The organism is Bacillus lumedeiriae (genome assembly GCF_044891285.1).
Classification (GTDB): domain Bacteria; phylum Bacillota; class Bacilli; order Bacillales; family Domibacillaceae; genus Pseudobacillus; species Pseudobacillus lumedeiriae.
The window spans coordinates 1-49,713 of sequence record NZ_JAUIYO010000018.1 but is presented as its reverse complement, the minus strand read 5'-3'; the positions used below and the strand labels follow the sequence as shown (position 1 = coordinate 49,713).

Annotated in this window: 52 protein-coding genes, 2 tRNA genes and 1 rRNA gene; 52 read left to right on the top strand and 3 right to left on the bottom strand. The window is 41.5% G+C overall.

What is annotated here, in order from left to right; all coding sequences use genetic code 11:
• The 12 genes from rrf to rsmI all read left to right on the top strand — a co-directional run.
• Positions 1–110 (top strand): 5S ribosomal RNA (rrf, locus tag QYG89_RS15245); the annotation flags it as partial.
• Positions 111–265: 155 nt separating this feature from the next.
• Positions 266–457, top strand: a complete 192-nt coding sequence (locus QYG89_RS15240; protein ID WP_404318837.1) for a sigma factor G inhibitor Gin — start codon at positions 266–268, stop codon at positions 455–457.
• A 55-nt stretch (positions 458–512) separates the two neighbouring features.
• Positions 513–1,946 (top strand): aminotransferase class I/II-fold pyridoxal phosphate-dependent enzyme, encoded by a 1,434-nt coding sequence (locus QYG89_RS15235; RefSeq protein WP_404318835.1) that lies wholly within the window; start codon positions 513–515, stop codon positions 1,944–1,946.
• A gap of 16 nt (positions 1,947–1,962) precedes the next feature.
• Positions 1,963–2,595 (top strand): dTMP kinase, encoded by a 633-nt coding sequence (tmk, locus tag QYG89_RS15230; RefSeq protein ID WP_404318857.1) that lies wholly within the window; start codon positions 1,963–1,965, stop codon positions 2,593–2,595.
• 132 nt (positions 2,596–2,727) lie between these two features.
• The gene (locus tag QYG89_RS15225) at positions 2,728–3,057 is read left to right on the top strand and encodes a cyclic-di-AMP receptor (protein WP_404318833.1); all 330 of its coding nucleotides are present in this window, start codon (positions 2,728–2,730) and stop codon (positions 3,055–3,057) included.
• A 15-nt stretch (positions 3,058–3,072) separates the two neighbouring features.
• Positions 3,073–3,513, top strand: coding sequence for a YaaR family protein (locus tag QYG89_RS15220; protein ID WP_404318854.1), 441 nt, complete (start codon positions 3,073–3,075; stop codon positions 3,511–3,513).
• 12 nt (positions 3,514–3,525) lie between these two features.
• Entirely contained in the window at positions 3,526–4,527 is a 1,002-nt protein-coding gene (holB, locus tag QYG89_RS15215; protein WP_404318831.1) for a DNA polymerase III subunit delta', read from the top strand.
• On the top strand, positions 4,520–5,347 hold the full coding sequence (locus tag QYG89_RS15210; protein ID WP_404318829.1) for a PSP1 domain-containing protein: 828 nt from the start codon (positions 4,520–4,522) through the stop codon (positions 5,345–5,347). Before holB ends, QYG89_RS15210 begins: the two co-directional genes overlap by 8 nt.
• A gap of 13 nt (positions 5,348–5,360) precedes the next feature.
• Positions 5,361–5,729 carry a DNA replication initiation control protein YabA gene (gene yabA, locus QYG89_RS15205; RefSeq protein ID WP_404318827.1) on the top strand — a complete coding sequence of 123 codons (369 nt, stop codon included), beginning with the start codon at positions 5,361–5,363 and terminating at the stop codon, positions 5,727–5,729.
• A gap of 257 nt (positions 5,730–5,986) precedes the next feature.
• Positions 5,987–6,733, top strand: a complete 747-nt coding sequence (locus tag QYG89_RS15200) for a tRNA1(Val) (adenine(37)-N6)-methyltransferase (protein ID WP_404318825.1) — start codon at positions 5,987–5,989, stop codon at positions 6,731–6,733.
• Complete coding sequence (locus QYG89_RS15195; protein ID WP_404318824.1) at positions 6,717–7,010, top strand: GIY-YIG nuclease family protein; 294 nt, start codon at positions 6,717–6,719, stop codon at positions 7,008–7,010. The genes QYG89_RS15200 and QYG89_RS15195 overlap by 17 nt, the downstream gene beginning before the upstream one ends.
• Positions 6,985–7,860, top strand: a complete 876-nt coding sequence (gene rsmI, locus QYG89_RS15190; RefSeq protein WP_404318852.1) for a 16S rRNA (cytidine(1402)-2'-O)-methyltransferase — start codon at positions 6,985–6,987, stop codon at positions 7,858–7,860. The genes QYG89_RS15195 and rsmI overlap by 26 nt, the downstream gene beginning before the upstream one ends.
• A 39-nt stretch (positions 7,861–7,899) precedes the next feature.
• On the opposite strand, the gene QYG89_RS15185 is transcribed toward rsmI, so the two are convergent.
• Positions 7,900–8,190 (bottom strand): AbrB/MazE/SpoVT family DNA-binding domain-containing protein, encoded by a 291-nt coding sequence (locus QYG89_RS15185; RefSeq protein WP_404318851.1) that lies wholly within the window; start codon positions 8,188–8,190, stop codon positions 7,900–7,902.
• A gap of 450 nt (positions 8,191–8,640) precedes the next feature.
• On the opposite strand from QYG89_RS15185, the gene metG reads away from it, so the two are divergent.
• The 25 genes from metG (at position 8,641) to QYG89_RS15060 (ending at position 32,589) form a co-directional block, all read left to right on the top strand.
• Positions 8,641–10,623 (top strand): methionine--tRNA ligase, encoded by a 1,983-nt coding sequence (gene metG, locus QYG89_RS15180; protein WP_404318849.1) that lies wholly within the window; start codon positions 8,641–8,643, stop codon positions 10,621–10,623.
• 90 nt (positions 10,624–10,713) lie between these two features.
• Positions 10,714–11,484: a TatD family hydrolase gene (locus QYG89_RS15175; RefSeq protein ID WP_404318847.1), complete on the top strand. Its 771-nt coding sequence runs from the start codon at positions 10,714–10,716 to the stop codon at positions 11,482–11,484.
• A gap of 8 nt (positions 11,485–11,492) precedes the next feature.
• Positions 11,493–12,050 (top strand): ribonuclease M5, encoded by a 558-nt coding sequence (gene rnmV / locus QYG89_RS15170; protein ID WP_404318822.1) that lies wholly within the window; start codon positions 11,493–11,495, stop codon positions 12,048–12,050.
• On the top strand, positions 12,047–12,922 hold the full coding sequence (gene rsmA / locus QYG89_RS15165) for a 16S rRNA (adenine(1518)-N(6)/adenine(1519)-N(6))-dimethyltransferase RsmA (protein ID WP_404318820.1): 876 nt from the start codon (positions 12,047–12,049) through the stop codon (positions 12,920–12,922). The genes rnmV and rsmA overlap by 4 nt, the downstream gene beginning before the upstream one ends.
• A gap of 136 nt (positions 12,923–13,058) precedes the next feature.
• On the top strand, positions 13,059–13,937 hold the full coding sequence (yabG, locus tag QYG89_RS15160; RefSeq protein ID WP_404318817.1) for a sporulation peptidase YabG: 879 nt from the start codon (positions 13,059–13,061) through the stop codon (positions 13,935–13,937).
• 183 nt (positions 13,938–14,120) lie between these two features.
• The gene (gene veg, locus QYG89_RS15155) at positions 14,121–14,375 is read left to right on the top strand and encodes a biofilm formation stimulator Veg (RefSeq protein WP_404318814.1); all 255 of its coding nucleotides are present in this window, start codon (positions 14,121–14,123) and stop codon (positions 14,373–14,375) included.
• Positions 14,376–14,938: 563 nt separating this feature from the next.
• Positions 14,939–15,115 carry a small, acid-soluble spore protein, alpha/beta type gene (locus QYG89_RS15150; protein ID WP_404318811.1) on the top strand — a complete coding sequence of 59 codons (177 nt, stop codon included), beginning with the start codon at positions 14,939–14,941 and terminating at the stop codon, positions 15,113–15,115.
• 165 nt (positions 15,116–15,280) lie between these two features.
• On the top strand, positions 15,281–16,150 hold the full coding sequence (gene ispE, locus QYG89_RS15145; protein WP_404318809.1) for a 4-(cytidine 5'-diphospho)-2-C-methyl-D-erythritol kinase: 870 nt from the start codon (positions 15,281–15,283) through the stop codon (positions 16,148–16,150).
• A gap of 67 nt (positions 16,151–16,217) precedes the next feature.
• On the top strand, positions 16,218–17,051 hold the full coding sequence (purR, locus tag QYG89_RS15140) for a pur operon repressor (RefSeq protein WP_404318807.1): 834 nt from the start codon (positions 16,218–16,220) through the stop codon (positions 17,049–17,051).
• A 12-nt stretch (positions 17,052–17,063) separates the two neighbouring features.
• On the top strand, positions 17,064–17,438 hold the full coding sequence (locus tag QYG89_RS15135; RefSeq protein WP_404318805.1) for a RidA family protein: 375 nt from the start codon (positions 17,064–17,066) through the stop codon (positions 17,436–17,438).
• 330 nt (positions 17,439–17,768) lie between these two features.
• Entirely contained in the window at positions 17,769–18,062 is a 294-nt protein-coding gene (gene spoVG / locus QYG89_RS15130) for a septation regulator SpoVG (protein WP_404318802.1), read from the top strand.
• Positions 18,063–18,247: 185 nt separating this feature from the next.
• A complete protein-coding gene (gene glmU / locus QYG89_RS15125; protein WP_404318799.1) occupies positions 18,248–19,621 on the top strand; it encodes a bifunctional UDP-N-acetylglucosamine diphosphorylase/glucosamine-1-phosphate N-acetyltransferase GlmU in 1,374 nt (457 codons plus the stop codon).
• 16 nt (positions 19,622–19,637) lie between these two features.
• Positions 19,638–20,597, top strand: a complete 960-nt coding sequence (locus tag QYG89_RS15120) for a ribose-phosphate diphosphokinase (RefSeq protein WP_404318796.1) — start codon at positions 19,638–19,640, stop codon at positions 20,595–20,597.
• 283 nt (positions 20,598–20,880) lie between these two features.
• The gene (locus QYG89_RS15115) at positions 20,881–21,504 is read left to right on the top strand and encodes a 50S ribosomal protein L25/general stress protein Ctc (protein WP_404318793.1); all 624 of its coding nucleotides are present in this window, start codon (positions 20,881–20,883) and stop codon (positions 21,502–21,504) included.
• A gap of 144 nt (positions 21,505–21,648) precedes the next feature.
• Positions 21,649–22,215 (top strand): aminoacyl-tRNA hydrolase, encoded by a 567-nt coding sequence (gene pth / locus QYG89_RS15110; protein WP_404318845.1) that lies wholly within the window; start codon positions 21,649–21,651, stop codon positions 22,213–22,215.
• Positions 22,216–22,332: 117 nt separating this feature from the next.
• On the top strand, positions 22,333–22,563 hold the full coding sequence (locus QYG89_RS15105; RefSeq protein WP_404318791.1) for an anti-sigma-F factor Fin: 231 nt from the start codon (positions 22,333–22,335) through the stop codon (positions 22,561–22,563).
• A gap of 122 nt (positions 22,564–22,685) precedes the next feature.
• Positions 22,686–26,201, top strand: coding sequence for a transcription-repair coupling factor (gene mfd, locus QYG89_RS15100; RefSeq protein WP_404318788.1), 3,516 nt, complete (start codon positions 22,686–22,688; stop codon positions 26,199–26,201).
• Positions 26,202–26,452: 251 nt separating this feature from the next.
• The gene (gene spoVT / locus QYG89_RS15095; protein WP_404318785.1) at positions 26,453–26,989 is read left to right on the top strand and encodes a stage V sporulation protein T; all 537 of its coding nucleotides are present in this window, start codon (positions 26,453–26,455) and stop codon (positions 26,987–26,989) included.
• 150 nt (positions 26,990–27,139) lie between these two features.
• Entirely contained in the window at positions 27,140–28,726 is a 1,587-nt protein-coding gene (locus tag QYG89_RS15090; RefSeq protein ID WP_404318782.1) for a putative polysaccharide biosynthesis protein, read from the top strand.
• Positions 28,727–28,758: 32 nt separating this feature from the next.
• Positions 28,759–30,225 carry a bifunctional methyltransferase/pyrophosphohydrolase YabN gene (locus QYG89_RS15085; protein ID WP_404318779.1) on the top strand — a complete coding sequence of 489 codons (1,467 nt, stop codon included), beginning with the start codon at positions 28,759–28,761 and terminating at the stop codon, positions 30,223–30,225.
• A 23-nt stretch (positions 30,226–30,248) separates the two neighbouring features.
• Positions 30,249–30,509 carry an RNA-binding S4 domain-containing protein gene (locus QYG89_RS15080; RefSeq protein ID WP_404318843.1) on the top strand — a complete coding sequence of 87 codons (261 nt, stop codon included), beginning with the start codon at positions 30,249–30,251 and terminating at the stop codon, positions 30,507–30,509.
• 228 nt (positions 30,510–30,737) lie between these two features.
• Positions 30,738–31,037 (top strand): sporulation protein YabP, encoded by a 300-nt coding sequence (gene yabP / locus QYG89_RS15075; protein WP_404318776.1) that lies wholly within the window; start codon positions 30,738–30,740, stop codon positions 31,035–31,037.
• Entirely contained in the window at positions 31,034–31,645 is a 612-nt protein-coding gene (gene yabQ / locus QYG89_RS15070; protein ID WP_404318774.1) for a spore cortex biosynthesis protein YabQ, read from the top strand. The genes yabP and yabQ overlap by 4 nt, the downstream gene beginning before the upstream one ends.
• Before the next feature lie 16 nt (positions 31,646–31,661).
• Positions 31,662–32,054, top strand: a complete 393-nt coding sequence (locus tag QYG89_RS15065) for an FtsB family cell division protein (RefSeq protein ID WP_404318772.1) — start codon at positions 31,662–31,664, stop codon at positions 32,052–32,054.
• Positions 32,055–32,142: 88 nt separating this feature from the next.
• On the top strand, positions 32,143–32,589 hold the full coding sequence (locus QYG89_RS15060; protein WP_404318769.1) for a S1 domain-containing RNA-binding protein: 447 nt from the start codon (positions 32,143–32,145) through the stop codon (positions 32,587–32,589).
• Positions 32,590–32,885: 296 nt separating this feature from the next.
• Here QYG89_RS15060 and QYG89_RS15055 read toward each other — a convergent pair.
• Both QYG89_RS15055 and QYG89_RS15050 read right to left on the bottom strand, forming a co-directional pair.
• Positions 32,886–32,957: transfer RNA gene (locus QYG89_RS15055), tRNA-Glu, on the bottom strand.
• 56 nt (positions 32,958–33,013) lie between these two features.
• A tRNA-Met gene (locus QYG89_RS15050) sits at positions 33,014–33,087 on the bottom strand.
• Between the two features lie 198 nt (positions 33,088–33,285).
• Here QYG89_RS15050 and spoIIE point away from each other — a divergent pair.
• From spoIIE to lysS, 15 genes are all read left to right on the top strand, one after another.
• On the top strand, positions 33,286–35,775 hold the full coding sequence (gene spoIIE / locus QYG89_RS15045; RefSeq protein WP_404318766.1) for a stage II sporulation protein E: 2,490 nt from the start codon (positions 33,286–33,288) through the stop codon (positions 35,773–35,775).
• A gap of 86 nt (positions 35,776–35,861) precedes the next feature.
• The gene (locus QYG89_RS15040) at positions 35,862–36,596 is read left to right on the top strand and encodes a VWA domain-containing protein (RefSeq protein ID WP_404318764.1); all 735 of its coding nucleotides are present in this window, start codon (positions 35,862–35,864) and stop codon (positions 36,594–36,596) included.
• Complete coding sequence (locus QYG89_RS15035) at positions 36,568–37,533, top strand: protein kinase domain-containing protein (RefSeq protein WP_404318841.1); 966 nt, start codon at positions 36,568–36,570, stop codon at positions 37,531–37,533. The genes QYG89_RS15040 and QYG89_RS15035 overlap by 29 nt, the downstream gene beginning before the upstream one ends.
• 63 nt (positions 37,534–37,596) lie before the next feature.
• Positions 37,597–38,976, top strand: coding sequence for a tRNA lysidine(34) synthetase TilS (tilS, locus tag QYG89_RS15030; RefSeq protein ID WP_404318761.1), 1,380 nt, complete (start codon positions 37,597–37,599; stop codon positions 38,974–38,976).
• Between the two features lie 12 nt (positions 38,977–38,988).
• Positions 38,989–39,531, top strand: a complete 543-nt coding sequence (gene hpt, locus QYG89_RS15025; protein ID WP_404318758.1) for a hypoxanthine phosphoribosyltransferase — start codon at positions 38,989–38,991, stop codon at positions 39,529–39,531.
• Between the two features lie 124 nt (positions 39,532–39,655).
• Positions 39,656–41,650, top strand: coding sequence for an ATP-dependent zinc metalloprotease FtsH (ftsH, locus tag QYG89_RS15020; protein ID WP_404318755.1), 1,995 nt, complete (start codon positions 39,656–39,658; stop codon positions 41,648–41,650).
• A gap of 425 nt (positions 41,651–42,075) precedes the next feature.
• Positions 42,076–42,840, top strand: coding sequence for a type III pantothenate kinase (locus QYG89_RS15015; protein WP_404318839.1), 765 nt, complete (start codon positions 42,076–42,078; stop codon positions 42,838–42,840).
• Between the two features lie 18 nt (positions 42,841–42,858).
• Positions 42,859–43,749 (top strand): Hsp33 family molecular chaperone HslO, encoded by an 891-nt coding sequence (gene hslO / locus QYG89_RS15010; protein WP_404318752.1) that lies wholly within the window; start codon positions 42,859–42,861, stop codon positions 43,747–43,749.
• Between the two features lie 147 nt (positions 43,750–43,896).
• Entirely contained in the window at positions 43,897–44,823 is a 927-nt protein-coding gene (gene cysK / locus QYG89_RS15005) for a cysteine synthase A (RefSeq protein ID WP_404318749.1), read from the top strand.
• Positions 44,824–44,923: 100 nt separating this feature from the next.
• Positions 44,924–45,739 carry a dihydropteroate synthase gene (gene folP / locus QYG89_RS15000; RefSeq protein WP_404318747.1) on the top strand — a complete coding sequence of 272 codons (816 nt, stop codon included), beginning with the start codon at positions 44,924–44,926 and terminating at the stop codon, positions 45,737–45,739.
• Positions 45,740–45,743: 4 nt separating this feature from the next.
• Complete coding sequence (folB, locus tag QYG89_RS14995) at positions 45,744–46,115, top strand: dihydroneopterin aldolase (protein WP_404318744.1); 372 nt, start codon at positions 45,744–45,746, stop codon at positions 46,113–46,115.
• On the top strand, positions 46,108–46,635 hold the full coding sequence (folK, locus tag QYG89_RS14990) for a 2-amino-4-hydroxy-6-hydroxymethyldihydropteridine diphosphokinase (RefSeq protein ID WP_404318741.1): 528 nt from the start codon (positions 46,108–46,110) through the stop codon (positions 46,633–46,635). The genes folB and folK overlap by 8 nt, the downstream gene beginning before the upstream one ends.
• Entirely contained in the window at positions 46,587–46,799 is a 213-nt protein-coding gene (locus QYG89_RS14985) for a helix-turn-helix domain-containing protein (protein ID WP_404318738.1), read from the top strand. Before folK ends, QYG89_RS14985 begins: the two co-directional genes overlap by 49 nt.
• Positions 46,800–46,812: 13 nt before the next feature.
• On the top strand, positions 46,813–47,811 hold the full coding sequence (dusB, locus tag QYG89_RS14980; protein ID WP_404318735.1) for a tRNA dihydrouridine synthase DusB: 999 nt from the start codon (positions 46,813–46,815) through the stop codon (positions 47,809–47,811).
• Between the two features lie 37 nt (positions 47,812–47,848).
• On the top strand, positions 47,849–49,336 hold the full coding sequence (gene lysS, locus QYG89_RS14975; protein ID WP_404318733.1) for a lysine--tRNA ligase: 1,488 nt from the start codon (positions 47,849–47,851) through the stop codon (positions 49,334–49,336).
• The last annotated feature ends 377 nt before the right edge of the window (positions 49,337–49,713 follow it).

The following is a 49,713-nucleotide window of genomic DNA, read 5'->3' as shown; positions in this document are numbered from 1 at the left end:
GGCGATAGCGAAGAGGTCACACCCGTTCCCATACCGAACACGGAAGTTAAGCTCTTCAGCGCCGATGGTAGTTGGGGGCTTCCCCCTGTGAGAGTAGGACGCTGCCAGGCAAACGAAAAGAACAGCAGAAGCTGTTCTTTTTTTATACTTAAATCATTTACTCTTCTAAAACTAGTAAATAGATTTGTAAAAGTTTATCTTTGCAATCACTAGATTCGTATATTTTCAATAAATAAGGGCATACTACCTTCTAGGAGGTGGGGAAATGAAAAAGTTATATAATAAAAAGACTTGTATCATCTGTGATAAGGAAAAGGTAGAAGGAATGCATGTGTATACGGCTTTTATTTGCTGGGAATGTGAAAGAGACATTGTTCAGACAGAGCCTGAGGAAGAAGAATACGCAGATCTTGTAAAGAAGTTAAGCAAAATAAGAAAGTCATCTGTTTTGTCGTGATTCAGAGAGTATAATGTGTTAGGCTAAGAGAAAAGTATAAAAGGCAGGATTTCAAGTGAATCACACAAGCATTCCAATTATTGAAGCATTACAAGAACATATAAAGCAGCAGCCGTTGTCCTTTCACGTACCAGGTCATAAAAATGGCTATACGGGAATACAAGAGCTGCTTGCTGACTTTCAAACTATTTTGCGTTACGATGTAACCGAAATTTCAGGATTGGATGATTTTCATTCGCCGGAAGGCTGCATTTTAGAAGCACAACAATTATTAACACATTTATATAATACGAGGAAGAGTTACTTTTTAGTAAATGGAAGTACAGTCGGTAACTTGGCAATGGTGCTGGCTCTTTGTGAAGAAGGCGAGACTGTCCTCGTTCAGCGTAATTCTCATAAGTCCATTATTCATGCATTAAAACTAGCAAAGTTAAGACCTATCTTTTTAGATACAGAATATAATGCCCACATACAGACAGCTGGTGGAGTCAGCTTTGAGACAGTAAAAGAGGCATATCACCGCTATCCTTTTGCCAAAGCTATTATTTTAACTTATCCAAATTACTATGGGATAGCGGAGCCTCTTGGGGAAATTATTAGGCTGGCAAAGCAGAAAGGCTCTTTTGTGCTAGTTGATGAAGCACACGGTCCTCACTTTATATTACAAGATCCGTTTCCGCTAAGTTCTTTAAAAATGGGAGCGGATATTGTTGTTCATTCAGCTCATAAAATGCTGCCGGCAATGACGATGGGATCTTATCTTCACGTGGGATCACAAGATGTGCCGCTTACGAAGTTAGAATTTTATTTACAAGCTCTTCAGTCTAGCAGCCCATCGTATCCCATTATGGCTTCATTGGATATGGCCCGCGCTTATTTGGCTGGCATAACGGAAGAGGATCAGGCTTTTACGCTGCAAATGAGAGAAAAACTGGCTGAGCAGCTGTATCAAAAAGAGATCGAAACTGTTTTTTCAGATGATCCATTAAAAATGCTGCTTAGAAAGCCCGGCTATAGCGGCTATGAATTGCAGAAAAGGTTAGAAGAAGCACACATTTATACGGAAATGGCTGACCCGGTTCAAGTGTTATGTACACTTCCTTTATTTAAAAAAGGGGACGATGGGTTTCTTCTTAGAGTGAAAGAAAAGATTGAACAGCTTACAATAGAAGAAAGAAAATGCCGTTTTTTAGTAGATGCACCGCTCGTACATAAGCAAAAAGTGTCTCCCCTTGCTTTGTCTTATAAGGAGCAGGAGAAGCGTTTAAGAGAATGGGTGTGTATAGAGGAAGCTGCCGGCAGAATTGCTGCGGAAACGATTATCCCGTATCCACCGGGGATCGCCCTCATTATGAATGGAGAAAGAGTATCTGAAGAACAGGCAGTGATCGTGAAGAAGCTGATTGTCCAAGGTGTTCATATCCAAGGGGGGCAGCGGTTAGATGAAAATAAGGTGGCTGTTTTTTGTGAGGAGAATATAAATGAATGATTGTGTGGAGGAATATATGAAGCGGGGATTGTTTATTACGATCGAGGGCCCGGAAGGAGCAGGTAAAACGAGTGTCATTCAAATGCTGAAGCAAGGGCTGGCCGAAATAGGACAAACGGTAACAGCTACCCGTGAGCCAGGGGGCATTTCTATATCTGAACAAATCCGGGAAGTGATTTTAAATAAAGATCACACGTCAATGGATGGAAGGACAGAAGCTTTATTGTATGCTGCAGCAAGGAGGCAGCATCTCGTGGAAAAAATTATGCCGGCACTTCAAGAAGGCCATATTGTGCTATGTGACCGTTTTATCGATAGTTCTTTAGCTTATCAGGGCTATGCGCGGGGATTAGGCATGAAGGAAGTATACGAAATTAATCAGTTTGCTATTGGAGAGCTTATGCCCGATTTAACATTGCTATTTGATGTGCGCCCAGAAGTAGGACTTAACCGAATTAAAGCCCATGGGGAAAGGGAAGTGAACCGGCTTGATTTAGAAGCATTGTCATTTCATGAGAAAGTGAGAGAAGGCTATTTACAGCTTGCTGAACAATTTTCTGAACGCATTTCAGTTATAAACGCTGAAGCTGAAGTTGAGACGGTTTATCGAGAAAGCTTAAATCGGATCATGGCTAAAATGAACGAGTGATCGCTTAGTAAATAACTTTAGGAGAATTCCTGAGAAAGGGGTTCTTTTTTATTAATATTGTTTGTACAATTCAAAAAACATTCTTTTTCTTGGTATAATAGGAGAAAAAGGATGTAAAGAGGAGGAACAGGAATGAAATTAATTTTAGCAGTGGTACAAGATCAAGACAGCCAGCGTTTATCACAAGCTTTGATAGAAAATAATTTCCGGGCAACGAAGCTAGCTACAACAGGTGGCTTTTTAAAAGCAGGAAATACAACATTTATTATTGGTACGGATGACATCCGGCTTGATCGGGCACTTGCTATTATTAAAGATAATTGCCAATCAAGGGATCAGATGGTCGCCCCTGTTTCGCCAATGGGAGGCAATGCTGATTCATACGTTCCTTATCCTGTAGAAGTACCAGTAGGCGGGGCGACTGTATTTGTCTTACCAGTAGAGCAATTCCAGCAATTTTAATAGGGGACATGCATGATGAAAATCAACAAGGACATGAACTTTCACATAGATAAGCTGCAGACAGATCAAAAGTCGGGACAGGCGGGGCAATCGAAGTTTGCAAGCCTCGTTGAGCAGCAAGGTCATCAAATGAAGACGGAACAACTGACAAAGCTGCTTGTTGATATCGAAGGTGCGGGAGAAAGGCTGGCTCGTTCACGGACCTTTCAAGACATGGCCAAATATAAGATACTCGTCCGCCGTTTCATCAAAGAAGCGGTAGACTACGGAATGAATCTAAAGGATTCTCATACATGGAATCAATTTGGAGAAGGCCGCAAGTTGAAAATTGTAGAAACGATTGATGAGAGATTAATTGCATTGACAGAAGACGTAATGAATAAAGAAAAATCATCCGTCGATTTACTAGGCCAAATCGGAGAAATTAAAGGACTAATTATAAATTTATACACATAGGCGGGGATGACAATGTCCGATACACGGGAAGATTTAAAGAACTTACAGCCTATTGTGCTCAAAATGATAATGAACAGTTTGGTGAAAGAACGGGTAGCGCATGCCTATTTATTTGATGGTGATCCAGGCACAGGGAAAAAGAAAACAGCTTTTTATTTTGCTAAAAGTCTGCTTTGCGAAAAAGAAGGAGAGATTCCCTGTAATGATTGCCGCAATTGCCGGCGTATCGACAGCGGCAATCATCCGGATGTTCACGTAATTGAACCAGACGGTCTATCGATAAAAAAACAGCAGATCGTATTCTTGCAGCAAGAGTTTAGTAAAACAGCTGTTGAAGCAAAGCGGAAAATTTATATTATCAATCATGCAGATAAAATGACAGCCAGTGCAGCGAACAGTCTGTTAAAGTTTTTAGAAGAGCCAGCATCTGATACGGTCGCTTTTCTGTTGACTGAGCAGTCACAGAGAATGCTGCCAACAATTATCTCCCGCTGTCAGCTTCTTTCTTTTCAACCGCTGCCGCCAGCATCTTTAAAGGAGCAATTAACAGAAGAAGGAATCTCCCTGCCAATCGCTGCCCTTGTTTCAAGACTGACCAATAACATTGATGAAGCACTTCGTTTGAGCCAGGAAGAGTGGTTTGCACAGTCACGCAAAATAGTGTTAAAATTATACGAAGTCCTGCTCAAAAAACCATTAGAAGCCATGGTAAAATTACAAGAGGACTTTAACGGGCATTTCAAAGATAAACAACAGGTAAGTCTTGCGCTTGATCTTTTGCTGCTGCTTTTTAAAGATCTTTTATCTGTTCAGACGGGAGAAGAGCAAAGGCTTGCTTATCCTGATCAGCTTGCTTTGCTCAAGAAAACAGCTCTGCAATCTTCCATTGCAAAGACGACAGAGCAGCTAACAGCTATTTTAGAGGCAAAGCGGAAACTTGATGCCAATATGAATCCACAGCTGCTGATGGAACAGCTTGTGTTAAAACTGCAGGGGGGAACATCCTTTGTATGATGTAGTAGGAGTACGCTTTAAAAAAGCGGGTAAAATATATTATTTTGATCCAATGGATCTAGGAATTGAAAAGAATGACCACGTCATTGTAGAAACGGCTAGGGGTGTGGAACACGGTGAAGTAGTAGTCGGACCAAAAAAGGTGGAAGACGACGATATCGTTCTCCCATTGAAAAAGGTCATTCGTAAAGCGGATCAAAAAGACTGCTTAATTGTAGAGGAAAACAAGACGGCAGCAGCGGAAGCGTTTGAAATATGCTGTGCAAAAGTTGCCGAGCATAAATTGGATATGAAACTTGTTGATGTTGAATATACATTTGACCGCAACAAAGTGATCTTTTATTTTACAGCAGATGGAAGAGTAGATTTCCGTGAACTTGTGAAGGACTTGGCAGCCATTTTTCGAACGAGAATTGAGCTGCGGCAAATCGGTGTCCGTGATGAAGCAAAAATGCTTGGCGGGATCGGCCCATGCGGCAGAATGCTTTGTTGTTCAACGTTCTTAGGAGACTTCGAGCCAGTTTCAATAAAAATGGCGAAGGATCAAAACCTCTCATTAAATCCCACTAAAATTTCAGGTTTATGCGGCCGGTTAATGTGCTGTTTAAAATATGAAAATGATGAATACGAGGCAGCCAAAGAACTTCTTCCTGACATTGGTGCAAAAGTAAATACCCCTCATGGTGCTGGAAAAGTGGTAGGTTTGAATATCTTAGAACGGATACTTCAAGTAGAGGTATTCGAGCATGAGCGGATCCTTGAATTCACTATTGATGAAATTGGTTCAGAAGGTACAATGCCAGCACAAGCCACGGAGTAATGGGGTGGAATGGGTGGATAAAAAAGAATTTTTTGATTCGGTCAGTGATATGGAATTGCAAATTGGCCAGCTATATAAACAGCTTGGAGAGTTGAAAAAAAGCTTGATAGAAATGTTAGAAGAAAATCATTCATTAAGAATAGAAAATGAACATTTACGACGCCGGCTTGAGGAACTTGAACTTTCCCGAAGCCAGGATCGACAAGGAATAGCTGAAGGAATAAATAGTACAGACTCTTCAAAGCTGATGGATATAGGAGAAGGCTATGATAACTTAGCAAGACTGTATCAGGAAGGTTTTCATATTTGCAATGTTCATTTTGGAAGTCCGCGCAAAGACGAAGATTGCCTGTTTTGTTTATCATTTTTAAATAAAAAATAATAGAACGTTTTGAAGAGGCTGTCCATGAAGGCCAGTGCCGGAACTGCTCATTATCCAAGAAGGTCTTGAAAACCTTCTTGAATGGGGCAGCACCAGGCCTGCCTGGACAGCCTTTCTCTTTTTAGGATTGGCTATGTTAATGACTCGTGTTGATTGAAGCGAAAGGCACGTGGCTCTCGGACCGCTCGCAGTGGAAATCAACAGACAAGTTCAACAAAGCCTTTGAATTAGAAAGTACACATGAGAGGAAATGAAGTATGGTTTTGTTACGAGATGATGAAAGGCTTGATTATTTACTGGCGGAAGAACTAAGAATCATTCAGAGTCCATCTGTCTTTGCTTTTTCCCTGGATGCTGTGCTTCTCGCGAGATTTGCTTATCTTCCACTTAAGAGAGGGTCCGTTGTTGATTTATGTTCAGGAAATGGGGTTGTTCCGCTTTTAATGAGTACGAAAACAAATGTGCCGATCATTGGAGTGGAAATTCAGGAGAGGCTGCATGATATGGCTGTCCGCAGCATTGAATACAATGGACTCAAAGAAAGAATCACGATGATACACGGAGATTTGAAAGACGCTCCAGAACAATTAGGACGTGAAAAGCATAGTGTTGTAACTTGTAATCCTCCTTATTTCATCACGCCTTCTACGAAAGAAGTAAACATGAACGAACACTTAGCGATCGCCCGGCATGAAATTTGCTGTACACTCGAAGATTGTATCCGCTCGAGCAGCCAGTTGTTGAAGCAAGGCGGCAAAGCAGCATTCGTTCATCGGCCGGGCAGATTGTTAGATTTAGTTACGTTGATGAGAAGATATCGTTTGGAACCGAAACGTCTTCGGTTCGTTTACCCGAAAAAAGGAAAAGAAGCGAATACGGTACTGATAGAAGGGATGAAAGATGGAGCTCCCGACTTAAAAATATTGCCACCCTTATTCGTATATGATGAGCATGGGGAATATACAGAAGAAGTAAGAGAGATGTTATATGGAGAAAAGCACTAATCATTTCTTTTATGTGTTGGAGTGTAAAGATCATTCGCTGTACGGTGGCTACACGACAGATCTTGAGAAAAGAGTGAAGGCGCATAACTCTGGTAAAGGCGCAAAATATACACGCGGCAGAGGACCTGTAAGCTTAATTCATTGGGAAACGTTTAGCACAGTAACAGAAGCGATGAGGGCAGAATACGCGTTTAAACGGCTGACACGGAAGCAAAAAATCGATTATTTACAAAAGGAGGGCCGCTATTATGATAAGGAAACAAAAAAGTTTTGCTGATGAAGAGGCGGGAGCACTTTATTTAGTACCCACACCGATCGGCAACCTGGAAGATATGACTTTTCGCGCCATACGTGCGATGAAGGAAGCAGATGTAATCGCTGCTGAAGATACGCGAAATACAAAGAAGCTATGTAACTACTTTGAGATTGCCACTCCAGTGACCAGTTATCACGAACACAACAAAGAAACGAGCGGCAGGCAGCTGATTGAGCGGATGAAAAAAGGGGAAAAGGTAGCACTTGTCAGCGATGCTGGAATGCCATCGATTTCTGACCCCGGTTATGAACTGACGAAAGCAGCGATAGAAGAAGAATTGACTGTTATTCCGCTGCCTGGAGCTAATGCAGCGTTGACGGCATTGATTGCTTCGGGTCTTGCTCCCCAGCCTTTTTATTTTTACGGTTTTTTAAGCAGAAATAAAAAAGAGAAAAAAGAGCAGCTAAGCCATTTAAATAAAGTGCGTGATACGTTTATTCTTTATGAATCACCACACCGGTTGAAAGATACACTTGCCTTGATGAAGGAAGCATTAGGGGCTGAGCGGAGGATCGTATTGTGCCGTGAGCTTACGAAAAAGTTTGAAGAGTTTTTACGAGGGACAGTAGACGAAGCACTCTCCTGGGCAAAAGAGGAAGATATTTTGGGAGAATTTTGTTTGATCATTGAGGGGAATGAAACAGTCGAAGAAGTAGAAACGGAAGAATGGTGGTCTTCCTATTCTGTGGAGGAACATGTTGATTATTACATTGAAGAAAAAAACTTTTCTTCAAAGGAAGCGATTAAACAGACCGCTGTTGACCGCAAAATAGGGAAGAGAGAGGTTTATCAAGCTTATCATATAGAGTAAAAAAACGAGCCTAAATGGGCTCGTTTTTACTTTATATGATTACTTTGTAGAAGCAAATGAATCGGAAATTTCTTTCATTAGTTGTTCTGCACCTTCGCGGCTAAGAATTAATTTTCCGCCTGCGAGTTTGATATTGTCGTCAGATACTTCACCCGTAATATGACAAGTCATGCTTGGTTTGTATTTCTTAAGAATGATTTTGTCGTCGTCTACATAAATCTCTAGTGCGTCTTTTTCAGCAATTCCCAGTGTACGGCGAAGTTCGATCGGAATAACTACACGCCCTAGCTCGTCAACTTTACGAACAATACCTGTTGATTTCATTTTTATTTCCCCTTCCAAACCTGTTTATTAAAAAGTTTTAACGTTTAATCGTCATTTTTCGACATTTTTTTCACTTGTGGTTTTATCATACCAGCTATTGCCATAGTCGTCAACAAGAAAATGTAATTTTGCCAGGGAATGTAAGGTAGTGAAAACGTTGATAAATCAAGCTTTAAAGGGATATATGAATAATTTGGAAACGAAAAAATGAAAAAAATGTCGAATGAGATGAACAGTGTACGAGATCGTTGAAAAACAAGGCAGATAAGGAGTTTAATGTTTACAATTACAGCGGAATAAGAGAAAATAAAAGAAGCGGCTTTTTAGCTGCAGCTATGTATATTTCTTTAGTATAATAGTAATAATGTCAATAAAATTCAGTAATTGAGTGCCCACTAGGGGTATTAGTGTAAAAGGAAGCTCTCAACCGTCGGGTGAGGGCTTTTCTACATAAGAATCAGCGTCTTCGAGGAGGGGTATAAATTGAACGATCAAAAGAAAACATTTTATTTAACAACACCTATTTATTATCCAAGTGGAAATCTTCATATTGGACATGCTTATACGACGGTGGCGGGCGATGCAATGGCGCGTTATAAAAGGCTTCGCGGATTCGACGTGATGTATTTAACGGGAACGGATGAACACGGACAGAAGATTCAACGAAAGGCGGAAGAAACAGGCGTAACTCCGCAGGAATATGTCGATAATATTGTTTCTGGCATTCGAGAATTATGGGATAAGCTTGATATTTCGTATGACGACTTTATCCGGACAACAGAAACCCGCCACAAAGACATTGTGGAAAAAATCTTCAAACAGTTATTAGACCAAGGTGACATTTACCTTGATGAGTATGAAGGATGGTACTGTACACCGTGTGAATCTTTCTTTACAGAACGCCAATTAGAAAACGGCAACTGCCCAGATTGCGGCCGTCCTGTTGAGAAAGTAAAAGAACAATCGTATTTCTTTAGAATGAGTAAATATGCGGATCGTTTGCTTGCGTTTTATGAAGAAAATCCAGAGTTCATTCAGCCGGAATCCCGCAAAAATGAAATGATTAATAACTTTATTAAACCAGGGTTGGAAGATTTAGCAGTATCACGGACAACCTTTGACTGGGGAATAAAAGTGCCGGGTGATCCGAAGCACGTTATTTACGTGTGGATCGATGCTCTTTCCAATTATATTACGGCACTCGGTTATGGAACAGACCATGATGAAAAATATCAAAAGTATTGGCCGGCCAATGTTCACCTTGTCGGTAAAGAAATTGTACGCTTTCACACGATTTATTGGCCGATTATGTTGATGGCGCTAGACTTGCCGCTTCCTAAAAAAGTGTTTGCTCATGGCTGGCTGCTTATGAAAGATGGAAAGATGTCAAAATCAAAAGGAAACGTGGTAGATCCTGTTACGTTAATTGACCGATACGGATTGGATGCTCTCCGATACTATTTACTTCGTGAAGTGCCATTCGGTTCAGATGGTGTATTCACGCCTGAAGGATTTGTTGAGCGTATCAATTATGATTTAGCCAATGACCTAGGTAATTTGCTTAATCGAACAGTTGCAATGATCAATAAGTATTTTGATGGAGTGATCCCGCCTTACAATGGATCAACAGGTGAATTTGAAGAACAGCTTCTCCAAATGAATATGGAAGTTGTCAATCAATATGAAGAGGCGATGGAAAAAATGGAGTTTTCCGTTGCGCTTTCTGCTGTCTGGCAGCTAGTGAGCCGTACGAATAAATATATTGACGAAACACAGCCGTGGGTTCTAGCTAAAGCGGAAGAGAAAGAAAAACTCGGCAACGTTATGGTTCATCTTGCAGAATCGTTAAGAAGAACAGCTGTCTTTTTACAGCCATTTTTAACACAAACACCGAAGAAGATTTTCGAACAGTTAAATGTTCAAGAAGATCACTTAAAGTCATGGGACAGCTTGGCACAATTTGGTGTGATAAAAGAAGGCACAACGGTTGTTAAAAAAGGAGAGCCTATTTTCCCCCGCCTAGAGATGGAAGAGGAGATTGCTTATATTAAAGAGAAAATGCAAGGAGCTCCAGTAAAAGAAGAAAAGAAAGAAGAACCGGCGGTCGAACTTGCAGAAGAAATAACAATTGATGATTTTATGAATATCGATTTACGCTCAGCTACTGTCATTGCAGCAGAGCCAGTGAAAAAAGCAAATAAATTACTAAAGCTTCAACTTGATCTAGGTTTTGAAAAGCGGCAAGTTGTTTCAGGCATTGCTGAATATTATAAGCCGGAAGAGCTAATTGGACGCAAAGTAGTTGTCGTGGCTAATTTAAAGCCTGTTAAATTGCGCGGTGAGCTGTCACAAGGTATGATCCTTGCAGGCAAGAGTGATGGCGTATTATCATTAGCAAGCGTAGATGAGAGCCTGCCGAATGGTTCACGGATTAAATAAAATGAATGGATTGAAAAACATAGAATGTTTCACGTGGAACAATTATTCGACGGGAACGTCTATGTTTTTCTTTTGGAAGGGATGAAAAGATTGTTATTTGATACGCATGTTCATTTAAATGCTGAACAATATAATGAAGATATAGAAGAAGTCATCAAACGGGCGAGAGAAGCCGGTGTAGACCATATGATTGTTGTCGGGTTTGACCGTCCTACGATTGAAAAAGCAATGGAACTCGTTGAAACGTATGACTTTTTATATGCTAGTGTCGGCTGGCATCCTGTAGATGCGATCGATATGACAGAGGAAGATCTTATTTGGCTGAAAGAATTGGCAGAACATCCAAAAGTTGTTGCATTAGGTGAAATGGGGCTCGATTATCATTGGGATAAATCACCAAAAGACATTCAAAAGGCCGTGTTTCGTAAGCAAATCCAGCTGGCTAAAAAAGTAAAACTTCCGATCATTATTCATAACCGGGAAGCCACTCAGGACATTGTTGAGATTTTAAAAGAAGAGGGAGCAGAAGAAGTAGGAGGGATTATGCATTGCTTCAGCGGCAGCGTTGAAACGGCGCGTGAATGCGTGGATATGAACTTTTATATTTCACTGGGCGGCCCGGTTACATTTAAAAACGCGAAAAAGCCAAAAGAAGTGGCAGAGGATATTCCGCTCGAGAAGCTGCTTATTGAAACGGACTGCCCTTATTTAGCGCCCCACCCGTATCGCGGCAAGCGCAATGAACCTGCTTATGTGAAGTTAGTTGCCCAACAAATTGCGGAACTAAAGGGTCTTTCTTACGAAGAAGTTGCCCAGGCTACAACTGAGAATGCCCGAAAGCTTTTTAAAATCGAGTGGTGAGTGATATTATGAAAATTAAAGAAATTATTGTTGTGGAAGGAAAAGATGATACAACAGCGATTAAAAGAGCAGTAGATGCCGATACCATCGAAACGAACGGTTCAGCCGTTTCGCCGGCCGCCATCGAGAGAATTAAACTAGCACAGGAAACAAGGGGAGTCATCATATTTACTGATCCGGATTATCCGGGTGAACGGATTAGGCATATAGTTTCTGAGCATGTGCCAAACTGCAAACACGCTTTTTTGCCAAAGCACGAAGCCATTGAAAAAAAGGGGCGGGGGGTCGGTGTGGAACATGCGTCTGTTGAAGCGATTCGTAAAGCACTGAAGGATGCCCAGCTTGTGGAAAGGGAAGCGGTTGAGCAGATTACAAAAGAAGATCTCGTTGACGCTGGACTAATTGGGGGAGAGAAAGCAAAAGAAAGAAGAGAAAAACTTGGTGAAAAGCTGAGAATCGGCTATACGAACGGCAAGCAGCTGCATAAGCGGCTGCTCATGTTCCAAATTACGCAAGAACAATTTGCCCGCGCTTTGAAAGAAGTGCTGCAGGAGGAAATAAAATGAAGGATATTGCTACTCCTACGCGAACGAAAGAAATATTAGAGAAGTATGGGTTTTCTTTCAAAAAAAGCTTAGGACAGAACTTTTTAATTGACCCGAATATTTTACGCAGAATTACAGAAACAGCTGAATTGACAAAAGAAACAGGGGCCATTGAAATTGGTCCTGGCATCGGGGCACTGACGGAACATTTAGCACGGACGGCCGGCAAAGTAGTCGCTTTTGAAATTGACCAGCGGCTTCTGCCAATTTTGGCTGATACGCTTTCTCCGTATGATAATGTAAACATTATTCATGAGGATATATTAAAAGCAGACGTGGCTCAAATCGCAGAACAGGAATTTTCGGGATGTGATCATTTAATGGTCGTTGCTAACTTGCCCTATTATGTGACTACGCCGATCATTATGAAACTGCTTGAAGAAAATGTACCTTTTAAGGGAATTGTTGTTATGCTTCAGAAAGAAGTAGCTGACCGTATTTCCGCAAAGCCAGGCACGAAAGAATATGGTTCATTGTCTATTGCTATTCAATACTACATGGAAGCCGAAACGGCTTTTATCGTGCCGAAAACAGTTTTTATGCCGCAGCCAAATGTGGATTCTGCGGTCATTAAATTATTGAGAAGAGACCAGCCGGCTGTGAAAGTCGATAATGAAGCTTTCTTTTTTACGGTTACTCGTTCTTCATTTGCTCAGCGCCGAAAAACCATTTTAAATAACCTAATGAGCCAGCTTCCGGAAGGCAAAGCAAAGAAAGAGCTTGTGATTGAGGCACTCGGCAAAGCGGGAGTAGATCCTTCTAGAAGAGGAGAATCCCTTTCGCTCGAGGAATTTGCCCGGCTCTCTAATACGCTTTACCCTATTTTTCAATAAACGTATCCGCCTGAAATGATTAGGGCGGATATTTTTTATTAATTTTAAGGATTATATTTACAGCTAATTCGTATTCCCCAATATCCTCACTTTGCATAAGATGATTAGAAGAGTAAAAAGCAACGGGGATGATCACATGGTGATTCGTATCAATTCTATCGTTAGCCGTCCGTCTTATGGAAATGATATATTGTTCCGGGTAATAGAGATTAAAGAGACGAAGGAGGGGAAAATCGCCATTTTGTCCGGGGAGGATTACCGGCTGATTGCAGATGCCCCGTTTTCCGATTTATTAGAAGTTGAACCTGATGAACAGAAGCGAATGACTCATGCAACAAAAATGCGTGAAGAGCAATCGTTCCACTTATTTCGGCAGGAACTTGAATTGATTAAAGAAAGACAAGAATATCGGGCGACAGAATGTTATCGGAACGAAAATGATGTATTTCAAATACCAGGCAGAGTGCTTCATATGGACGGTGATCCTAATTATTTAAAAAAGTGTTTGGCGGCATATGAGAAAATCGGGCTTCCCGTTTATGGCGTGCATTGCCTAGAGGAGGAGATGCCGAAGAAAATATCAGGACTTATTGACGAATATCGTCCTGACATATTAGTGATTACCGGGCATGACTCTTATTCTAAAACAAAAGGCAGTAAATCGGACATAAATGCGTATCGGCATTCTAAACACTTTGTTCAAACAGTTCGGCTGGCGAGAAAAAAGTTTCCTCATCTCGACCAGCTTGTCATTTTTGCAGGGGCATGTCAGTCGCACTTTGAATCGTTGATTCGAGCTGGAGCCAATTTTGCGAGTTCTCCCTTTCGTGTGAACATTCATGCGTTGGATCCGGTATATATTTCAGCCAAAATCGGATTTACGCCATTTAATGAGCTTGTGGATGTAAGAGAAGTGCTTAGAAATACGCTGACTGGAAATAAAGGGCTTGGAGGAATTGAAACAAAAGGAGTGCTTCGGCTGGGCATGCCCTTTCAGCAGTCTGAAGAGGAATAAAGAATGCAGGGAATATTTTGTCATGGTTATTAAAATATTGGGCACGCTAAACGTATGATGAAAAAAGCAGGTTTTTGTAAAATAAAAAACATTGACAAAAGGGGGCTCTCGTTGATAAAATATTTTATTTGTTTGACTTGCTATTTAAATCATGTTATTATAGAAATAGTGAGGTGGAAGCGGATGCCAAAAACATTAGCCGACATTAAAAGATCCCTTGATTCAAATTTAGGAAAGAGACTTTTGTTGAAAGCAAACGGGGGACGCCGAAAAACAATTGAGCGTTACGGGGTTCTTGCTGAAACATATCAAGCAGTCTTTGTAGTGGAACTGGATCAAGACGAGAACGCGTTCGAAAGAGTGTCATACAGCTATGCCGACGTGTTAACGGAAACAGTAGAATTAACATTTGAAGATACGACAGGAAGCGCAGTTTAATTTCAGGGTTGTCCTCAAAAAGCGCTCGGCTCCTTCAACATAAGGAGGGAGCTGAGCCCTTTTCGGACAATCACTTTTTTATTATTCCCGACAGAAGATCCTCACCTCAAGGAATATGAAGGTTGTAGCCTATGAGTAGATGGGAGATGAATGTCGGTAGGCGTGAGTTTAAATTTTACGATAAAATATCTCGGAACGATTCTACCGTGGTGGTAGTTGTGTAAATAGAGCTCGTTTGCTGGCTATCGTTCGCCCATAGCTTTCATGAGTCGCAAAGGATAACCAATAAATCTGACACGAAAACCAAGTGTCAGATTGTAAGATCATACAAGAGGGCACAAGCTTTCGACAACAAGACAGCTGTCTGAAGTAAATGTCTATTCTTTAAAGATTAAAAAAACAGGTCTTCTAGAAAGGTAAGTTTTTATCTTTCCAGAAGGCCTGTTTTTTGCTTGTCGCCGATCAGTGGGCGCCTTCCGCTTTTCTAGGGTTTCCTTGATTTTCCGCTAATCGTTTTGTTAGGGATGGTTAAGCTAGGAGTAGCGGCAAAAGGAGGCCAACAAATGGGCAGAAGAAGAGGAATTATGTCTGACCAATTGAAAGAAGAGCTTGCAAAAGAGTTAGGATTTTATGACACTGTTCAACGGGAAGGCTGGGGCGGAATTACAGCCCGAGATGCCGGCAACATGGTGAAACGAGCGATTGAACTTGCAGAAAGCCAGCTCGCAAACAAGCAATGACGCTTTATTTGACTTCTAATGACAAGCCGCCAAAGAACCGGAATTTTTTCCGGTTCTTTTTTTCTCACAGAAAATCGCAGGATAAAACGTTATATTTTCCAACACTTAATGGACTTTATGATAAAATAAGCTAAACTGTAATGTGCGCAAAGTAGGTGGTCTATTGTGAAAATAATGGTGAAGGCACCAGCAAAAATTAATTTAACGCTCGATGTGCTGCACAAACGAACTGATGGATATCATGAAGTGGAAATGATTATGACAACAGTAGATTTGGCAGATCGTATTGAACTTGAGCCGCTTCCGAAAGATGAAATTAAAATTATCTCCCATAACCGTTTTGTTCCTGATGACAGCCGTAATTTAGCTTACCAGGCGGCAAGACTGCTGAAGGAGAAATACAGCATCCGTTCAGGAGTAGCGATCAGCATAGAGAAGATTATTCCTGTAGCTGCTGGTTTAGCGGGGGGAAGCAGTGATGCTGCTGCTACGTTAAAAGGGTTAAACCAATTGTGGGATCTAGGGCTAAGTTTAGATGAATTAGCAGAAATCGGTTCTAAGATTGGATCAGATGTTTCCTTTTGTGTATATGGCGGCACAGCTTTGGCGAGAGGAAGAGGAGAAAAGGTAAAACGCCTTCCTGCTCCGCCTAATTGTTGGGTCGTTCTTGCTAAGCCAACGATCGGGGTATCCACAGCAGAAGTATATAAAAATTTAAAGATCGATGGAATTCGGCACCCCAATACAGAGGCGATGATACATGCCATTGAAACGAAGGATTATGATAAAATGTGCAGCCACCTTGGAAATGTACTGGAGTCTGTTACATTGAGAACTTATCCAGAGGTGGCGCAAATTAAAGAACAGATGGAACGTTTCGGTGCGGATGCCGTGTTGATGAGTGGAAGTGGCCCGACTGTTTTTGGGTTAATGCAGCATGATTCTAGGATGAACCGAGTTTATAATGGATTAAGAGGATTCTGTGATCAAGTATATGCCGTACGGTTGTTAGGAGAAGGAAATCCTATTGATTGAATCCGTATATTGGGATATATTTAAAAGTAAATATTCGGATAAACTCCTAAGGAGAGGAGGGAAATATATGAAGTTTCGTCGAAGTGAACGGTTAATTGATATGACCCATTATTTGTTAGAACATCCGCAGCAACTCGTTTCACTTACCTTTTTTGCTGAGCGGTACGGATCCGCAAAGTCATCTATTAGTGAAGACTTGGCTATCGTAAAGGAAACATTTGAACAGCGTGGCATCGGTTCACTTCAAACGATACCGGGAGCAGCTGGGGGGGTCAAATACTTTCCAAAAGTCAGTGAGATGGAAGCGCGGAAGTTTATTGCTGATTTATGTGAACAAATCGAAAATCCAGAGAGACTGCTTCCGGGCGGATATTTGTATATGATGGATTTGCTGGGTCATCCGCAAGTCGTTCATCAAGTCGGCAAGCTTCTTGCTTCGGCTTATGCAGGCATGGAAATTGATGCAATTATGACAGTGGCAACGAAAGGGATCCCTATTGCTCATGCCATTGCTTCGCATTTAAATGTTCCAGTTGTTGTCGTTCGCAGAGATAATAAAGTAACGGAAGGACCAACTGTCAGCATTAATTATGTATCTGGATCTACGAAGCGGATACAGACAATGGTATTAGCGAAGCGCAGCCTGAAAGAAGGCTCTAAAGTTTTGCTCGTTGATGATTTTATGAAAGTGGGCGGAACCATTAATGGGATGATCAGCCTATTAGCTGAATTCAATGCATCTGTGGCAGGCATTGCTGTATTAGTGGAAGCAGAACATGACGAAGAAAGACTTGTGGAAAATTACATATCTCTTGTTAAGCTGCAGGATGTAAACATTCGTACATCAGCTATTACAGCAGTAGAAGGAAATTATTTTTCACAAAGTATCCAATTTTCATAAGGGGAGATTAAAATGAGAACAGTGTCAACGAATCAAGCACCAGCTGCAATCGGTCCATACTCACAAGGGATCATCGTCAATAACGTATTTTACAGCTCAGGTCAAATTCCGCTTACGCCGGAAGGAGAATTAATAAACGGGGACGTAAAAGAGCAGACTCATCAAGTATTTAAAAATCTTCAGGCTGTGTTAGCAGAGGCAGGAGCTGCACTAGACACCGTTGTAAAAGCAACTGTATTTATTGCTGACATGGAGGAATTTGGGGAAATCAATGAAGTATACAGCGAGTACTTCGGTGACCATAAGCCAGCGCGTTCTTGTGTAGAAGTATCAAGACTGCCTAAAGATGTAAAGATAGAAATGGAAGTTATTGCACTTGTGAAATAATTAAACTTTAAAAAGTGTTTATTTGTTTCTTTCTTAAAGGATCAACGTTTTAATAGATCTTAACGTATGTAAAACAAAATTTATTCATAAGCTGACGGAGCTGTCTCATGAGGGTTGATTGTACCTTCAATATACTGTATATAGTGGATGTTAATCTTTAAATATACAATATGTTGTTATCGGGGGAATTTAACACTTTATTTTTGAGACAGCCCCGTCTTTTTTTTGAAAAATAAAATAATTTTTTCAAAAAAAATGAAGGAATATTTGAAATATTATTGAATAAGTAGTTTAAAGCTTTTATATAGGGGAAAAAGGGGTGAACAGAACATGGAAGTAACTGATGTGAGATTAAGACGTGTAAATACAGATGGACGTATGAGAGCGATTTCATCAATTACATTGGACAATGAATTTGTGATTCACGATATTCGTGTAATTGATGGAAATAATGGCTTGTTTGTAGCAATGCCAAGCAAGCGCACGCCAGATGGCGAGTTCCGCGACATTGCCCATCCAATTAACTCCAACACACGCGGTAAAATCCAAGATGCTGTTTTAGCTGAGTATCATCGTTTAGGGGAATTGGAAGAAGTGGAACTAGAAGAAGCAGGAGCTTCATAGGTTTAAGAGCAACAAGAGCCTACTTCAAATGTATGGCTCTTTTTCTATGTGTAAATCTCTCCTCCCAATCCTCCGATTACTCTCCCATTTTATTGACAATAATTTGTCGTTTTTTTCGCTGTCTTGAAAAGGACTCCCTTTTAAGATATATTCAATAAGGATAAAAGGTTATAGGGGGACCCTCAATGACGAATATTTATGCGGTCATTCTCGCGGCAGGCAAAGGAACACGTATGAAGTCTAAACTTTATAAAGTACTTCATCCTGTTTGCGGTAAACCAATGGTAGAACATGTAATTGATCAAATATCTGATTTACATACAACTGAAATTGTTACGATTGTCGGACACGGAGCAGAAGAAGTTAAAGGCTATCTTGGCGGCAAAAGTAAATTTGCCTTGCAAGAGGAGCAGTTGGGTACGGCTCACGCAGTCATGCAGGCAGAAGCCTTGATTGGTGAAAAGGAAGGCTGCACGCTTGTTGTTTGCGGTGATACACCGCTTATTCAGTCATCAACGATGGAAGCACTCGTAAGCTATCATCAAGAGCAGCAGGCGAAGGCAACTATTTTAACGGCCTACACAGAATCACCAGATGGCTATGGACGAATCATTCGCAATGAACAAGGAATGGTTGAAAAAATCGTAGAGCATAAAGATGCGACAGAGGAAGAGCGCCAGGTAAAGGAAATAAATACAGGCACATACTGCTTTGATAATCGTTACTTGTTTGATACACTGAAAAAAGTGTCTAACGACAATGCCCAAGGTGAATATTACTTACCGGATGTTATTGAGATCTTGAAAAAAGCCGGAGAAAAAGTGGCTGCTTATCAGACAGAAAACTTTGGTGAAACGCTTGGTGTCAATGACCGCGTGGCGTTGAGTCAGGCAGAGAAGATCATGCGTGAGCGCATTAACGAAAAGCATATGCGCAACGGTGTTACATTGATTAGTCCTGAAAATACGTTTATCGGTCCCGATGTTATCATTGGTTCCGATACGGTTATCTATCCAGGAACCGTTCTATCCGGAAATACATCTATCGGAGTGGACTGTGTGATTGGTCCGAACAGCGAGATCAGTCATTGTCAAGTAGGCGATGGTACAACGATTCGCCATTCAGTTGCTTCCGACAGTGAAATCGGTTCTCGCGTTGCCATTGGCCCATTCGCTCATATCCGTCCTGCTTCTAATATTAGTGACGAAGTGAAGATCGGCAACTTTGTAGAAGTAAAGAAAGCTGTCTTCGGTAAAGGAAGTAAAGCTTCCCATTTAAGTTACATTGGCGATGCTGAAGTAGGAAGCGGAGTCAATATAGGCTGTGGTTCAATCACGGTGAACTATGATGGGAAAAATAAATTTTTAACTAAAATTGAAGATGATGCATTCATTGGCTGCAATTCCAATCTTGTGGCTCCTGTTACGGTTGGAAAAGGTGCATACGTTGCTGCAGGCTCTACGATCACAGACGACGTGCCTGGTGAAGCTTTATCTATTGCTCGTGCCCGTCAAGTGAATAAAGAAAATTATGTGCAGAAGTTAAATCATAAAAAATAAAAGCGGAGGTCCACCCATGCATAATCAGTATTTAGACCCAAAACTAAAAATCTTTTCTCTTAATTCTAACCGCAGACTTGCTCAAGAAATTGCAGAAGCAATCGGTTTAGAATTAGGAAAATGTTCGGTCAACCGTTTCAGCGACGGAGAGGTTCAAATCAATATTGAAGAGAGTATCCGTGGCTGCGATGTGTACATTGTGCAATCCACAAGTGCACCGGTTAACGAAAACCTGATGGAAATGCTCATTATGATTGATGCTCTAAAACGTGCCTCTGCTAAAACGATTAACCTTGTTATTCCTTACTATGGATATGGACGCCAAGATCGTAAAGCCCGTGCACGTGAGCCGATCACAGCGAAGTTAGTAGCAAACCTGCTGGAAACTGCAGGAGCAACCCGTGTGATTACACTTGACTTGCATGCGCCGCAAATTCAAGGTTTCTTCGATATGCCAATTGACCATCTAATGGGTGTACCGATTTTATCTGCTTATTTTAAAGAGAAGAACTTCATCGGTGATAACGTCGTAATTGTTTCCCCGGACCATGGTGGCGTAACCCGTGCGCGCCGGATGGCTGAACGTTTAAAAGCACCGATTGCGATTATTGATAAGCGCCGCCCAAGACCAAATGTTGCTGAAGTGATGAGCATCGTTGGGAATATTGAGGGGAAAACTGCCATTTTAATTGATGATATTATTGATACGGCTGGTACGATTACGCTTGCGGCTAATGCCCTTGTGGAAAACGGAGCTAAGGAAGTTTACGCTTCTTGTACGCACCCTGTACTATCAGGCCCAGCCATTGAGCGCATCGAAAACTCTATTATTAAAGAACTTGTTGTGACAAACTCGATTGCCCTGCCAGAAGAAAAAAGAATTGGCAAGGTTGTGGAACTATCTGTCGCACCTTTACTTGGTGAAGCAATCATTCGTGTTCATGAAGAACAATCTGTCAGCACACTGTTTGATTAATAGAAAAGCGGAGAGCACCCGCTTATCGGCGAAAAGTATAAGCCAAGCGCTGCCAGAAGGCGTTCTTTGCCTTCCGAAGCGATTAATTTATGCCCTTGAGCCGATGATGCTCGGAGCTGGACAATGATCTAATTCTCCTAAAAGTTTATCATTTCTTATCTTTTTTAAAAAAAGCCTATTTTAGGCTTTTTTTATGTTTAAAGACTGAACAATACGGGAATATATGATGGAGGACACAATATTTTAAGGCAGAGATCATGATAAAGAAGGGTGAGTTTCTCAAATGAGTTCAGTACTTGAAGCAAAAAAACGTAATGAGTTTCAACGATCGGCTAAAAGCGGACTTCGTGCACAAGGGAATTTCCCAGCTGTTTTATACGGAAAGGACATGGAGGCTGCATCGATCTTTGTAAATGAAGGGGAATTTATCAAAGTCATTAAAGAAGTAGGCCGTAATGGGGTGATTTCTTTAACGGTGGATGGACAAGCTCATAATGTCATCTTACATGAATATCAGCATGACCCAATTAAAAATTACATCGTTCATGCTGATTTTTTAGCAGTAGATTTATCCTCTGAAATTACGTCAAATGTTAGAGTGGATTTAGAAGGAGAAGCTCCGGGGTCAAAAGAAGGCGGAGTTGTGCAACAGCCGTTGTTTGAGCTTTCCGTCACGGCGAAAGTCAGCGAATTCCCTGAGAATATTACAATAGACATTTCTCATTTAAATATCGGTGACAGTTTATCAATCAGTGATATTCGCACCAGACAGTCATTTACAATCAATCACGAAGACGATGAAGTGATCGTATCTGTTCTTCCTCCGCGTGTAGGCGAAGGAGCAGCTGAAGAAGACCTCACAGAAGCTTCGGCTACAGGAGCAGATGCAGAAAAGTCAGGAGAATAATCGAAGAGATCGGCTCAGTTACTTTCTTGAGCCGATCTCTTTTCTGTAGGGAACAAAGCAACTAACAGAATTAGTCGTGTAATTTCTTATTCATGTGCGTTATACTAGAGTTAACTCATGAAGAAAAAATTTGAGGTGCAAAAAATGAAGCTAATTGTTGGTCTTGGCAATCCGGGAGCGAAGTATGCAGGAACAAGACATAATATCGGTTTTGATGTGATTGAAGAATTGGCCGAACGTTTCGGCTCTCCTCTTACAGAAGCTAAGCATAAAGGAATTTACACGATTGTAAGGAAAGGAACAGAAAAAGCGATTCTTCTTAAACCGCTTACATACATGAACTTATCCGGGGAAAGTATTGGCGAAGTCATGCGTTATTATAATATTGAAACTGAAGACGTTGTCGTGATTTATGATGACCTGGATTTGCCTGTTGGCAGAATCCGTCTTCGGCAAAAAGGCAGTGCAGGCGGGCACAATGGAATTAAGTCGACGATTGCTCATCTCGGTACGGAAAACTTTAATCGTATCCGTATTGGAATTGATCGGCCGCAGGCACCGATCCGCGTGGTTGATTATGTACTAGGTAAATTTACAGAGGACGAGCAGGGAAAAGTGAAACAAGTTGTTTCAAAAAGTGCAGATGCGGTGGAAGCATGGCTCGAGAGACCATTTCTTGATGTGATGAATGAATATAATATTCAAGCATGAAGGCGGACAACGAAGAAAGCGAACGTTTGCTAACAGCCTGCACGCATGAATAAATGTTTTCTTCTTTGCCTATACTAACGTTAACATAACAGAAGTTGGCAGCAAAGGAGGAGGCACATGGCTATTCATTACGTTTGCCGTCATTGCGGAACAAACGTTGGGAGTCTCAAGCAAACGATTGTTTCTAGCCGGCAGCTCGGTATTGATGCATTGACAGAGCGCGAAAGAACAGAAATGGTTCATTATGATTCTGAAGGGAATATAACGATCATGACCATATGTGAAGATTGTGAAGAATCTCTTCAAAGAAATCCTGAATTTCATCAATATGATTATTTTATACATTAAAACAGCTTTGGACAGCGATCCAAAGCATTTTTCTGTTTACACTGCCGGGACAAATGGGCAGGGAGAGAATGTTCTTGGTTGAATGGACAGTGAATCGTCCGTTATAAGGGGAGGAAGAAAGTGTGAATAGTTTACAACAGATTCTCTTGCGAAATAATGAGGTACAATCTATTTTTAATGGATTGTCGGGGGGATTAAAAGAACAGCTGGCAGCTGGACTTTCGGGATCATCCCGATCACTCTTTATTGCCGCTGCCTATGAGAAAACAAGAAAGCCTGTCATGGTCGTAACCTATAACTTGCTACAGGCACAAAAGCTCTACGATGACCTGATCCAGTTTATCGATGAGAGAGAAGTGTATTTATACGCAGCGAATGAGTTAATAGCCGCTGAGATTAGCATTGCCAGCCCAGAATTGCGGGCACAGCGCATCGAAGTATTGAATCACATGGTGCATGAAACAAAGGGGATTTACATTGTCCCTATTTCTGGACTGCGTAAAATGCTGCCGCCGAAAAGTGAATGGGCCCGTTTGCAGAAAACCATTGCAGTTGGTGATGAGCTTGATCTAGATGAAACGATTCATCGTCTCGTGCAAATGGGATATCAGCGCACAGACATGGTTTATGCACCGGGAGAATTCAGTTTGCGAGGCGGAATTATTGATGTATATCCGCTGACGATGGAACATCCTGTTCGCATTGAGTTGTTTGATACAGAGGTAGATTCGATCCGAACGTTTTCCATGGAAAATCAGCGGTCAATTGAAAGTAAATCTGCTATTCATATTAGTCCGGTGACAGAAACGCCGTATTCGCCGGATCAACTCTTAACATTGTCCCAGCGGCTTGAGAAAGCGCTGAAAGAATCATTGAAAAAAGTAAAAAAAGCAGAAACGAAACAGCTGATGGAAGAAAACATTGGCTTTGAAATTGACCGGCTGAAGCAAGGGATTCCAATCGATGGATTATCTAAGTACACGGCTTTAATGTATGAAAATTCAATGAGCTTAACCGATTACTTGTCGGATGATGGACTCGTATTTTTCGATGAGATCAGCCGGATTAGAGAAATGAATGATTCTCTTGGACAGGAAGAAGCGGAATGGTATACGTCCTTACTTGAAGAAGGAAAAATTGTACATGATGTGAAGATGTCTTATCATTTTTCGGAGGCAATATCGTTTATTCGCCAGCCGATTATTTATCTTGCGTTGTTTTTACGACAAGCAGCAGACACTCATCCAGAAAATATCGTCAACTTTTCTTCACGGCCTATGCAAGATTTTCATGGTCAAATGAATGTACTTCATGCAGAAGTGGAAAGATGGAAAAAGCTCGGCATGACCGTCATCTTTCTCGGTGAAAATGAAGAGCGGATGACTAAAATCCAGCGTGTGTTGGCAGACTATGAGATTGAAGCTGCTAGTTCACTAGAAAGCACCGACATCATTGAACAGGCCGTGCAAGTCCGTTTAGGGTCTTTGACAGCCGGTTTTGAATTTCCAGCTTTACATCTTGCCGTGATTACAGAGCAGGAGCTGTTCAATAAGAAACCCAAAAAAAGTGCGCGGCGCCAGAAGCTGTCTAATGCTGAACGAATTAAAAGTTATTCTGAACTTAAGCCGGGCGATTACGTCGTTCATGTGAATCATGGAATAGGTAAATATTTAGGGATTGAAACGCTGGAAATTAAAGGTGTACACAAAGACTATTTAAATATTAAATACCAGGGAACGGACCAGCTTTATGTTCCGGTCGAGCAAATTGAATTAGTACAGAAATACGTTGGGTCAGAAGGCAAAGAGCCAAAGGTATATAAACTAGGCGGCAGTGAATGGAAACGTGTAAAAAGTAAAGTCCAATCGTCTGTTCAGGACATTGCAGATGATTTGATTAAGCTTTATGCGGAAAGGGAAGCTGCAAAAGGATACGCGTTCTCTCCAGATGGTGAAATGCAGAGGGAATTTGAGGCCACCTTCCCATATGAGGAGACAGAAGATCAGCTGCGTTCAATTGCTGAGATCAAACACGACATGGAAAAAGAACGCCCTATGGACCGTCTTCTTTGTGGTGATGTTGGATATGGGAAAACAGAAGTAGCTATTCGTTCTGCTTTTAAGGCCATTGCGGATGAAAAACAAGTAGCTTTTCTCGTGCCGACAACGATCCTTGCCCAGCAGCATTTTGAAACGATGACGGAACGATTCCGTGACTTTCCAATCAGAATTGGCTTGTTGAGCCGCTTTAGTTCTAGAAAACAACAGACAGAAACGATTAAAGGCCTTAAAAGCGGTACAGTTGATATTGTGGTCGGGACACACCGCCTTCTGTCCAAAGACATTCAATACCATGATCTTGGCTTGCTAATCGTCGATGAAGAACAGCGTTTCGGAGTGACACACAAGGAAAAGATTAAACAGCTGAAAACAAACGTGGATGTTCTCACGTTAACAGCGACGCCGATTCCGCGAACACTTCATATGTCAATGCTCGGTGTCCGCGATTTATCTGTCATCGAAACACCGCCGGAAAACCGTTTCCCTGTGCAAACATACGTGGCAGAACATAATCCCGCTTTAATCAGGGAAGCCATTGAACGGGAGCTTGCTCGTGAAGGGCAGGTCTTTTATCTATACAATCGTGTAGAAGATATTGAGCAAAAAGCGGATGAAATTGCTACGCTCGTTCCCGATGCCAAAGTGGCATATGCGCATGGCCGGATGACGGAACGGGAATTAGAAGCAGTTATTTTAAGCTTTTTAGAAGGAGAATTTGATGTTCTCGTTACAACAACGATCATTGAAACCGGTGTAGACATTCCGAATGTGAATACACTTATTGTTCATGATGCCGATCGGATGGGCCTGTCTCAGCTCTACCAAATCCGCGGACGGGTCGGGCGTTCCAATCGTGTGGCTTATGCTTATTTCATGTATCGTAAGGACAAAGTACTATCAGAGCCGGCAGAGAAACGTTTGCAGGCGATTAAAGAATTTACTGAACTTGGCTCTGGTTTTAAAATTGCAATGCGTGATTTATCGATCCGAGGGGCAGGAAATCTGCTTGGCTCCCAGCAGCATGGATTTATTGATTCCGTTGGTTTTGATCTATATTCTCAAATGCTAAAAGAAGCCATTGAACAAAAACAAGGAACAGATCATAAAGAAATGGTTCCGCCATTTGAAGTGGATATTTCTATTGATGCTTATCTTCCGGATACGTATATTAGAGACAGCCGCCAGAAAATTGAAATGTATAAGCGATTTAGAAGTATAGAGTCACTAGAAGAAGCAGCCGAGCTCAAGGAAGAGATGACCGACCGTTTTGGAGACTATCCTCGTGAAGTGGAAGATCTCTTTAAAGTAGCCGAGATGAAAGTCTATGCATCGGCAGCACAGCTAGAGTTAATTAAACAAGAAAAAGACACCGTTTATCTGTTGATGAGTGAAGCAGGCACGAAACAAATGGACGGCTCAAAATTATTTAATATTTGCAATAAGCACGGCAGATCTATTGGACTTGGCATGGAAGACAACAAGCTTAAAATTACGATTGATATAAGGAAAATGTCGATTAATACATGGTTTGAGATTGCTTTTGATCTGATAAAAAACGTAGAACAGGCGAAAAAGTAACAGAAACGAAAGTTGACTGCTGTATATGATCCTAAGGGTCCCTGTGACGACGATTGTTTACAAACACAAACGAATGGGTATTGCTTTTTATCGGATTCTTTTCGGCTGCTATTCAAAAAACTAGAAAAAACACAACAATATGTATAGAACTCCTAAGATGATAAATAATAACATCACAGGGACAGTGACATCGATATGTGATCGTTGATTCATTGTCAATTAATCATCTGACGAAAGTGAGGCAGCATAAGATGAAAGCAACTGGTATCGTTCGTCGAATCGACGATTTAGGGCGGGTCGTTATACCGAAGGAAATCCGCCGTACGTTAAGGATAAGAGAAGGCGATCCTTTAGAAATTTTCGTTGATCGGGATGGAGAAGTTATTCTGAAAAAATATTCCCCTATTAGTGAATTAGGTGATTTTGCTGAAGAGTACGCAGAGGCACTAAACGACAGTTTAAACAGTTCTGTCTTAATTTGTGATCGAGATGTCATTATTGCTTCTGCTGGTGTATCCAAAAAAGAATATGTAAATAAAAGCATTAGCGAATCCATCGAAAAAGCGATGGAAGAACGTCAGAATGTATTGAATCACCCGCAATCACAAGTGTCATTCATAGATGGCCGCGAAGAAAAAATTCACTCCTATACAATGGCACCAATTATTGCGAACGGTGACCCAATCGGTGTTGTCGTTATTTTTTCAGATGATCGTTCGCTGGGAGAAGTGGAAAAGAAATCAGCGGAAACCGCCGCTAGCTTTTTAGCCAAACAAATGGAGAGTTAATAGGAAGGGAATAGAATATCTAAATAGACTTTTTCTACAATCCGAAGCAGAATAAAATCTGCTTCTTTTTTTGATGGGTCAAGGTGCTTGCGCTTTCCTATGTAAATGTATTAAGTTGGGAGTAGTTTGTTTAGAAGGGCAGAGTGTTACATGTGGTCACCAAAAGGAAAGAATACATTCATGCAGGGAGCGGCTATTTTAACAATGGCGGCGATCTTTGTGAAAATTTTAAGCGCTGTGTACAGAGTACCGTTTCAAAATATAGTCGGTGATATCGGGTTTTATATTTATCAGCAGGTTTACCCTTTTTATGGCATTGCTATTGCATTATCTACATACGGATTTCCGGTTATTGTCTCGAAATTGATAGCTGAATCAATGAATGATCCTCAGCGCAGGCAGGAAGTCATTAGTCTTTCTTATTACATAACGAGCTGTACAGGTGTGTTATTATGGGCAGCTGTTTTTTTTGGATCAGAAATCATAGCAGCTGTCATGGGTGACCGTTCCTTACAGACGCTTCTTCAGATTACGTCTTTTTCTTTTTTGTTTATTCCGTTTTTAACTGTATGGCGCGGCGTATTTCAAGGAGAAGGCAACATGATGCCAACGGCCGTTTCTCAAATAGTAGAACAGTCTGTCCGCGTAGGGGCTATTTTATTATTCTCCTATGTGCTCATTAAAAAAGGGGCTTCTCTGTATACGGCTGGTGCCGGTGCCTTAGCAGGTTCCATAGCAGGTGCACTCGCCGCTGTGGCTGTTTTATTTTATTTCGTGCGAAAAGGCAGCCTTATTTCTAAAGGAAAGCGGAGAGTGAAAAGCAGCGTAACAAGGAAGGAAATTCAGGTGCTGTTTATTCAAGGGGCGGCAATTTGTCTTTCTAGCATGGGAATGATCTTGTTTCAGCTCGTTGATTCGTTAAATGTATATCAAGGATTAATAAAAGGAGGGATGGGTGAATTAGAAGCAAAAATAGCGAAAGGGGTTTATGATCGCGGTCAGCCGCTTTTGCAGCTTGGAACTACGGCGGCTGTTGCACTTGCTTTAACACTTGTTCCGCTTGTCACATCTGCGTATCGCAGAAATCTGTATCGAGAGTTAGACAATTGTATCCAGCTTGCGTTGAAAGTAAGCGTTACGTTCGGATTAGCGGCAACAGCAGGGCTGTTAAATATTATGGATATGGTGAATATGATGTTATTTGAGAATAGTAATGGATCGTTTGTCCTTTCTGTTTTTTGTACATCTATTCTATTTAGCTCCCTTGTTCTTACATTAACGGGGATCTTGCAGGGACTAGGGAATGATTTCTTCCCTGCTGTCGCTGTATTAACAGGTGTCGTTTTTAAGTACATTGGAAATATCATGTTGATCCCCCTGTTTGGGACGTTCGGAGCTGCGGCTGCAACGGTGTTATCCTTTAGCTGGATGACTGCTTTTTTAGCTTTTCTTCTTCAAAAGAAATGGAAAACTGCTTTTTTAAAAAAAGAGGCAGCGGGAAAAGCATTGTTAGCTGCCTTCTGTATGACCATTGTTCTGCAAGCATGGAGATGGAGCATTGAATATGTTTTATCATCAGAAGCAAATAGCAGACTTGCTATGACGGGAATAGCCTTAAGCAGTGTGGCAGTCGGAGCGTTTGTTTTTATTTATATCATTTTAAAAGTAAAGCTATTTACAGAAGAAGAACTGCAGCAAATTCCTTTCGGCAGCAGGCTGAGCAGAAGAACGAAGTAAAGGAAACTTATAATGGAAAGAGAGAGAAGTATATGATCCCATCTATTACGATCATTGGTCTTGGCGCGGGCGATATCAATCAGCTGCCGCTAGGCGTTTATCGATTATTGTTACAATCAACTCATATTTTTGCCCGCACGCTGGATCATCCAGTCATCACTGAGCTTGAAAAGGAGGAGGGTATTCGCTTCGAGAGCTTTGACAGCATTTATGAAAAACATGATCAATTTGAGGCTGTATATGAAGAGATTGCTTCTATATTAACGGATCAGGCCCGCAAATATGGTGACATTGTGTATGCCGTTCCCGGTCACCCTATTGTGGCAGAAAAAACAGTGCAGCTGCTGCTTGAGAGATCCCGCATAGATGATCTGGAAGTAACGATTGCTGGCGGGCACAGCTTCTTGGATGATCTATTTGCTTCCGTTCACGCGGATCCGATCGAAGGGTTTCAATTCCTTGACGGTACATCTTTAAAAAAAGAAGATCTTAACATTTTTCAGCATGTAGTCATTGCACAAGTGTATGATGCATTTGTTGCTTCCGATGTGAAGCTGACACTGATGGAGAAATATCCAGATGAGCATGAAGTAATTGTTGTGACTGCAGCTGGAAGTGCAGACCAGCAAACCAAAAAGATGCCCCTATATGAACTGGATCGGGAAGTAGAACTGAATAATCTCACGTCTTTATATGTGCCGCCCATTCAAAACGAGGAGGACACGTACAAAGAGTTCTCTATTTTGCGCAATATCATTGCTCAGCTGCGCGGGCCGGATGGCTGTCCGTGGGATCGGGAGCAGACACATGAGTCCTTAAAGAAATATTTAATTGAAGAAGCGTATGAACTGCTTGATGCGATTGACCGTGAAGACGATGATCATATCATTGAAGAATTAGGGGATGTACTGTTGCAGGTGCTTCTTCATGCACAGATCGGTGAAGATGAAGGAATGTTTTCTATTGAAGATGTGATTGAATCTATTTCCCGGAAAATGATTCGACGTCATCCGCATGTGTTTGGGGATGCCAAAGCCGAAAATGCAGAAGCTGTTATTTCTAATTGGCAGGAAATCAAAAAGCAGGAGAAAGGAGAAGAGCAGGTTTTCCGCCTGGATGAGGTAGAGAAAGGCTTGCCTGCATTGCTGCGTGCTTATGAATTTCAAAAGAAAGCAGCCAAAGTCGGATTTGACTGGGATGAACCGAGCGGAGCAATTGAAAAAGTAATGGAAGAATGGCATGAGTTTTTGGCTGAAGTGAAAAACGGAGACAGCAGTAAACAGCTCGATGAATTTGGAGATGTTCTCTTTGCTCTTATCAATGTCGCCCGTTTTTATGCTATTCATCCAGAAGAAGCACTTGCGAAAGTAAATGAAAAGTTTTACCGCCGCTTTTCTCATGTTGAAGAACGGGTAAGAGAGAGCGGCCGTTCATTTCATGATTTTACACTCAATGAATTAGATGGATTTTGGGATGAAGCAAAAAATATGGGATTGTAAAGGGAGAGAAAAAAATGTCTACAATGAGATTAGATAAGTTTTTAAAAGTATCAAGATTAATTAAACGGAGAACCTTGGCAAAAGAAGTAGCCGATCAAGGAAGAATAACGATTAATGGAGTAACAGCGAAAGCCAGCTCTAATGTAAAGGCTGGGGATGAGCTTTCCGTTCGATTAGGCCAGCGCATCCTTACCGTACGAGTGGAAAAGCTGCAGGAAACGACAAAAAAAGAAGAAGCCGCCGGTATGTATGAATTATTAAAGGAAGAAAGAATAAGCGAATAAGAGAAGCATCGAGGCCGGCAACAAACATTGGATCGATAGCGGCGGGGAGGGTTGCGGACGATCCATAGAAAGCGAGCGTCCTCAACGGAAATCAACAGGGGATTTTAACAGTGCTTATTAATAAGATGATTTAACATATTCTGAATTTTTTTCTTTCCCTCATAGTTTGACTGTTACAAGCATACATTTAGTGGCAAAGCTTGTACTTTGCAGTGAGGGAGGAGAAAGATGAATCGGATGTATGATTCTACTAATAATCGAGCGGCTGACGGTCACGATATCGTTATGCAAGGAAGGAAAACGATGGAGATCACCGGGGTGAAACAAGTAGAAAGCTTTGATAGTGAGGAATTTTTATTGTTGACGGTGATGGGAATGCTCATTATCAAAGGTGAAAATCTCCAAATGAAAAATTTAGATGTAGATCGCGGCCTAGTAGAGATCAAAGGCCGCGTCCTTAGTCTTGTTTATACTGATCAGTCAGCAAATGAAAAATCAAAAGGGCTGTTCAGTAAACTGTTTAAATGACGTTAACGGTTCAATTTGAAACGTTGGTGTCGATGGTGGCTATGGGAATTTTATTTGGTGCACTGCTAGACACATATCAGCGGTTTTTAAAGCGGCCCAACCGTTCACGAATTATCGCTTTCTTTACGGATATTATGTTCTGGTGTTCGTTTGGGTTATTGATCTTTTACTGCTTATATCGTGTCAATTTTGGTGAAATTCGTTTATATATCTTCCTAGCTCTGCTTTGTGGATATTCAGCTTATCAAGCATTATTTAAGTCTCTTTATTTGAAGCTTCTCGAACAGACTATTTTAATTATCGTAAATATTTTCTTGTTTCTAAAAAGGTGTTTTTATTTTCTCATTATCCTTCCAATCAAGATCATCATCAAAATAGTACTTGTGTTCATAACGTTTATCGGAAAAATCTTACTGTTTCTTGCCAAAACCACCATTTACCTATTATTATTTATAGGAAAGATCATTTTTTCACCTATTGTCTTTATTTGGCGGTTTTTCCCGGCTGGAGTGCGAAAAAAAGCGGCCGATTTATATGAGAAACTGGCAGGATTTTTCTTAATGATCAAGAATAAAATTATGAATACAGTAAAACGCTGGAAAAAATGAGCCAGGAGGAAGGGAAATGAGCGGTTTAAACAAACGAAAAGTAACTGCTTTGAAAAACGCCTTTGTCTTCAGCCAAGCTAGAAAAGAATTGTTTATGGCGAGGCATAAACAAAAGCTGTATAGAAGACTATCTGCTTTTTGTATAGTAGCTCTTCTTGTTTCTATCGGCCTGATGTCCACTGTTTTTTCAAAGACAGCCCAACTGGAGAAACAGAAGCTTGCAAAAGAAGAAGCAGAATCAGCTCTAGTAGAGTTAAAGCAGCAGCAAAAGCAGTATGAAGAAGAACTGGAAAGGCTCGATGATGATGAATACATTGCTGAGCTTGCCAGAAAGAACTATTTTTTATCTGATGAAGGAGAGATCATTTTTAATATTCCGGAGTCAGATGAAGGCGGCAAAGTCAAATGATAAGAAGAAAGGGCATATTGACACCTTTTTTTTTAGTAATATAATAAAGGATAAAGCTTGATCATTTCTAAGGAGGAACATTTTTTTTATGTCAATCGAAGTAGGCAGCAAGTTACAGGGTAAAGTGACAGGGATCACGAAATTCGGAGCGTTTGTTGAATTGTCGGAAGGTTCAACTGGATTAGTACACATTAGTGAAGTGGCGGACAACTATGTGAAAGACATTAATGACCATCTAACTGTCGGTGATGAGGTAGAAGTAAAGGTCATTAACGTAGAAAGTGATGGAAAGATCGGTTTATCCATCCGTAAAGCAAAAGACCAGCCGCAGCAACAACAACAGCAGTCCTATCGTTCCCGTCCAAGAAATAACGATTACCGCTCGAAAGGACCAAGAGGCGGAAGCTATGCACCTCCAAAAGAGAACTTTGAACAAAAAATGGCTCGCTTTCTGAAAGAAAGTGAGGACCGTCTGTCTACCTTGAAACGCCAAACAGAATCACGCCGTGGCGGAAGAGGAGCAAGAAAAGGGTAATTGCTGTCTATTTAAATATAGCTGCAAGCTAATTTGAATAATTATTTAGCGGCAAAAAGCTGCCTTGAAAGAGTTGGATGAACCTTTCAGGGCAGCTTTTTTATTTGTGCGATTCGTCGTCAAGCTGTGAAGCTTATAGATCAAGTGAACATGAATACATGAGCGGCCGCGTTATGTAAAGAAAAAGCTGCTGTTTTTTGCTGGTCATTAAAAAAACTGGCGAATATTGACCAAAGTAAAAAACCAGATTTCCGACAGACCACTTGGATCTGCGAACATCTGGTTTTTTGTGCCGATGACCCGTACGGGATTCGAACCCGTGTTACCGCCGTGAAAGGGCGGTGTCTTAACCGCTTGACCAACGGGCCTTTTTACAATACAGCAGCGAGCAATAGAATACCAGCTGCTTATGAACATTCTTTAATAGCGGCGGAGGGGATCGAACCCCCGACCTCACGGGTATGAACCGTACGCTCTAGCCAGCTGAGCTACACCGCCAAAACAAGAGAACATTAAACACAATGACTATATTACTTAGATTACGGATGATTGTCAATTACTTTTTTAATAGATTGTAAAAAAAGTGACTGTTCTTGCTGTCGAACACTTTTTTGGAAAGCCTTCCCTTTTTGACAAACTTTGAAAAGGACGTTTTGTATAATGACAGCAAAGAAACGTGAATAGGAGTGTTAAAATATGGAGAAAGCGGAAAGAAGTTTGGCAGAGCCGGTTAATCGTGTAGGGTTAGAGGGGCCAAAAGTGGAAGTGTTCAAAGGGCTTAAACAGTTTTCCGTCCATTTACAAGTATTGATGCTTGAGAAGGGGTTTGTTTTGTTGCTCATTGGCTTTTTATTAGGGCGCGCATTGATCCTGTCCCATTTAACGCCGTTTTCCCTTCCATTTTTTGCAGCCGTTTTTATGCTAAGGCGGGAGTGTGCACCGCTTGCTTTAATTGGTTTGCTTGCAGGGTCCTTAACTTTATCCATTGAGCAGATAGGCTATTCCTTTTCCTGTATCGTGCTGTTTTTAATTACCTACCGTTTACTAAAAAATTTTCACAGAGAACACACGGTATCTTTGCCGTTTTTTGTTTTCTTTACTGTTATGGCAGTAAAATCGGTGTTTTCTTTTTTTCAAAGCGGTCAACAATTTCTTCCATATGATGTGTTAATGGCAGCGATTGAATCCTCGCTCGCATTTGTGCTTACCCTTATCTTTATGCAAAGTATTCCGTTTTTATCACTGAAAAAACGGATAAAAACATTGAAAATTGAAGAAGTTGTAAGTTTAATTATTATGCTTGCATCCATTACGTCCGGTACGATTGGCTGGTCGCTGTACGGTTTATCGATTGAACATATTTTCTCGAGGTATTTAGTGTTGGTTTTTTCTTTTATTTCGGGAGCAGCTGTCGGATCAACGGTTGGTGTAGTTACTGGACTCATTTTTAGTTTGGCAAGTGTGTCGAGCTTTTTTCAAATGAGTCTGCTGGCGTTTGCTGGTTTATTGGGAGGACTGTTGAAGGAATGGAGGAAAGCCGGAGCGGCAGGTGGTCTGATCATAGCCACATTACTTGCCGGCATGTATGGGGAGCAGGGAGTACCGATCATGCAAACGCTGTACGAATCCTTGGCGGCGATTGCTCTTTTGTTTTTAACGCCTAAAATGTTTACAGATCAGCTGGCTAAGCTTATACCAGGGACGGCGGAACATTCGAATGAACAGCAGCAATATTTAAGAAAGATGAGGGATGTGACAGCAAGCAGGGTTGAACAGTTTTCCGACGTGTTCCAAGCACTCTCCAAGAGTTTCTCTCACTATAATGTTGATACGCTTGATGATTATGAAGAACGGGAATTAGATATGTTTTTGAGCCATGTCACGGAAAAAACATGCCAGACGTGTTTTAAAAAAGAGCAGTGTTGGACGACGAGTTTCCACCAAACGTATCACTTAATGAAAGACGTGCTTTACGAATTGGATAGCGGCCAAGCTGAGCTTTCGCAAAAGCTATCGAAGGAACTTGATATCCATTGCTTCCGGCCAAAACGAGTAGAGGAAGCGATGCAGCAGCAGCTGACTTATTATCAAGCGAACCAAAAATTAAAAAAGCAAGTACAAGATAGTCGGAAACTCGTAGCAGAACAGCTGCGGGGAGTATCTGAAGTGATGAGTGATTTCGCTGAGGAGATTCAGCGGGAGCGGGAAAATCATTATCATCAGGAAGAGCAAATATTTGAGGCCATTGAGGCGTTTGGTTTAGAAATTGAGCATATAGATATTTACAACTTGAACAAAAGCAATGTAGATATCGAAATTATCATTCCTTTTGGCGATAACAGCCACGGAGAATGTCAAAAACTTGTTGCCCCGATGCTTTCTGATATTTTGGGTGATAACGTAATTGTTCACAAAGAAGAGTGTGAGGGCGGGCCTGCTGGTGTTTGTCACGTGACTTTCCGGTCGGCGAAGGCATTTGCAGTGGAAACAGGTGCTGCCCATGCGGCTAAAGGCGGTGGATTAGTATCAGGAGACAGCTACTCGACGATCGACCTTGGTGCGGGGAAATATGCAATAGCTATTAGTGATGGAATGGGAAATGGCGAACGAGCACACTACGAAAGTCACGAAACACTTCGGCTGCTTCAGCAAATTTTAAAATCAGGTATCGAAGAGAAAGTAGCGATTAAGTCGGTCAATTCCATCCTTTCTTTGCGCACTACAGATGAAATTTATTCCACACTTGACCTAGTTATTATTGACCTGCAGGATGCAGTCGCAAACTTCTTGAAGGTAGGATCGACACCAAGTTTTATTAAACGAGGCAGCAAAATCATGAAAGTAGAAGCAAGCAATTTACCAATTGGCATTTTGCAGGAATTCGAAGTCGATGTCGTGAGCGAGCAGCTAAAATCTGGTGATTTAATTATTATGATGAGTGACGGTGTGTTTGAAGGACCGAAAAATGTAGAAAATCATGATTTATGGATGAAACGAAAAATACAAGAAATAGAAACGGAAGATCCACAAACGATTGCGGACCTGCTTATGGAGGAAGTGATCAGAACACGATCCGGAGAAATTGAAGATGATATGACGGTAGTTGTTGCCAAGGTAGAACATAATCTTCCGAAGTGGACATCTATCCCTATAAGCTTCCCAAAAAGGAAAAAGAAAATTTCTTAAAGCTGCCAATTTGCCCGTTAAATAAGTATAAACTTTCTCTTTTTCGGCGAGGATGAAGGTAACTCGTTGAGGTTGGAGGGGTTACGATGAAACAAGGGACGATTCGGCAAATTTTATTGCTGACAGATGGATGTTCGAACCACGGAGAAGATCCGGTTGCTATGGCGGCTTTAGCTCGTGAGCAGGGGATTACTGTAAATGTGATTGGAATTGTAGATGATGAGGCAGCTGATCACCGTGGATTTCAGGAGATTGACCAAATTGCTCTTTCTGGCGGCGGGATTAGTCAGACGGTTTATGCGCAGCAGCTTTCTCATACCGTACAAATGGTAACGAGACAAGCGATGACTCAAACGCTGCAAGGGGTAGTGAATGAGCAATTAAAAAAGATACTGCATAAAGAGACATCGATGGAAGCGCTGCCTCCAGATACTCGTGGTGAAGTGATGGAAGTAGTAGATGAACTTGGTGAAACAGCTGACTTGGAGGTAGTGATCTTAGTTGATACGAGTGCAAGTATGAAAAGTAAGCTGCCAACGGTAAAAGAAGCGCTTCTTGACTTATCATTAAGCATGAATGCGAGAATGGGCAGCAATTTGTTTTCGTTATCCGTATTTCCTGGGAAAAAGAAAGAAACTGAACAGCTGCTTGACTGGACGCCAAAGCTTGATTCACTCACAGCGGTATTCTCGAAACTCTCTCCTGGAGGGTTAACGCCAACGGGCCCTGCGATTCGTGAAGCTATCTCCCGCTTTAATAAGAAACGGAGCAAAAAAGGCTGGTTATCAAGTGATGATGAATACATCGAAAAGTCCGTTTAATGTTGGCCGGGGAGCCGTTATACATGGGAAATGGCATAAACAAGCCTATTTAGTGGAGAGAATGCTTGGTAAAGGAGCTGCTGGCACAGTCTACTTAGTAAATGGAACAGATGGCGCAGCTGCTTTAAAGTTCAGCAGTCCGCTATCCATTACAGCTGAAATGAACGTTTTGAAGGCGTTTGCTAAGGTCCAGGGGTCTTCCCTTGGACCTTCTTTATTAGATGCAGATGATTGGGAAAACCAATATGGAGTTCATCCGTTTTACGTCATGGAATATATACAGGGACCGACGCTCTCTACTTTTATCCAAGCAAGGGGACCGTCTTGGATTGGTGTATTGCTTTTACAGCTGCTTGAAAATTTGCAAATGCTTCATGAAGCTGGCTGGATTTTTGGTGACATTAAACCAGATAATTTGATAGTATCAGGTCCGCCTTTCGCTCTTCGCTGTATAGATGTTGGCGGAACGACAAAGATAGGGAGAGCTGTAAAAGAGTATACGGAGTTTTTTGATAGGGGTTACTGGCGGGCGGGTTCACGGAAGGCAGAACCCTCTTACGACTTGTTTGCTGCAGCAATGGTAGCGGTCAATCTTGTTTATCCTGAGAGGTTCCCAAGAGATGAAAGCGGTGTGAAGCAAATTATAGTGAAAGTCAGGCAAAAGCGGGAACTGCATCCGTTTGCTCCTGTTTTAATTAAAGCACTGCAAGGAAAGTATTCTTCTGCCAAGGCGATGCGGAAGGAGCTGCTTGCTGCTCTTGGTCATCGGACGGCAGAAAAAGAAGAGGTAAAAATGAGGCCGGTTGCTCGTGCAAGCAGCGGCAGATCACAGCTGAAGCGAAAGAAAAAGAAAGAACAGCAGCTGCTCACCTTAACATCTATTTTATGTGTTGCTGTGCTTTACGTTTTATACGTACTGGTGGAATTGCTTAGGTAGTATTTTATTCTTTGGTTGTGAAATGTTAATATAGTCAATAAAAAAGGGCGGGAAGAGGAAGAAATGCTCGTATATGAGGAAAAGGTTAAAAGGTTTATCAATCGCCACCGGCTAATTAAAGCAGGAGATAGAATTGCTGTAGGAGTATCAGGCGGACCGGATTCTTTATCATTGCTCGCTTACTTGGAGAGCAGACGGGAATCTTTAGGCATTGAAGTGTTTGCTCTCCACCTTGATCATATGTTTAGGGGAGAAGAATCGTATCAAGAATTAAAGTTTGTTGAGCAATTTTGTAAAAGAAGAAATATTCCTTTTTATGCGGAGCGAATGAATATCGCAAAAGTTTTAGAGGAAACGAGCGGGGGGCTGCAAGAGGTGTCTCGCCGCATTCGGTATGAGTTTTTCGGAAGGGGCATGCAGAAATTTTCAGCAGATAAATTGGCACTTGCCCATCACGGGGATGACCAAGTAGAGACCATTATGATGCAGCTTGTAAAAGGAGCAGGCAGCCGCAGCGGCATTCCTGTTCGAAGGCCTTTCGCGGGCGGAGAAGTTATTCGGCCGCTTCTTACTCTCGATAAGGAGATGATCGAGGAGTATTGCCATTATTTCGAGTTAAATCCGTGTTTAGACCCGAGCAACACAAAAGCTGTCTATACACGTAATCGTTTTCGGCTTCACCTTCTTCCTTTTTTAAAAAAAGAAAACCCAAAAGTTCATGATCATTTTCAACGGCTTAGTGAAGAACTAAATGAAGATAATGAGTTTTTGGGAGAATTAACGAAAGAGAAAATGAAGAATATTTGGCAAAAAAACGAACACGCATCCTCCTTAAAAATTGAAGCGTTTCAGGCAATGCCTTTGCCTTTACAAAAAAGGGGGATTCATCTAATATTAAACTATCTTTATGATGGGAAAAGTTCCTTCTCTTTCATACATATTCAACAGATTTTACAGCTTTTAAAAGACGACAAAAACTCATGGGAATTGGACTTGCCCCATGGGTTGAAAGTTTGTCGTGAATATCACCTATGCGTCTTTAAGTTTAGCACCGAAGAAAAGCAGGAATATGCTTTTGAATTGAACGTGGAAGATCAGATTTCCTGGCCGTACGGCGGTCGCTTTGTTCTAACAGATCAAACTCCGCATACAAGAATGGAAAGTGAATATATGATCCTTGACCGGCAAGTGAAGCTTCCGCTTTGCGTTCGTACAAGAAAACAAGGTGATAAAATTCAGCCAAAGGGCATGAATGGTTCAAAAAAAGTAAAAGATCTATTTATTGATGAAAAAATTGCCCGTACTCGACGTGATCAATGGCCCATTGTAACAGATGGCGAGGGGAAACTGCTTTGGGTGCCCGGCTTGAAAAAGTCCAAGTATGAAAAAGCGGGTTCTACAGGCAACCATTTAATATTAATTTATATACGTAATCACTTCTAGGAGGCTAATAAATTGCTAAATCAGGATATCGAAAAAGTACTGATTACAGAAGAAGAAATTCAAGAGAAAATTAAAGAGCTCGGTCTTGAGCTGACAGAAGAGTACAAGGATAAGTTTCCTCTTGTTATTGGCGTGTTAAAAGGGGCTATGCCTTTCATGTCTGATTTGCTTAAACGCGTCGATACTTATTTAGAAATGGATTTCATGGCGGTTTCAAGCTATGGCCGCTCGACTACTTCCTCAGGAGAAGTAAAAATTGTGAAGGATCTTGATGCATCAGTAGAAGGCAGACATATATTAATCGTGGAAGATATTATTGACAGCGGTTTGACGCTTAGCTATCTCGTAGAGCTTTTTCGACACCGGAAAGCAAAATCGGTTAAGATTGTCACACTTTTAGATAAACCAGCCGGCAGAAAGGCGGACATTCAGGCTGATATGGTTGGATTTAACGTGCCGGATGCTTTTGTTGTCGGTTATGGCCTGGACTTTGCGGAGAAATACAGAAACCTTCCTTACATCGGCATTCTAAAGCCCGAAATATATGAAAGCTGATGAGGGATAAGAGAGGTCGATCCACACATATGAATAGGTCGGACCGTATGCCAAATAGTTGTAATGCCAAGATTTTCTATGATAGTATTGAATACAGTATTTTTACCGTGGGAGGAGGTAAGGGATGAGCCGGATTTTTCGCTATACCATATTTTATTTATTAGTTTTTCTTGTCATTATTGGGGTTGTCAGTTACTTCAATAATAATAATGAACCGAATAAGAATATAACGTACAATGAATTTGTTTCCTATTTAGAAAAAGATCAGGTAGACACATTCTCCATGCAGCCTGAAAGAGGGGTATATGAGGTTCGTGGCCAGTTGAAGGGTGCACAGGACGGAGAGTATTTCCTTACTTACGTGATGAATAGTGAGAACATGCTAAATCGCGTAGATGAAGCAGCAAAAAGTGCGAAGGTAGAAATCTTGCCTGCGAAAGAAACGAGCGGCTGGGTATCTTTCTTCACAACGATCATTCCATTTTTAATTATCTTCTTATTGTTCTTCTTCTTATTGAACCAAGCGCAGGGCGGCGGCAGCCGAGTGATGAATTTCGGAAAGAGCAAAGCCCGTTTGTACAATGATGAAAAGAAAAAAGTGCGCTTTAAAGACGTAGCCGGGGCAGATGAAGAAAAGCAAGAGTTAGTAGAAGTCGTAGAATTCTTGAAAGACCCGCGTAAGTTTTCCGAATTAGGAGCAAGAATTCCTAAAGGGGTTCTTTTAGTTGGGCCTCCTGGTACCGGTAAAACGCTTCTTGCACGGGCAGCAGCTGGGGAAGCAGGGGTTCCGTTTTTCACAATCAGCGGATCTGACTTCGTAGAGATGTTTGTCGGTGTCGGGGCTTCCCGCGTACGTGATTTGTTTGAAAACGCTAAAAAGAATGCCCCATGTATCATTTTTATTGACGAGATTGATGCAGTAGGACGTCAGCGTGGAGCCGGTTTAGGCGGAGGACATGATGAACGGGAACAAACATTAAATCAGCTTTTAGTTGAAATGGACGGATTCAGTGCGAATGAAGGAATTATTATCATCGCTGCAACGAACCGCCCTGACATATTAGACCCTGCTTTATTACGTCCAGGTCGTTTCGACCGTCAGATTACAGTCGATCGTCCAGATGTGACGGGCCGTGAAGCTGTACTGCATGTTCATGCACGTAATAAGCCATTAGACGAAACCGTAGATTTAAAAGCGATTGCAATGAGAACACCAGGGTTTTCAGGTGCAGACCTTGAAAACTTATTAAACGAGGCGGCGCTTGTAGCAGCACGCCGCAACAAGAAGAAAATTGATATGCGTGACATTGATGAGGCGACTGACCGTGTCATTGCAGGTCCTGCGAAAAAAAGCCGTGTCATTTCCCAGAAGGAAAGAAAGATTGTTGCTTTCCATGAAGCAGGACACACAGTTATTGGAGTTGTGCTTGATGAAGCTGAGATGGTGCATAAAGTAACAATTGTTCCACGAGGCCAGGCTGGCGGTTACGCCGTTATGCTTCCGAAAGAAGATCGTTACTTTATGACAAAGCCGGAACTTCTTGATAAAATCACTGGCTTGCTTGGCGGCCGTGTAGCGGAAGATATTATTTTCGGTGAAGTATCAACTGGTGCCCACAATGACTTCCAGCGCGCCACAGGCATTGCCCGCCGAATGGTAACAGAATTTGGGATGAGTGACAAACTCGGCCCGCTCCAGTTCGGTCAAAGTTCTGGGGGTCAAGTGTTCCTTGGCCGCGACTTTAATAACGAACAGAACTATTCGGATGCGATCGCATATGAAATCGACCTTGAGATTCAAACGATTATTAAGGAATGTTATGCACGCGCGAAAAACATTTTAACTGAAAATCGCGATAAACTTGAGTTGATCGCAAATACACTTCTGGATGTAGAGACATTAGATGCTGATCAAATTACACATCTTGTTGATCACGGAACACTGCCAGATCGTAAGTATGGAGCAGACAAAGAAACGAGTGTGCTGAAATTATCTAAAGATGAGCAGATGGTTGTCAATGTACAGAAGAAGGAAGAACCTTCTGAAACAAAGAACGACCCAGCTTCTTCAGAAGAAAAGGCACAGCAGCCGGATCAAAAAGACGATCCGAAGGTATAATGAGAAAGAGGCTGATCCAAAAGGTCGTTAAAAACGACTTTTTAGGGTCAGTTTTTTCTTTAACTTGTTTTGACAAAGTTTAAATGATTATTTTCCGCTGAGTTGATTGTAGTGGAAGACGCGAAGACTCCTGAGGAGAAAGCGAAGCGCCTAGAACGAAAATCAACCGACAGGTTTAAAGAACCATGCAGAAAGGGGTGTCCTTAAAAGTTATACTTTGGGGACATCTTCTTTTTTGTGGTTTCAGGTTATGTCTTGTTTGCCTGAAAGCCGGCCTCTACTTAACGAGAATTAAATGATAAGATTGACTATCATCTTTGTGTTAAAAATGCTTCGTTTCGGGAAACATGACATAATGATGTTATCGCTTTTATGTGATATGATGGAGGACAGCAATAAAAGTTTAGATGAGTGTGGTGAGAGTGTTGATCTTTGTATTAGATGTAGGGAATACAAATACTGTACTTGGTGTTTATGAAGAAGATGAGTTGAAGTTTCATTGGCGAATTGAAACGAGCCGCCATAAAACAGAAGATGAATATGGTATGGTGATTAAAGATCTTTTTCAGCATGTCGGTATTTCTTTTGACCAAATTGAAGGGATTATCATTTCTTCTGTCGTACCGCCTATTATGTTTTCGCTTGAGCAAATGTGCCGAAAATATTTCAATATAAAGCCGATGATTGTCGGTCCAGGGATGAAGACTGGTTTAAATATCAAATATGAAAACCCACGTGAAGTAGGAGCAGACCGGATTGTCAATGCTGTTGCCGCTATCCATGAATATGGCAGCCCATTGATTATTGTAGACTTTGGTACAGCCACAACCTATTGTTATATCGATGAAGATGGCCATTACATGGGGGGAGCCATTGCCCCAGGAATTACGATTTCTACAGAGGCTCTTTATTCAAGAGCAGCCAAATTACCTCGTATCGAAATCATTAGGCCAGATCATATTGTTGGTAAAAATACAGTGGCTGCCATGCAGGCCGGCATACTATATGGGTACGTTGGCCAAGTAGATGGGATTGTTAATCGAATGAAAGAACAAAGTAAAAAACAGCCGACTGTTATAGCAACGGGAGGTCTTGCTCCTTTGATTGGGGAAGAAGCACAGTCCATTGATATCGTTGATCCATACTTAACGTTAAAAGGCTTATGCCTTATTTATAAACGCAATCTTTGATAAGAAAGGAGCTTTTTTATGAGTGACTATTTGATAAAAGCATTAGCTTTTAACGGTCAAGTGCGTGCCTATGCCTCAGATACGACACAAACGGTGAATGAAGCGCAAAAAAAACACTACACGTGGCCGACAGCCTCTGCTGCTATGGGCCGGACGATGACAGCTGGTGTCATGATGGGAGCCATGATGAAAGGTGAAGAAAAAATCACCATTAAAATAGACGGCGGCGGTCCTATTGGAATCATTCTCGTTGATGCGAATGCAAAAGGTGAGGTGCGCGGATATGTAACGAATCCACAAACTCATTTTGATTTGAATGAACAAGGCAAGCTTGATGTTAGACGGGCAGTCGGGGCAGAGGGGATGCTTACCATCGTAAAGGATGTTGGTCTTCGCGATCACTTTAGCGGCCAGACCCCAATTGTTTCCGGGGAAATTGGAGAGGACTTTACATATTATTTTGCTGCTTCTGAACAGGTTCCTTCTGCTGTCGGTGTCGGTGTTCTCGTTAATCCAGACAATTCAATTCTAGCATCTGGAGGATTTATTATTCAAATTATGCCAGGAGCAGAGGAAGAAACAGTTTCTTTGATTGAAGAAAAGATTTCAAATATGACTCCGGTATCTAAATTGATTGAACAGGGATTGTCACCAGAGGAGCTTCTTTATTATATTTTAGGGGAAGAGAATGTAAAGATTCTTGAAAAAATGCCGGTCAGTTTCACATGTAATTGTTCAAAAGAACGGTTCGGCAACGCAATTATTGGACTGGGCAAAGAAGAAATTCAAGACATGATTGATGAAGATGAACAAGCAGAAGCTCATTGTCACTTTTGTAATGAAAAATACCTTTTTACAAAAGATGAACTCGAACAAATGAAAGAGGCTGCTCAATCTACATCAAATTAATGGAGAAAAAACCTGCTGACACCAAATGTTTTGCAGGTTTTTTCATTATTAAATCGTATATTTAAGAAGTAAAACAATTGACTTTTGTCAGAAATACTGGTAAATTCTATATAACCAATAAAAATACTCGGCATTGGAGTGGATAAGATGGTACGTGTAGTAAATTCAGTGGCTGAATTAGTCGGTCAGACTCCTATCGTAAAATTAAATAACCTAGTAGATGAGAACAGCGCAGAGGTATATGTAAAGCTTGAATACATGAATCCTGGAAGCAGTGTAAAAGATAGAATTGCACTAGCTATGATTGAGGCAGCAGAAGAAAAAGGCAACCTTACAAAAGGCGGAACAATTATTGAGCCGACAAGTGGAAACACGGGAATTGGTTTAGCGATGATTGCAGCAGCGAAGGGTTACCGGGCAATTCTTGTTATGCCAGAAACAATGAGTATGGAGCGCCGCAACCTGCTGCGTGCTTATGGGGCAGAACTGATCCTGACTCCTGGACCAGAAGGAATGAACGGGGCCATTCGCAAGGCAAAGGAATTGTCAGAGGAGAAGGGATACTTTATGCCTCAGCAATTCGAAAATGAAGCAAATCCTGAAATTCACCGCAAAACAACAGGTAAAGAAATTGTTGAGCAGATGGATCAACTAGATGCTTTTATTTCAGGGATCGGTACCGGCGGAACGATTACAGGAGTGGGCCAAGTGTTAAAGGAGCACTTCTCGAACGTGAAAATTTATGCAGTTGAGCCGAAAGACTCTCCTATTCTTTCTGGCGGCAAGCCAGGTCCGCACAAAATTCAAGGAATCGGTGCTGGCTTTGTTCCGAAAGTGTTAGACACAGACGTTTATGATGAAGTCATTACTATTGGAAACGAAGAAGCTTTCGAAACAGCGCGTAAAGTGGCGCGTGAGGAAGGAATCTTAGGCGGAATTTCCTCTGGTGCAGCCATTTCTGCAGCACTGCAAGCTGCTAAAAAACTTGGTAAAGGAAAAAAAGTACTTGCCATCCTTCCTAGTAATGGTGAGCGTTACTTAAGTACGCCGCTTTATAACTTTGATGAAGAATAAACCAGTTAAAAAAACAGGCTGAGAAATCAGTCTGTTTTTATTTTTGTACGGTTCAGTCATGTTAAAATGAAGAGGAATGTCATGTGGAAGGGGTAAAAGGATGAAAGTTTTAGCGGGTCCATACCATTTAGATTTTACGAAAAAAACATATACGATGGGTATTTTAAATGCAACGCCTGATTCATTTTCAGACGGCGGTCATTTTGATGAAATAAGCACAGCGATTCACCACGCGCAAAGGATGGTTGAGGAAGGTGCAGACATCATTGATATCGGTGGTGAGTCAACCCGGCCAGGTCATTCGCCGGTTCCGCTTGAAAAGGAATTGGAACGAGTGCTTCCAATTATTCAAGCGGTCGCTGCAAAAACAAATGTTCCTATTTCTATTGATACGTATAAAGCAGAAACAGCAAGACAGTCCGTTGAGGCGGGTGCTCATATCATCAACGATATTTGGGGGGCAAAGAAGGACCCTGAGATCGCGGCGGTTGCTGCGGAGAAGAGTGTACCAATTATTTTAATGCACAATAGAGACAATATGAATTATGAGTCCTTTATTCGGGATGTATTGCTTGATTTGTATGACAGTATTAATATCGCTATAAAAGCAGGTGTAGCTGAAAAACAAATTATCCTTGACCCGGGACTTGGTTTTGCAAAAGATATGGAACAGCATATACTCATGATGAGAAATTTAGACAAAGTCGCTGCTCTCGGTTTTCCGGTATTGCTCGGTGCCTCCAGAAAAAGAATTGTCGGCCATGTACTGGATCTTCCAGTAAATGAAAGGATGGAAGGGACAGGAGCGATCTGTTGTTTCGGAATAGAAAAAGGCTGTCATATTGTTCGTGTTCATGACGTTAAACCGATTAGCCGCATGGTGAAAATGATGGACGCTTTACTAGGAAAAGGGTGAAAAGATGGACAAAATCTACGTAACAGGGATGGAATTTTACGGTTACCACGGTGTATTTCCTGAAGAAAATAGGCTCGGCCAGCGCTTTCGAGTGGACGCTGTACTTGAAGTGTCGCTGAAAAAAGCTGGAACGACAGACAGTCTTGAGGACTCAGTCAACTATGGAGAAGTGTATCAAGTATGTAAAGAGGTAACGGAAGGAAAAAGGTTTAAGCTGGTTGAATCGGTTGCCGAACAGATCGCTGCTTCTCTTTTAGAAGCGTTTCCGGCAGTTACAGCTTGTACAATTAAAGTGATCAAACCAGATCCCCCTATCCCTGGCCATTATGATCACGTGGCGGTGGAAATTATGAGAGGAAGAAAGGCAAATGAATAATAACGCTTTTTTATCGCTCGGTACTAATATGGGAGACAGGTATGAGAATCTCCAGTTAGCTCTGCGTTTGCTTCGTTCTCATAAAGAAGTTCAATTGGAAAAGTGTTCTTCTATTTATGAAACAGACCCTGTCGGATATACAGAGCAGGCTGCTTTTTTTAATCTAGTTGTCCAAATTACTACATCGCTGTCAGCGGAAAGACTTCTCGAGTTGTGTCTATCTATTGAACAGCAGCTTGGGCGGATAAGGGAGTTCAAATGGGGTCCGAGAATAATAGACCTTGACATTTTATTGTATAATCAAGACAATATTGAATCAGAGAAACTTATCATTCCGCACCCAAGAATGTGTGAACGTGCTTTTGTACTTATTCCTTTAATAGAAATAGATTCCACTGCTTGCTTTCCAGGCGCTAACATGCCACTTGAAGATATACTCTCAAGTATTCAAGGAAGGGAAGGTGTTCGGTTATGGAAACAGATCAATGGGGAAGACGAATCAAAGCTTTTAGGAAATTGAAAGGCTTTACCCAGGAAAGACTTGCTTATCAGTTGGGGATATCTGTCTCCGTACTCGGTGAGGTTGAAAGAGGCAATCGTCCGTTGTCTGACGAGCTGCTAAAAGATATATCGGAAATCTTGCGTATTCAAGCTGATGAACTGCGCCCGTTGGAGAAAAAATAGAAAGGTGACGAATATGTTAAAGATCGGAAACATCGAAATGAAGAATCAAGTCGTTCTTGCACCGATGGCAGGTATTTGTAACTCTGCTTTTCGTCTAACAGTAAAAGAATTTGGTGCCGGTCTTGTTTGCGCTGAAATGGTCAGTGATAAAGGGATTGTTCTTCAAAATGAAAAAACGATGAACATGCTCTATATCGATGAAAGAGAAAAACCGCTCAGCCTGCAGATTTTTGGCGGCGAAAGAGAATCACTTGTACAAGCGGCGAGCTTTGTTGATAAAAACACAAATGCCGACATTATCGATATTAACATGGGTTGTCCTGTACCGAAAATTACAAAATGTGATGCAGGGGCTAAATGGCTGCTTGATCCGAACAAGATCTATGAAATGGTGGCTGCTGTAACGGAAGCCGTTGATAAACCTGTTACCGTAAAAATGCGGATGGGCTGGGATGAAGACCATATATATGCAGTGGAAAATGCCCGCGCAGTAGAAAGAGCAGGCGGACAGGCTGTTGCTCTCCACGGCCGGACGCGTGTACAACTGTACGAAGGTAAAGCGAACTGGGATATTATTAAAGAGGTAAAGCAATCAGTAAATATTCCGGTCATTGGCAATGGGGATGTGCAAACTCCACAAGATGCTAAGCGGATGCTCGAAGAAACAGGAGTAGATGGAGTAATGATCGGCCGTGCGGCACTTGGGGATCCTTGGATGATTTATCGTACAGTGAGATACTTGGAAACAGGCGAACTGATGGCAGAACCTACAGCACGTGAAAAAATAGATGTTTGTCTTTTGCATCTTGACCGTCTGATCGCTTTGAAAAATGAACACATTGCTGTGCGTGAGATGAGAAAACACGCTGCCTGGTATTTAAAAGGCATTCGTGGGAATGCTCGTGTACGCAAAGACATCAATCTATGTGAGACTAGAGAAGAGTTAGTTCATTTGTTATCAAGCTTTATCCAAGAGGTGGAAGAAGAGGAGTCATCCGTTCAGGCGGGGTGACTTGTAAGAGCGATCAAAGAAATAGGAGTGAAGTGGAATGAGTCATGAGGAATTAAATGACCAGCTTTTGGTCAGAAGAGAAAAAATGCAAGCATTAAGAGGCAAAGGGCTGGATCCCTTTGGGAAACGTTTTGACCGGACACATACAGCAAAGAGTATTTTCACTGAATTTGATCAGTATGAAAAAGAAGAGCTGGAAGAGAAGAAAGCAGCAGTAACAATTGCTGGACGTGTAATGACAAAGCGTGGAAAAGGGAAAGCTGGATTCGCTCATGTTCAGGATTTAACTGGACAAATCCAAATTTATGTTCGCAAAGATGCAATTGGAGACGAAGCTTATGACGTCTTCGATATGACAGATCTTGGCGATATCGTTGGTGTAAGCGGTACAGTATTCAAAACGAAAGTGGGAGAGCTTTCCATTAAAGTAGATAGCTTTGTATTTCTAACGAAAGCCTTGCGCCCGCTTCCTGACAAGTTCCATGGATTAAAAGATGTAGAGCAGCGCTACCGTCAGCGTTATTTAGACTTGATTACAAACCAGGAAAGCCAACAGACGTTCATCGCCCGCAGCCGTATTATCCAGGCTATGAGACGATATTTAGATGACCATGGTTATTTAGAAGTAGAAACGCCAATGATGCATTCCTTGGCGGGAGGAGCGGCTGCACGACCGTTCATTACACATCACAATACGCTGGATATAGAATTATATATGCGTATTGCTATTGAATTACATCTTAAACGCTTAATCGTAGGCGGAATGGAAAAGGTATATGAAATTGGCCGCGTGTTCCGTAATGAAGGTGTATCCACTCGTCATAATCCGGAATTTACGATGATCGAACTTTATGAAGCATACGCTGATTATCAAGATATCATGCAGTTAACAGAAAATTTAGTTGCTCATATTGCTGAAGAAGTTCTTGGCAGCACAACTGTTACGTACGGTGAGTATGAAGTAAACTTGAAGCCACAGTGGCGCCGTCTGCATATGGTAGACGCTGTTAAGGAATTCACGGGAGTAGATTTTTGGTCAGAAATGACGGATGAACAGGCACGTGAATTGGCAAAAGAGCATGGCATTGAATATAAGGAAACGATGCAGTATGGTCATATTGTCAATGAGTTTTTCGAACAAAAGGTGGAAGAAAATCTCATTCAACCTACTTTTATCTATGGACATCCAGTTGAAATTTCTCCATTGGCTAAGAAGAATGATGAAGATCCACGCTTTACGGACCGTTTCGAATTGTTCATTGTTGGCCGTGAACATGCGAATGCATTTACAGAGCTGAACGATCCGATCGATCAGCGTGAGAGGTTTGAAGCCCAATTGAAAGAGCGTGAACAAGGAAATGATGAAGCGCATGAAATGGACGAGGACTTTGTAGAGGCATTAGAGTATGGTTTGCCGCCGACTGGAGGACTTGGTATCGGGATCGACCGTCTCGTCATGTTGTTAACAAATTCACCTTCTATTCGTGACGTACTGCTCTTCCCATTAATGAAACATAAAGAATAGGATTTATAAGGATCGCTTCGTGCGATCCTTTATTTTTTGCGGGGAAAGTACACGAAGAATATGTAGAATAAATTTTTTATGATATGGAACAAATTATTTTAAAAAAGTACTTGCGCACTAGGAATGAAGATGGTATATTTATATTCGTTGCTAACGACGAACGTTAAATGATTAAAAACTTTTAAAAAGTTGTTGACAGTAACGTACTGAAATGTTAAGATGAATAGGTCGTCTAAAAAAGGCGATGAGTAATTGATCTTTGAAAACTGAACAAAATACATGCCAGTAAGTTAATTCTTATTTAAAACAATTGAGCAAGTCAAACATCTTTTTGGAGAGTTTGATCCTGGCTCAGGACGAACGCTGGCGGCGTGCCT

Coding starts and splice junctions, on each gene's coding strand:
- QYG89_RS15240 (WP_404318837.1), top strand. CDS start 266: ATGAAAAAGTTATATAATAAAAAGACTTGTATCATCTGTGATAAGGAA.
- tmk (WP_404318857.1), top strand. CDS start 1,963: ATGAAGCGGGGATTGTTTATTACGATCGAGGGCCCGGAAGGAGCAGGT.
- QYG89_RS15225 (WP_404318833.1), top strand. CDS start 2,728: ATGAAATTAATTTTAGCAGTGGTACAAGATCAAGACAGCCAGCGTTTA.
- QYG89_RS15220 (WP_404318854.1), top strand. CDS start 3,073: ATGAAAATCAACAAGGACATGAACTTTCACATAGATAAGCTGCAGACA.
- holB (WP_404318831.1), top strand. CDS start 3,526: ATGTCCGATACACGGGAAGATTTAAAGAACTTACAGCCTATTGTGCTC.
- QYG89_RS15200 (WP_404318825.1), top strand. CDS start 5,987: ATGGTTTTGTTACGAGATGATGAAAGGCTTGATTATTTACTGGCGGAA.
- QYG89_RS15195 (WP_404318824.1), top strand. CDS start 6,717: ATGGAGAAAAGCACTAATCATTTCTTTTATGTGTTGGAGTGTAAAGAT.
- rnmV (WP_404318822.1), top strand. CDS start 11,493: ATGAAAATTAAAGAAATTATTGTTGTGGAAGGAAAAGATGATACAACA.
- rsmA (WP_404318820.1), top strand. CDS start 12,047: ATGAAGGATATTGCTACTCCTACGCGAACGAAAGAAATATTAGAGAAG.
- yabG (WP_404318817.1), top strand. CDS start 13,059: ATGGTGATTCGTATCAATTCTATCGTTAGCCGTCCGTCTTATGGAAAT.
- veg (WP_404318814.1), top strand. CDS start 14,121: ATGCCAAAAACATTAGCCGACATTAAAAGATCCCTTGATTCAAATTTA.
- QYG89_RS15150 (WP_404318811.1), top strand. CDS start 14,939: ATGGGCAGAAGAAGAGGAATTATGTCTGACCAATTGAAAGAAGAGCTT.
- purR (WP_404318807.1), top strand. CDS start 16,218: ATGAAGTTTCGTCGAAGTGAACGGTTAATTGATATGACCCATTATTTG.
- QYG89_RS15135 (WP_404318805.1), top strand. CDS start 17,064: ATGAGAACAGTGTCAACGAATCAAGCACCAGCTGCAATCGGTCCATAC.
- spoVG (WP_404318802.1), top strand. CDS start 17,769: ATGGAAGTAACTGATGTGAGATTAAGACGTGTAAATACAGATGGACGT.
- glmU (WP_404318799.1), top strand. CDS start 18,248: ATGACGAATATTTATGCGGTCATTCTCGCGGCAGGCAAAGGAACACGT.
- QYG89_RS15120 (WP_404318796.1), top strand. CDS start 19,638: ATGCATAATCAGTATTTAGACCCAAAACTAAAAATCTTTTCTCTTAAT.
- QYG89_RS15115 (WP_404318793.1), top strand. CDS start 20,881: ATGAGTTCAGTACTTGAAGCAAAAAAACGTAATGAGTTTCAACGATCG.
- pth (WP_404318845.1), top strand. CDS start 21,649: ATGAAGCTAATTGTTGGTCTTGGCAATCCGGGAGCGAAGTATGCAGGA.
- QYG89_RS15105 (WP_404318791.1), top strand. CDS start 22,333: ATGGCTATTCATTACGTTTGCCGTCATTGCGGAACAAACGTTGGGAGT.
- spoVT (WP_404318785.1), top strand. CDS start 26,453: ATGAAAGCAACTGGTATCGTTCGTCGAATCGACGATTTAGGGCGGGTC.
- QYG89_RS15090 (WP_404318782.1), top strand. CDS start 27,140: ATGTGGTCACCAAAAGGAAAGAATACATTCATGCAGGGAGCGGCTATT.
- QYG89_RS15085 (WP_404318779.1), top strand. CDS start 28,759: ATGATCCCATCTATTACGATCATTGGTCTTGGCGCGGGCGATATCAAT.
- QYG89_RS15080 (WP_404318843.1), top strand. CDS start 30,249: ATGAGATTAGATAAGTTTTTAAAAGTATCAAGATTAATTAAACGGAGA.
- yabP (WP_404318776.1), top strand. CDS start 30,738: ATGAATCGGATGTATGATTCTACTAATAATCGAGCGGCTGACGGTCAC.
- yabQ (WP_404318774.1), top strand. CDS start 31,034: ATGACGTTAACGGTTCAATTTGAAACGTTGGTGTCGATGGTGGCTATG.
- QYG89_RS15065 (WP_404318772.1), top strand. CDS start 31,662: ATGAGCGGTTTAAACAAACGAAAAGTAACTGCTTTGAAAAACGCCTTT.
- QYG89_RS15060 (WP_404318769.1), top strand. CDS start 32,143: ATGTCAATCGAAGTAGGCAGCAAGTTACAGGGTAAAGTGACAGGGATC.
- spoIIE (WP_404318766.1), top strand. CDS start 33,286: ATGGAGAAAGCGGAAAGAAGTTTGGCAGAGCCGGTTAATCGTGTAGGG.
- QYG89_RS15040 (WP_404318764.1), top strand. CDS start 35,862: ATGAAACAAGGGACGATTCGGCAAATTTTATTGCTGACAGATGGATGT.
- QYG89_RS15035 (WP_404318841.1), top strand. CDS start 36,568: ATGATGAATACATCGAAAAGTCCGTTTAATGTTGGCCGGGGAGCCGTT.
- tilS (WP_404318761.1), top strand. CDS start 37,597: ATGCTCGTATATGAGGAAAAGGTTAAAAGGTTTATCAATCGCCACCGG.
- ftsH (WP_404318755.1), top strand. CDS start 39,656: ATGAGCCGGATTTTTCGCTATACCATATTTTATTTATTAGTTTTTCTT.
- hslO (WP_404318752.1), top strand. CDS start 42,859: ATGAGTGACTATTTGATAAAAGCATTAGCTTTTAACGGTCAAGTGCGT.
- cysK (WP_404318749.1), top strand. CDS start 43,897: ATGGTACGTGTAGTAAATTCAGTGGCTGAATTAGTCGGTCAGACTCCT.
- folP (WP_404318747.1), top strand. CDS start 44,924: ATGAAAGTTTTAGCGGGTCCATACCATTTAGATTTTACGAAAAAAACA.
- folB (WP_404318744.1), top strand. CDS start 45,744: ATGGACAAAATCTACGTAACAGGGATGGAATTTTACGGTTACCACGGT.
- folK (WP_404318741.1), top strand. CDS start 46,108: ATGAATAATAACGCTTTTTTATCGCTCGGTACTAATATGGGAGACAGG.
- QYG89_RS14985 (WP_404318738.1), top strand. CDS start 46,587: ATGGAAACAGATCAATGGGGAAGACGAATCAAAGCTTTTAGGAAATTG.
- dusB (WP_404318735.1), top strand. CDS start 46,813: ATGTTAAAGATCGGAAACATCGAAATGAAGAATCAAGTCGTTCTTGCA.
- lysS (WP_404318733.1), top strand. CDS start 47,849: ATGAGTCATGAGGAATTAAATGACCAGCTTTTGGTCAGAAGAGAAAAA.